The sequence below is a fragment of the Microcoleus sp. LAD1_D5 genome (assembly GCF_036702115.1).
GTDB lineage: Bacteria > Cyanobacteriota > Cyanobacteriia > Cyanobacteriales > Microcoleaceae > Microcoleus.
Map to the genome: position 1 here is coordinate 1 of NZ_JAUBSA010000033.1, position 57,671 is coordinate 57,671.

The following is a 57,671-nucleotide window of genomic DNA, read 5'->3' on the forward strand; positions in this document are numbered from 1 at the left end:
TTAAAGGGAAAAACTTTTTGACTCCAACTTTTCACAACTGATAAAAAATTCCACACACATCTGCGGAATGTGGGTTAAAAAACTCATCCAGCTTCCAGGTTTGAACAATCAAAAAATTGGGGAAAAGTTTGTTAAGCTGATTGACGAAGCATTTAAGAATTACAGCTTATTCCAACAGAACCAAAATATAAGTGAGTTGTTTGCTTGGGCTTGGGAGTTTAAACTAAAAGTTAAGTCCTCTCTTGATAAGTGGATTGCATTCGCAGGGGGAGAAGCCAGTAAGCTTTTGCGCTCGCTACGAAACAAAACAGATCAATGGTGGTATTTTTTAGACCATCCAGAGGTACCTCCAGACAATAACTTAGCAGAGCGAACACTCCGGCTAGCAGTAACAAAAAGAAAGGTGAGTGGCGGTTCCCGTTCAATGGAGCGGTTTAAACATACTGCCAATTTATTAACGGTTGTACAAACTTGTCGTCGTCAAGGACGTTCCGTAATTGATTTTTTTGAGCAAGCTATAAAAGCGATAGTTAATCCAGATATGCAAGAACCATCTTTGATTCCTCAAATTTAGACCTGAATCCTTACCCTCCCCCATCACATTTTGCCAAGATATAATTAGCGTTAGGGTAGGTAGCTTTACCATAATTATTCCACCATTTTTTTAAAGACTCACAGGCGAATTCACTGGTATCTTTACTATTTCCTAATGTTATATATCCTCGGTTTTGTTGACAATCATAAATCCCATGGGGAATCACTTTACCGTGACCTAAACTCCAAAAATCATGATCCAAAGTAGTGACAGGTTTTTTTGTATAGAGAGTTCCCGGACGATACAAATTTTCTAAAGCTTCTTTCTTTTTGGTATCAAAACTAATAATAGGATTGCTTGCTTCTCTATACTCTGCATAAATTCTAGCAATGTTTTTAAATTGAGCATCCCGATTCTTATTAATTCCTATTGTTGGTTTTTTTTGAGCTTTTCGTTTCACATACCCATGCTTTTTTAATAGTTTGGCAACTAAGGGGAGACTAATGGTAAAACCCGCCGCGTGTAGTCCAGAAGCTATTTCTTTATGCGTCAAATTAGTTTATTTGATTAACTCATTCATGGGTTCTCCGGCTGTGTGATTTTTTAAAAATTCTTAAAATGCTGCATCAATGCCGATTTGAGTAGACAAAATACTTTTTCTTCCCCCTTTTTTCTTTCTGATCCTGGAACTATTGAGTGTCTCTGAGTCCATTTTTTCTAAATCTTCTATTCCCTTGATGATGGTATTTCGACTGCATACCAAAATTTGCATTACATAGCTAATTCCATCCCATCCTAATTTTTGAGATTCTCTAGCTGCATACCTTCTTTTATCCTTTTCTAAGAAGGATTTATAAATTTTTTTCATTTCTGACTCAATTGAATTAGAATAAGACATGGATTTAAAAGTAAATTAGAATAGTTAAGTAGAAAAATCTGTTGTGAGTAGAGCTCTGTAGGAGTGAAAATTGTAACCTCACACTTTTTTCCTTATAACAGATAACTCATCAACTTATTTATTTTTCATTCCTTAGCAGAGCGAACACTCCGGCTAGCAGTAACAAAAAGAAAGGTTAGTGGCGGTTCCCGTTCAATGGAGCGGTTTAAACATACTGCCAATTTATTAACTGTTGTACAAGCTTGTCGTCGTCAAGAACGTTCCGTAATTAATTTTTTTGAGCAAGCTATAAAAGCGATGGTTAATCCAGATATGCAAGAACCATCTTTAATTCCTCAAATTTAGACCTGAATCCTTACGTTTTCTGCTAATTATTTAGAGGTAAGCGGATCGTAAAAGTAGAGCCAACACCCTCCTGACTTTTTACTGAAATATTGCCGCCCATCATGAGGCAAAAACGCTGGCTGATTGCCAGTCCCAAACCGGTGCCGCCGTACTTGCGCGTGGTAGAAGCGTCTGCTTGGGTAAAGGGTTGGAAAATGTGCTGCAACTGGTCTAGATTCATCCCAATTCCTGTATCTATACAATTAACAACTAAAAATTCTTTACTAGCAATTGAAGATTCTGAATTCGCCGCAGGTTCAGAAGCGTTTTCTTGTCTATATTCGCTACTTTCATCGGCAATTTTTTCTCGGCGGGCTGTGAGAGTAATTGTACCGTTTTGAGTGAATTTGGCGGCATTGCTCAGCAAATTTAATAAAATCTGCTGCACTTTGGTAATGTCACCGTGCATAGTGCCGATGTTGCTAATTTGACGCAAGTTTAGAGTGTTGCCGTTTTTCTCAATTAGTGGCACGGCGGTAGATGCTACTTCTTCAATCAAAGCGGCGATGTCGAAGGTTTCTAAGTAAAGATCCATGCGGCCGGCTTCGATTTTAGAAATGTCGAGAATGTCGTTAATTAGCGACAGCAAGTGTCTGCCGGAAGTGCGGATTTTGTCTAAATCTGGGATGAGTTCATCGTAGCCCAATTCTTCGGTTTCTTCTTGGAGCATTTCGCTGTAGCCGATGATGGCATTCAGAGGTGTTCGCAGTTCGTGGCTCATGTTTGCCAAAAATGCGCTTTTTGCGGTGGAAGCGGCTTCGGCTGCTTCTACGGCGAGTTGCAAGGCGGATTCAAAGACTTTTCGATCGCTAATATCCTCGACGCTGCCTTCATAGTAGAGTACCTCGCCGTCGGCGTCGCACACTGCACGGGCGCTTTCAGAAATCCAAATTACGCTGCCGTCAACGCGGTAAACTTCTGACTCAAACCCCGAAATTTCTCCGAATTCTTCCATCGCCTGGATAAACTTGTCGCGCTGCTGAGGATTGACGTAAGCTTGCTGTCTGATGTTTGTGAGATTGGATGTCAATTCTTCGGGAGTGGCGTAGCCGTAGATGCGGGCTAAAGCTGGATTTACGCTCAAGAAACGACCTTCGGGGGTTCTTTGAAAAATACCTTCGACTGCATTTTCAAAGATGCTGCGATATTTTTGTTCTGCTTGACGCAGAGCGATTTGTGTACGATCGCGCTCGCTGGCTTCGATCGCCAATGATACCAAATCTGCCAGGGAAGCAGCAAAATTTTGTTCTTCTAATGTCCAGTTGCGAGGAGTTCCCACTTGTTCTATACAGATGACTCCCACTGTTTGTCCGCCGAGTCGCACGGGCGCGTCTAAGGTAGAAATAGTGCCAGCTTGTGAAAAGTAAGATTCCGCAAATTCTCTAGTTCTAATATCTGAAAGAGCGTCCTCGGCTGCGATCGTCCGGTGTTCTTCCAAAGCTTGAAAATAAGCTGGATAGTCTGCTGCTGCGAGTTCATTACCTTGGGAATGCTGGTGGTTGCTGCGGCTAAATTGGTCGAGACATTGCAGTTTCGATCGACTCTCATCATACAGCCACGCTCCGGCTCCTTCTGTATCTAGGGTATGAGCAGCCGCTTCGGTGATTTGCCTCAAAGCTACTTTTAAATCGCCTCGATAAAGTGCTTTATTTCTTGCGAGTTCTACCAAAACCGTATTTTGTTTGAGCAATTGTTTTTGCCTTTGGCGTCGCACCGATTCGGCTCGCTTCTGTTCAGTAATATCGCGGATTACGCAAATTACGGATTCTTCTGAAAGCGGCGAAATGCTGGTGGCAAAACAAACTTCGCGGCCGTCAATGATTAAATCGTACTCGATGCTGACAGTTTGCTGAGTATCTAAAGCTGCTCCAATATGGTTAAGAAAATTGTCGGCTGCAGCTTGCGGAAACAGCTCTCCGACTGTTTTGCCAACTAATTCTTCGGCTGGTTTGTAGAGCAGGGAAATATTTGTAGGCGCGATTTTTAAGTAGCGGCCGGTGGAGTCCACAACTATAATTAATTCGTTCATGGCGGCAAACAAAGCCCGCAATTCTGCTTCGGCGGCTTCGAGTTCTGCCGTGCGTTCTGCTACTCGTTGTTCTAAACTGGAGTTGGTTTGTTCTAGGGCGACAAAAGACGATCGCAATTGTCTGGCCATGTGATTGAAAGACTGAGCTAGGAGACCGAGTTCGTTGACGCCTTGAACTTCGACTTCGCCGTCTAAATCCGAGGAGGTGAAGTCGGAGGATTCGGACATTTTTGTTAAAGCTTTGGAAGCTTCCAGCAATCGGGTAATCGGTTGAATAACCCAGCGAGAGGTGAAAATTCCGAGTGCGATCGCCAGTACGAAGGCAAAAAAGCACAATAAGATAGTTATGCGAGTGTTGGCGTTAATTTGCTCCATAAAGTCTGCTTCCGGGATAGCCACTACAATCAGCCAATCGAGACCGCGGCCGTCTTGCAGGGGAGCAACCGTAATGAATTGACGTTTGCCGTCTAGATCGAAGGTAAACTGTCCTTGCCTGTCAATTTGTTCAAAGCTGCCAAATCGTTTTTGCAAGTATGTGGAGGCCGATCGAATTAGCAAATTTTTGCTCTGTGTCGCCAACAGCCGTTTTTGTCCGTCTTTGTCGGTGACAAAGGGCAGTTCGTCTGTGGAACTACCGACTATTTCTCCGCTGCGTTCGATCGCGAAAACTTGTCCCGACGGGCTAATTTTGATGCTTTTGAGAAAATCGCTGATTTGAGAAAGAGTCAGGTCAATGGCCAGTACCCCCCGCAGGTTTCCTGTTTCATTGTAAATTGGCATCACCGGCGTAATCCCCAGAACTGGCAAGGCCGTGAAGACGTAGATGGGCGACCAAGTGGCTTTTCCTGACTGTTTGGCAGTTTTGTACCAAGGTCTTGTACGGGGGTCATAGGTGGCGGTTTGGATTAGCTCAGTGCGATTTCCCTGGCTATCCAAGCGATAAATTTGGCGGTTGGGCGCGGTTGATTCGTCTCTGATGTATACTAAGTCTTCTGCTTCTCTCTTGAGCAAGAGGAACTTGCCCTGTTCGTCGCCGTAGTAGATGGTGGTAGTTCGATCGCTCAGCTTGGTCTGGTTCCACAAATAGCGCTCTAAGTTGGGGAAGTCTTCCGGGTCTAGGTTTCCAGAGGCGATCGCAGCAGTATTCATTTGCAGGAATAGATGAGACACCTCCCCAAAACTGCGGAAATTTTCTTTAGTCCTGGCTGCGACTTCCAAGCTTAACCTAGTAGCAAGGTCATTAACAGCTTTCTGGCCGTTGCGAAACGACAGCCATCCTGTCACGCCGACTGCTACGGAGATTTGCACCACCAGCGGTATCAACAAGACTAGGCTTAGTGACATCTTGGGCGAGCTTTTCATCACACAACTGCTCAGACTTTTCAATAACATCAATATTGTGACACCTACGGGTTTGGGTATCGTTTGTCGTTTAAAAGATGCCCTAGATATAAGTTACAAAATTGTACAGCAATAGTGAAGTGCGGTAGCCGATCGCTCAAAACGGGGCTGAGGTTTCCACCGCTAGTGTAAAAAATTGTAATATTAATCCTGCCACTACTTGCCTGAATGTGGCGATCGCTCTGCAGACTCCCGGTCACAAAGTCACACCCTGTAAAAAAAGCAACTTTAGGCCCGTGTTCCCCACTTTGGTTGTCATCAGTCATTGCCAATTATTCAATTTTTTAATCTCAACTTTTAAATCTAAAATAAGCTCACTTTCTCCGGGTGGGCATTGTCTTCCTTACGCCTGGTTAATAAAAATTTGATTTTAATTTTTTCTACAGTGCCAGGACAAATGTAAATTCTGTGACAATCTGGTGTTAAAAAATTTGCTATTAAATAAGATAAGCGGCTACAATCCCGTAGCGTAGCGGGGCGTAAGCCATCGACTACACAGAGGATAATTGAAGCACCTGCATTTCATCAACGCCAGCAAAGTAAAGCGTTTTTGGCTTTTTTGGACTATCGACATTTGGGCAAAATAATACTTCTGGAGGATGACATGAACTATACATTTGAAATCCTGGGCGTATCTCCAACTTTAACGTTTTTCAACCAGCAGCAGGAATTGCTGCAACAACAGCAGCCGTCCGGTGTAGAATACTTGGCAAACCGAAAGTGCACTCTCGATGCGTTTGTGGCATCCGTAGAGACAGTTTCTCCTAACCGCGGCTGGGATGTCGATCGAGTTGTAGACACCGTGATTAGTTTCTGGATGAACAACTCGGATAGCATCCAGTATTGGAGACACAGGCTGCAGGATGCCGGCAGCGAAAACTTGTTAGTAGCCAGAGTAGGCGATATCAAGTCTTTGCAAGCTGCATTTGAATCGCTGCTGGGCGAATAGGAAAATCAGGAATTCGTAATTGGCGATCGACAATTGCTAAAACTGAGATATTGCACCATTCTCAATCATGCTTTCAGCGCGGCGTCGGACCAACGGCCCACAAGAAAATTTATCTGTTGTGGAACAGGCATCTTGCCTGTTCTTGAGAATGGTGCAAGATGTAAGTAACATCCACTCAACTGTCTATTTCCAATTTCCAATTGGCAATTCCCAAATATTATGTCTCGTTCCAAAGCCCTGCAATCTTATATTTTTCTCCGCTTACTCCTCGCACCGCTAATGTTGTGGACAATCACCACAGCAGTATTTTTGCTCTTGCGGGCCACTCCGGGCGACCCCATAGATGCTATTCTCGGCTCACGAGCTCCCGCAGCCGCCAAAGAAGCAATGCGAACTCAACTCGGCCTCGACGCACCCCTGTGGCAGCAATATCTCAAATACATGAAAGACTTATTCAGTCTGGACTTGGGAACCTCAATCACCACTCGCGGACAAACCGTGTGGCAAATTATCGGAGATTATTTCCCCGCTACAGTGGAATTAGCAGTTTGTAGCATGGCCATAGCTTTAATTGTCGGCATCAGTATCGGTTCCTTAGCAGCATCCCGCCCCAACACTATTTTCGATGCTGCAGGCCGTTTGTTTGGCATTATCACTTACTCGCTGCCCGCTTTTTGGGCTGGCATGGTTTTGCAATTGATTTTCGCGGTGCAGTTGGGCTGGTTTCCCTTGGGAACTCGCTTTCCCGTGACATTCCCCGCTCCCGAAGGCTACACAGGACTATACACGATTGACAGTCTCCTGAGCGCTAACCCTGGTCAGTTTCTCACATCTTTGCATTATTTGGCACTTCCGAGTTTGACGCTGGGGATTCTTTTGAGCGGCATTTTCGAGCGCATTGTCAGGGTGAATCTCAAGCAAACTTTGCAAGCAGATTATGTCGAAGCAGCTAGAGCTCGCGGCATTCCCGAATTGCAAATTTTATGGGCTCACGCTCTGAAAAATGCACTAATTCCGGTGATTACTGTTTTAGGATTGACTTTTGCTGCACTGTTGGGCGGTGCTATTTTAACAGAGGTTACTTTTTCTTGGCCGGGGTTGGCAAATCGCCTTTACGAAGCGATTAGCTTGCGGGATTATCCAACAGTTCAAGGTATTGTGGTATTTTTTGCTGCAATTGTCGTAATTGCCAGCATTGTAATTGATATTTTGAATGCTTACATTGACCCGCGAATTCGCTACTAAAAATATCAAGGAAGAAGGGAAAAGGATGTGCGAATATGTCACTATCGGCTTTTTATACCTGTCCTTTCTGCCTGCGCCAGATGTTTTAGCCAGCGGTGGCCCTGTAGAAGCAGTTGTCAAAAAGATCGATCGGCTTTTAGAGTGACGACACTTGGCGATTTATGGGCAATACTGGAGAAAATAAAATTATACATTTGAGGAAACGCTGATGAGATTATTGCGAACAATCGCCGCTCTATCGGCGGCCTTGACCCCACTGATGGCTAAAGCTGCCTTTAGCCGTCCCATGCCGGGAACAGCCGATTTTCCTAGAGCCTCAAACCCCCAAGTAAATGTGCCTGTTTGCTTCATCGAAACCCCAGGCGGCACAACTTTTGATTTAGTCAGCTTGTGCGGCAGCAATGCTGCTCCCCAAAACACTGCTCCGGTTGCGGGCAACCCCGCCAATGCTCCTGCAAATAACCCCAATGGAGGTGCTCCGCCTGCTCCCCCGAACCCCAACGCCATCACCATCGATGGTGCCGGCACGCCGATAACTACTCCTGCAGGCACGGCAAATCCCAACAATCAGAATAATCAGAATCCGGGGACAGCGCCCAATACCAATCAGAATAATCAGAATCCGGGAACTTCGCCCAATACCAATCAGAATAATCAGAATCCGGGAACTTCGCCCAATACTAATCCCAATAATCAGAATCCGGGAACTTCGCCCAATACTAATCCCAATAATCTCAATCCGGGAAGTGCGCCCTATATTACTCCCAATAATGCCAATCCGGGAACTGCGCCGAATACCAATCAGAATAATCTCAATCCGGGAAGTTCACCGAGTACCAATCCCAATAATAATAGTGCGTCTCCCACGGGTGGAACTGCTGGCGACAGCAACAGCGATTTAGTTCCCAATCCCAATCTCAATCTTCCGAGAGTGCCGCCGAGTTCCTTTGGCCCTGGAGGTGTTGCACCGACTAGAGATGCGATTGATGGCCCCCGCCAGTAATAGGCGAAGTGTCAGAACTTTTACAGAAACCCGGTTTCTCTGAAACCATCTCTTTTTCAGGGATAGTTCACCCGCGAGAAAGCCGGAATATTTATTTGCCTGCGTAATATTGATGTCAGGTGCGATCGGCATATTTTGTAGCAGAGTAGCCAAATAAAAGTTAAGCTAAGAACTTGTAGACGCTATCGCCCAAGTATTCTTTCAAAACGGGAAAACCAGGTGATAGATAGCCCGCTTTAATCCCTAACAGGATTAGTTATCAGTAAAGGTTAAAATTATTACCAGGCGGGTGCTTGCCAGCTCCAAGTTCTCAAGCTAACCCATTCAACAGGCATATTTTTGTTAAGCCAGTGTGGTTGGGAAAGTACCGGCTGATAACATTAGCGAGACAAAATTAACCCGATTATTCGGAGGCTCTTCATGAGCAAAATATTTGTTTTAATAAATTGGAACAAAATTGCTCTAGACCCGATCGCACTTGAGGAGGACATCTAGTGTCAAACTTAGTTCAACGCTTAGAAATAACCGCTCATCCGCAACTAGAAAAATCCCTCGGCTATCGAGGAGATAGTCGCTGGGTAGCTTGGCGCTGGGAACCCGACATCGACCAACTTATTTCCAGCGACGGCAAAACAGTCGGCACTGGCAATAATATGGCTTGGCTGGTGTTTTTGCAGCACGATTTAGTCGATCCTGCCCTACAACAGTACAACCTCGGCGAGGGCGATCGCTACTGGTTGCTTTTAGACACCGAAACTAGAAATCTCTACGTCGGCGAAGGGAAAACTGTTCAAAGTCTGCTCGAACAGCCGGAAAGTTTAGGTTTATTGGCCTGTCTCGATGGCGGCAATGCCGATCGACAAACTGGTGAAACTTGGCAGCAAACGCTATCTCAACTAACAGCCAAACCAGTTGTTCGCAACCTCACAAATGCCCTTCCTTTCGGTATAGCTGCCGCTTTGATAGGTGCTTTAGGCATCGGAACTGGATTGTGGGTAGTGCCAACGGTGCAGCAGAAACTAGCCGAAAAAGCTGCTTTTATTTCCCCAATTAGTTCTGCAGCTAACTGCGGGCTTGGCGGTTCCGACGATTTTTCAGCTTATATCGGTTCCTCAAGCGGAAATAAAGAACTTCATTTAATAGGCGTTTACGAAGCTAATGCGGATCACAAGAACCGAGATTTATCTAAAAGTGCGATCGAAGTCAAAGTAGAACGCCAAAACAAGCCGATAATTCTCGCACTTTCAGCCTACGAACCGGTTAACTGGAATGTCACTGTAGAACCGGGCGCAGTTATCGAAAAAATCATCGTTAACGGATACCAAAACCAAACTGTTTCAGGAGTTTCGGGAATTCCAATTGAAGAGCACAGCTACGAAGAAACCGGAGACTATCTCGGCGACTTTATCTACAAATGGGGTGCTACCCCTGAAAGTAGCAATACTTCTTCCCTCGTGACTAAATTGGAACAGAGAAACCGCACCAGTTTAACTTCTTTTCAAGGATGCTACAGAGGTAAGAACTTTACGATTAAGTAAGAATTATTGATGATTTTGGGGTGGGGAAACGGTATTGCCGTCTCCTCAATAGCCGTGTTTTCGATGGTTATATCAAGAGAGGACTCGCAAGGGTAATTTCATTATCCAATCGGGTTGATTTTACCCGTTACCGGAAATCAGGAAACGGCAGTGCCGTTTCCTCCGTTGCCTTATTCTGTTTTTCACCAATTCGTTGATGTTAATTCAATGGTGTACATTTTAAACAGTTATTTGACAAGCTTATTTCATGACTGTATCATAAACTATTAACTTTAATTTTTGATTTCAGACAATAACAATGCTAAAAAACTTAAGATGAAATACTGGTACGAAACCCTCGCTGTAGCCCAGCGAATTTTAATAGAATTGGGAAGGCGAAGACGCAGTTTAATTTTTTGGGCTATCTTTCCGATTTCTATCTTGATTATTAACGCCTTAATTTTAGCAGAACGCGCGCAACTGACAACAGCAAAAGCTTTTGAAACTGCCGCCCCTGCAAGCTTAGTAGGAGCAGCTTTATTTTTTAGCTGTCTCGGTGGTAGCGTAGCAACGGTAGTAGCAGAGCGAGAACAGCATACCCTCAAACGCTTATTTATTTCCCCGCTGAGCGGCACTTCTTACTTTTTAGGGATTTTCCTGGCTCACAGTTGCATCGGCATCGGCCAGGTAATTTTAGTATACACGATCGCCTCTTGTTTAGGAGCACAATTTCAAGGCTCTATTGTGTTAGGATGTGCGATTATTTTACTGAGTATTGTATCTTATGTAGGTGTAGGCTTTATTCTCGGCACCCAGTTTGCGAGGCGCACTGAAGATGTCAACTCCCTAGTAGCAGCTTTCGGCGTCCCTTTGTTGATTTTAGGAGGCGCATTTTTGCCGACTTCGCTGTTTCCCAAAAGTCTGCTGGAACTCGCGCAGTACAATCCAATTTATCACATGAACGAAGCGCTGATGGGCGTGTGGGCTGACGGCAAAGATTTGGCTGATATTGCCGAACACTTCGGGTTTTTGTGCATCTTTGCTGTTTTAATGATAGTAGCCGGATGGCTGTCTTATCGGCGGATGTTGAGAGTAGAAAGAAGACTTTAAAACTATCTCATTATGTCGTAATTATTCATCTCTCTATTCTGGAGACTCAGCGCCCTCTACGCTCTCTGCGGTTTAATCGTTCAGAAACAACCGTAAATATATAAAATAATACGGAGAATTAAAGCAGTGCTGCAAATAGAAAAGCTAAATAAGTCCTATGGCGAGCGTTCAGTGCTTCAAGATTTAACACTGCACATCCAAGCTGGAGAAATTTACGGTTTGCTCGGACCAAACGGGGCGGGAAAAACTACAACTATCAATATTTTATGCAATTTGCTCAATGCAGACAGCGGCAAAGTTTCTATCAATGGCGAACCTGTTTCCGAAGCTACTAAATTATTAATAGGTGTAGCGCCCCAAGAAAATTTGCTTTACAAAAGCCTTAGTTGCGAGGAAAACCTCAACTTTTTTGCTCAAATTTACGGCTTAGAGCGCAAACAGCGCCGCTATCAAGTAAGACACTGTTTGAAAGCAGTAAATTTGACAGATAGAGCTACCAGCCCAGTAGAAACTTTGAGCGGAGGAATGCAGCGCCGTTTGAATATTGCGGTAGCTTTGGTACACCAGCCTAAATTAGTAATTTTAGACGAACCGACAACGGGTTTAGATATTGAGGCTCGCTATGAAATTTGGGAGTTAATTCAGCGATTGCAAGCTGAAGGAATTACAGTTTTGCTGACAACTCATTTGTTGGATGAAGCTGAGCGTCTTTGTCAGAAAATCGGAATTCTGAAAAATGGCAGTATTGTCGCTGAGGGCAGTTTGGAGGAGTTGCAAAAACTAATTCCGGCTCAAGAAATTATCGTGGTAAAAACCGAGGAAGAAGCTGAAGTCATCGCCCGCGCTCAAAAATACAGTTTCATCCCCCGCCGCTACGGTAGCGATTTAGCTTTTTGGCTGCCGGAACGTTTAGAATTAAAAGAGATTATTTTGCTGTTCGAGGGGATTTCTATTGACTCAATCGCTCGGTATCCGGTGCGATTAGAACATATTTATGTCGAAGTCACCAAACAAAGCGAACAATGACACAGTGCGACGGTCTCGCTTCTTGCGAACAGGCAAGATGCCTGTTCCACAAAACATTAAGTTTATTGTGGAACAGGCATCTTGTCTATTCTTGAAAAACTTATTGCTAATGGTGCAAGATGTGATATCTAACCAGATTTGATATTACACGGCTTTTGCCCACTCGATCCAAGTTTCCATCGGGCGGAAACCGACTGATTTGTAAAGCTTTGTCGCTCCCGTCAAACTGTCAGCATCGACGCTGAGTTTCGCAGTATTTGCACCCGCCGCTTTTAAGGAGTGCAAACCCGCCAGCAGCATCGCTTTTCCTAAACCCATTTTCCGAAAGTCGCGCCGCGTACCCAACAATTCAATCCAACCGTCTTTTGTGCCGCTGCGGGCGTTTTTTTGGGGTTTGATTTGACAGTCGCAGAAAGCAGCAAATTTGTGATCGCCCGAAACAGCAATCAAATCTAATTCCGGCTGATAATTGGCGTCTTGCATCCAATAACGCACGGTTTCCGCATTTAAATCGTGGTGATTCCAGTGATCGATAAATGACTGGTTGAACATTTCTACCCAGGGTTGGATGTCTTGTTCTCCCGATACGTGTGTTAGTGCAAAATCCGCAGGGAATTCCGGCGCGGGAATCGGTTCGGCGAGGGATCGGGCCATTGTCCAAAAATAGCGATCGACTTCAAAGCCCTGTTTCTCTAACAGCCGCATCTCATCGGTTTTGTCCTCACGGCTGTAGGTACGCAATTTTGCCGGCAAATTGCGTTCTTTTCCTACTTCGCGCAGCCGCTTTTCGCCCCATTTAATTATGTCTTTTTCCAAACCTGCGCCGCGCACGTTTGGATGCACGTAAAACCAGAGACAAGCGTCTATTTCCTCTGGCGAATCGGGCATATCTAGGAGTGCTAAACCGATTAGTTTGTAATTACCATCTTCCCACAACTGCACGTCGCGGGCTTGGTCGAGTTTTGGTGCATCAAGTATTAGCTTGAGTTCAGTTGCTGAGACTTCTTCGCCGAGTCGATCGACTGCTTCGCAAGCATCAATCAAATTGGCGATCGCGCACCAGTCAGTTTCGCCCCTGTAGGAGCGTGTTGTCAAGATATTCATAGAAAACTTACAATCCGTAATTTCGGACTGTTCCTGTTAATGGGTATTGGCAAACAAGTACAGTAATTCAGACATTTTGCACAAATGTCAGTAACAGGCTTTCCGGCCTGTTCCACAAGAAATAAATACTCTTGTGGGGCGGGCACACGAGCCCGCATCTAAACTGTTTTTAGTATTTGAAAATGGTGTCGATAAAACTCAGAAACCTGTTTATATCACCCAGGCTTTCAGGTTTTATCTCATAGCGCAATCATAAAAATCGGTTTGCCTTTTTGGGCTAGTTTTGTATGTGAGTCTCAGACTGGAGGAGCGCCCAATGTTCGCAAGCAGCTTCCTCAAAGTTATCAAGGCTGGTGCTTGACTAACTGTTGTTTAAATAAATTTGATGAAGCTAAGTAAAGAAGTTGTCACCCCCACTGGGTAGTTAGTTTTTACTTTTGCTCTGTTTTACAATAAATCCTGTTTCAGGGATTTGTTGCTCCTCCTGTTAACTCGCCCGCTTGGGGGAGAGGAGAAGTTGAACCTATTAAAAAGTGGCCTAGTTCAACTATAACCGCTGCGTTTCTTTTTTGCAAGTTTAATGTAATAGAAGTTCTGTTACTATTAACGGGAGCCTGGATTCGGCAGAAGCACCGCGCTTTTAACCAGCCGTAACTGTAATTTTTATAACATTTTTCCCGGAGTTGAGGATTTAATTTTATCCAAACGTTAAACTAACGTTAAACTGTTTTTTACAGATTAATATGAGGTAAATATGCTCGACAACCTCGATTTAGATATTTCCCTGGATAAAGAAACCTATGATGCCAAGATAGAAATTTTAATGCAACAGTTGCGATCGCTCCAACTGGCCTGCAGGGAAAAAAAATTGCCCGCAATTATCGTGCTCGAAGGCTGGGCAGCCGCCGGCAAAGGCGCGCTGGTAAAAAAAATGGTGGGGTACATGGACCCGCGCGGGTTTGCCGTCCATCCGATTTGGCCGCCGTCAGATGCAGAAATGGGCTATCCTTTCCTGTGGCGGTTTTGGCAGAAACTCCCCGCCCGCGGCAAAATTGGTTTTTTTTACCACAGTTGGTACACTCATCTTTTAGAAGATCGGTTGTTCGATCGAGTCTCCGACGCAGAAGTACCGACAGCCATCCGGCAAATCAACGCCTTCGAGCGGCAGATGGTAGATGACGGCGCCGCAATTGCCAAATTTTGGATTCACCTCAGCAAAAAAGAACTCAAGCATCGGCTCAAAAAACTAGAAGACGACACCTTACAAGCTTGGCGAGTGCGGCCCGAAGATTGGAAACAAGCCAAAAAATACGAAGAATACACAACTTTTGCCGAAGAAATGGTAGCCCAAACCGGCACGGGCCCCGCACCTTGGACGCTAGTAGAAGGCGATTGTCAACGGTGGGCGAGAGTCAAAGTTTTAACGCAAATGGCAGCGACAATTACAGAAGCCTTAGACAGACTGCCGATGCAATCTGCACCTGTGAAATTGCCACCTCAAGAAAGGTTGCAACCCACCGAACCCGACTTGCTGGCCCAAGTAGATTTAACTCAATCGCTGTCGCCCGACGAATACAAACAGCAACTTCGCGAAGAACAAACCCGTTTTGGGAAACTCCAACAAAGCATCTACGAAGAGGAAATCCCCGTGTTAGTGATGTTTGAAGGTTGGGACGCTGCCGGTAAAGGAGGAGCAATCAAACGCTTGACGGACATATTAGACCCCCGCAGTTATATCGTTAATGCCTTTGGGGCCCCGACAGACGAAGAAAAAGCGCATCACTACCTCTGGCGGTTCTGGCGACGGCTGCCAACGGCTGGTAAAATCAGCATTTGCGATCGTAGTTGGTATGGTAGAGTTCTGGTCGAGCGAGTCGAAGGATTTGCCGGCGAACCCGAATGGCGCCGAGCTTATCAGGAAATCAACGAATTTGAGGAGCAACTCACCAGTTTCGGTTGTGTCTTAGTTAAATTCTGGCTGCACATCAGTCCTGACGAGCAACTAAAGCGGTTTACAGAGCGACAAAACAATTCATTTAAACAATACAAACTCACCGACGAAGATTGGCGGAATCGGGAAAAGTGGAATTATTATGAAGTGGCGGTGAATCAAATGATTCAGCGCACCAGCACACCGGCTGCTCCCTGGACGCTAATTGCGGCCGATAACAAGTATTATGCTCGTGTTAAAGTAATTCAAACGGTAACGCAGGCAATTCGGAATCAACTGAAGCGCCGATAAATTGGGATTGGTGAATGGGTAACAGGTAATGGCGAAAAAAAGCAGGCAGGAGAAAGCAGAGTTGAATTGCCAATTTCACCTGCGGCGTGCTCGATTCATTACCAATTATCAATCAACCATTACCAGTTATCAATTACCAATTAACTGTCAGCAATCTGTGACTGGAAGTAGCGGGCTTGCAGCCTGCAACCAATAGTTGATAGCTGATCGGAAGCGAGCATCAGGATAAATGCGATCGGACTGCGTTATTCGCGAAAGTTAAAAACCCACCGATGCCCGTATTTCCTACCGCAGTTAAATTAGCGCTCGTTTCCAAAACTTCTGTACTAATTTATGAAGACACAGAATATTGCAAGATGCCAGAACTGTTAGCTCGCATTCTATTTCTATTCCTCCTGTTCTCACTGCTCAGATCGTGGTGGGAGCAATCAGGGGGCAAAGACAATCCATTATTAGATCGGCTGCGCGTTTTGCTGCTGATCAGCCTTTTGATTCTAGCTTTTTTTGCGCCAGACACCCCGGTCGGAGCAGCGATTTTCGGCCTAATAGCCTTCTTCTTTAAGCCGCTGGGTTTTTCAATCACGCTGCTGGTGATTGCATCGGCGCTGATCACGAACGGGGGCATCCGCAACCCGGCGCCGAGAATGATCCTGGCAGCGCTGCTAGTTTTGATCCTTTCGAGTATGCCAGTTGTCGCTTACTGGTTCGCCGAACAAGCAGAACGGGACGCCGCCGCGGCTGTCCGCACAGTTTGCTGCGACGAAACCGCAGCGGCGATCGTCCTGCTGGGCAAGGGAACCACTCAGCCTCACATCCCCAACCGAGTGGCAATTCAACTAACAGATACAGGCAATCGCTTGCCCTATGCTGCCGTTTTGTACAGAAAACAACTGGCACCTATGGTCATCGTTACCGCTGGTCCGAGGCCCGAGTTGGAGGGTTATGTTGGCGAAGCTAAGGATATCGAGACTTTGCTGGCAAACAACATGGGCGTGCCGCGCAGCAGTATCGTTCTCGACGATAACGGCAGCAACATACGCACCAGCGCTGAAGAGGTGAGAAAAATACTCGACAGCCGTGGCGCCCCGCGCAAAGTAATCCTGGTAACATCTGCGATTCAGATGCGCCGTGCCAGCCTCGCTTTTGCGAATATGGGAATCCAGGTGATTCCTAGGGCTACCGACTTCTACACTTTTCAACCCACCTCACGAGGGAAATCCAATAGACTCCGCTTAGACGCGGGAGATTTTTTGCCTAGTGCAGAAGCTTTGGTAACTACGACGCGAGTATTCGATGAATATTTCGGGTCTTTCTATTACTATTTGCGTGGCTGGCAGGCTCCCAGAGCTTAAAGTGGCAAGTTGCTGGTGTTTTTCTTAGGCAACAGCGACTGCTCCCCAGATTGGTTTAAAATCTGATGAGAATGAGACCTTTGTGGGGAGCTGTATTTTCTCATTCCGGCGGGGTCGCCGACAATCAAGTTTGCCATGACTGCAAACAATACCCAAAAGATAACTGGCTCCCACTTGGATTTTTGGGGCGGTGCTTCTGGGGTTGTGACAGATTCAACGTTGACTTTGATATCTAGTTTGCCTTCAATTTCTTTGCCTTTGAGAACTCCCTCCTTGCACACACCCTTAAAAATCATTGGAGCGGGCTTTGGTGCTTCTGCTTTCGCTTCATCTGCCATTTTTTTATCCTGGTTTGGGTAGATCCGGTTGGATAGTACATTCTTAAAGGTTCGGGGGTTTTCCGGACAGGATTTTGCGAACTCTGAAAGAATTAAGTTAAATATGCACCCCGCCCCTTACTGGGGCTTAAACATAAGAATCTGAAGGCATTTCAAGCTAGGGCTTGTTTGTTTTGGCTAGCAGCGTTGCCTTGAAGCTGCTACTTATATATCGGGGTGAAGGGGAGATTTTTATGCAAAGTACAGGTTTTTTATGAAAAATTTATTTGCTCCCGGCTGGCTGAAACGTCAATAGCCTGAAGTTCGAGCTTGGTTTATCTCCCCGAACAAACCCAATTTCTTCCCGCAGCGGGTCCAAGTGATGCAATTCGGTTAATAAACCGGGTTTCCGGCTCAACATCGCGCCAGGAATGTCAATCTAAAATTTCAAATGAGCGAAATAATCGAGAGTGCAAATATCCACAAGCAAATTATCTGGCCTGCAACCCGAACAACTGCAAGTTTGGGCAAAAGAGGCAATAAATCGCAGTAAATCCGGTCAAATCCCTACCTACATACCTCTCCTTGCGCGAGCAGACAGACAAAGGTTTGCCGTGCAAATGCGGGCAATTGACGGTCAAATTTTGAGTTGGGGTAGTATTGCTCAAACATTCCCGCTGATGAGTGTAATCAAGCCCTTCGTGCTGCTTTATTTGCTGTGCGAATTGGGCGAAAAAGCGGTATTTGACTGCGTTGGCTGCGAGCCTTCGGAACTGCCTTTCAATTCTTTAACTCAACTCGAAATAGACCAAGGGAAGCCGAGAAATCCGATGATTAATAGCGGGGCGATCGCCCTAGCGTCTTTGATTCCCGGTCAAAATGCTGTGGCGCGCTGTCAAAACTTGCGAACTTGGCTGAATCAACAGGCAAACAGTCAGTTATTTGTTGACGAGTTAATGCTCGATTCAGTGAAAAAAAAACCGAATCAAAATAATTGGAATCTCGCCTTAAAAATGGTAGAATCGGGTTATATTCAAAATGCGGAAATTGCTTTAGAAACCTACAATCGCGTCTGCTGTTTGTCGGGAACTGTGGAGGATTTAGCTAAGCTGGGGATGGTTTTGGTAAATAGTGGCGATCGAGCAATGGGGGAAAACTGCCGTACTGTCAAAGCACTGATGGCAACTTGCGGTTTGTATGAAGCATCGGGTCGCTTTGCGCTGCGGGTGGGACTGCCGGCTAAGTCGGGAGTTAGCGGGGCAATGCTCTCGGTAATTCCGGGTCAAGGTGCGATCGGCTTTTACAGTCCGCCCTTGGATAAAGACGGAAATTCGGTCGGCGGCTTATTTCTGTTAGAACAAATAGCTAAAACTCTGCGACTAAGCGTGTTTGATTAGATTGGTCAATCGATTTTAGATTTTAGATTTTAGATTTTAGATTAAAGAATTGAAGCATTGACCCCACGGATAAATTCGGCGGCTTGTTTATCGGATACAGGTTTTTTATTTCTCCACGGATGAATCCGGGGGCTTGTATCCTGGATGCTTTCGGTCAGTTGTCAGTAGTCATTAGGAATGTCTAATGGGCAATTGGGAATGTCTAATGGGCAATTGGGAAAAAGGTAATTTTCCCTACTGACAACTGACAACTGACAACTGACAACTGACTAATGCTTTTCACCCAAAATAGCATAAACCACAGTCTCTTGTCTTTTGCCGCGCAATTGAATTGATCCTACTTTTTGGCCTTCGTAGCGATCGCGCACGTAAGCAAAAGTCCTCCCCGTCACCAACAAATTAAAAGGACTGTCAGAAACAATTTCCTTATTCATAGCCTCCAATCTAGCAGCAACGTTGACAGCATCGCCGATCACAGAATAATTCAAACGCCGGGAACCGCCGACGCTGCCAGCAACTAACTGTCCGGTATGCAAACCAATGCCAAACTTAATTAAAGGTTTGCGGTCAATTCTAAGCTGCTGGTTAATTTCGTGCAGCTTTTCGTGCATCGCAATGCAAGCCGCAACTGCATTCAAAGCATCTTGTTGAATTTGTCGATATTCGGTATGGCAAAAAGGCACCCCAAAAACTGCCATAATTGCATCACCGATGTATTTATCTACAACGCCGCCGTGATCCATAATACAGTTGGTCATCGCTTCCAAATAATTGTTCAACCAGGTGAGCAGATCCCGCGGCCGCATTTTTTCGGAAATAGAAGTAAAACTACGAATATCCATAAACAGCACCGTTGCTGTAAGTTCTTGAGGTTCGAGTTCTCCCTGTTCAAATATCTCAGCTTTGCGTTCCCAAATAAGCTGAGCTGTCTCCGGAGCGACGTGCTTTTCAAATAACCTCATCAACTGCTGCTTTTCGTGCTGTTCCCGCAGTTGCAAAGCAGTGCCAGATAAAATGAGGGTGCCGATGGGTGCGGCAATCGGAACCCACCAAAAAAAGAAGCCAAATAGCAAAGCAGCAGCCACAATCCAAACAAGAGGCAAACCGAGAGCGATCGCAATTCTCTCTTTAACACCTCGCTTGCACAGAACCAAAGCGGTAAGCGGGCCAATCCCCAACAATAACAAAATTTCTACCAGTACCGGCAGGCGCTGCAGCAAGCGTTGATTGAGCAAATTGTCAACCAACGCTGCATATAAATAAACCCCAGCCGTAGTCTTGTTGAGAGGTGAAGATATGGGGTCGAAACCCGTAGCAACTATGCCCACTAAAACTAACTTATTGGTCAGAGCGTCTGCGGGAATTCTACCTTCTACGACATCAACAAAAGCATAGGTAGATAGATTTTCTGTTTTCCCCGGCCAGTTAATCCAAACTTTTTTTTCCTGCTTATTTTTTGACTGTGGAAGCAATACTGGATCTTGGGGATTAGCAGCATTGTACCTGTGAGTCATTGCTAAACCGAAATTAGGAATCCCCTTGAGAAAGATTTTTGACTCGCGGGTAATACCGTCGCTATCGGCTTCTTGCCCGATGTGGCCGACACCTGCGGCGGCTGCTTTTAAAGATGCTATGGGTTCTTCTTTGATGGTTCTAGGGAGTACAACTTTGCCGTTGGCGGCAATTGCTGCGGCTAAAATATCATCTTTCGGACTTGGATCGAGGAAAAGAATGTCAAAACCAACTGCTGTAGGGGGAGATTTTTTCAGTGCTTCTAGCAGTTGGGCGTAGCGGTTGCGGGGCCAAGGAAATTGACCGTATTCTTGCAAGGAATGCGGTTCGATCGCAATTACTACAATTCTCTGATCCCATCCCGGATTTGGAAAAATTCCCGATTCTCGAATTTGAAATAGCGTTTTGTATCCCAAATATTCAAGGGGTTTCCACATTCCCACTTGCATCATGGCGACAGACATTATACCTACTACTGCCCCTGTCATCCAGGGAGGGTTTGTAGCTATATATTGCCGCAGGCCGAGCAGTTGATTTTGTTTGAGATTACCAATCCATTCTTTGAACTTCATGCAATTATTTTGACGGAATCATTGACATTCGAGTCCGACCTTGGAGAGGAGTTATATCAATCCTTGGAGGAGTCGTAAATTTTTTACCCCACCCCCACCCTCCCCTTATCAAGGGGAGGGAGTAATAAATTCACACATGATGGGAGGATTGCTATATATCAATTCCGGTTGCACTCCTGTTGATTGTTAACTGTTAACTGTTGACTCTTGACTCGGTATCGAAAAACTGAATGGTTGAGTGTTAACTGTTGACTCGATTTTATTATTCCGATGCAACCGGAACGCATATTAGAGTTATGAAGTCTTACAATACCGTAATGGCGAAAGGTTAACGCCAAGTTTCTTTATTTTGACTAATTTGTTGGGCATCTAAATTATTTTTGTAGGCTGGCGGGACACCTCACAATAATTGCATTAAACTTGACTTTAAGATTTAGACGCGGCTGGGCTTACGAAGTTTCACCGCGAAATGCTTCGCCCCTACACGAAATAATCAACTCAAATAAAACTTACGATCTAACTCAGATCCTCAGAGATTGGCCGCGCCATTTGCTCTGAGAGAGGTTGTTTAGGGAACGGCGAGGCTGTAGTGCCGTTCTGTGACTGACGGCCCTCGCACTACGATTTGGAGGCGGCGGCTTGGAGGTAAAATTCCTTGGATTTTGAAGTTGCCATTTCGATCGCTCTTAATCTCTTCGTTGTTGACATAAACTGTGTCGATCGGGTTAATTTGACCGCTGAGGCGATAGATATTGCCGCTAAATCTCAACAACCTGCGGACTTTAAGTTGAGCTAGGCGAGGGCTGGCGGAGGGCGCCACGGGCGAGGTTAGAGGGAAAATAGTCGTGGCGTTACCGCTGTTGACAACTACTTCCGAGTCGGTGTTGCCGGATACTACGACTGCACCTTCAATCGTTTCGACTGCGGTTTTGCCTCCGGCGACGCTGACGCCAAAGGAGGTGCCGCGGACTCCGGCAACGCCTTCTGGGGTTTCAACCCTGACTGGGGCGGTTTTGGCAGAACTTTTTTGTTGGGCAATTTGACTGGATTTGCCGAGTCCGCTGAAGGTATTGAGGGCGACTATTTGGTTCGGCGGGATAATTGTTGAGGTGTTGGCTGCGGGAGTTGTCGCAGCATTTCTGCCGATCGACAACCTGACTCGCCCCCTGCTGACAAAAATCGCTGTGTCTTTTTCGCCACCTGCACTGCTTGACAAACTGGATATCCTGACTGCGGTTTTTTCGGAAACTTCCACCACGCCGATGTTGTTGTCGATGCCTAAACGGGCTGTGGAATTGGGGCCGGTGATGATTTCGTCTCCGGGGGCGAGTAGCCGATCGCCCACGACCGCTGGCCGCCCTTTAAAGCTGACTGTACCGCGAATTTCTTCTATTTCGAGCGATCGTCCCGTCGCTGTTCCCTGAGCCTTTATCGTCTCTGCTGGGGATGAATTCGCTGCCACTGTTGCCGGATTTTTTGGAGATTTTGAGTCGGTTGGCAATGCTGGCACTCCATCTACCGAGATAATTTTAGTAGCGATCGACGGCTGTTTGGGGGATGGAGAGAGCGGACTGGCGATCGTCGCACGACCAAGCTGCAGACTGGCGAACACAGCCAAGGACAAACTTAGGAGCGGAATTTGGGTCGATCGCCCACAGGTAAAAATTTTATTCATAATTTCAATTTTGTCATATTGAAGTTTCTAGACTTCCTTTCCTGTATCACACACCCTAAATCCGGCAATCGTTCCATTTTTTATGCCGTAACACAGCAGCAAAAATAAACTTTATCAGCCTGAAAGTTTAGCATTAAAACTTATTTTTTTGGTCAGATTTTAGTAAACTGTTACAACATGGCACTTTACTAAAATCTGACCTTCGCGAAATTTGGCAAACCAGACTCAAAGGCTTTTACAGCATGAAATTTCGCCGTTGTCAACGTCAGAGAGGGCAGATTTATATATAGCAAACATAAAATTAATTACTGCTTTTGAATGTCTTTTGGCTTCTGCCTGAAGGATGACTAATTGGGGAGAAATCCTGTAGTTGTGGCAATTAATAAAAAACTTATTTTTGCGACTCAATAAAAAATAATTATCTAAGTGGTGAACAGCCTCTGCCAGTGGAGCTTGCCGCTGTGGAACATTATGAAGCAAACCCAAGCGAATCAGGGTAGACGATCGACAAACTCCGACTAGAATACCGTTTTTTAGGGAAAGTTAGGGGAAATTTCGATGGAAAATCCTAGGGAGCGATCAACGGAGGGTGTTGCTGTTCCGAAGTAGACGCCAAACTGTAAAATAAACGGTTGTATATAGGTTATATAGAGCAGGAGAATAATTTCCGTGGCAATAGAAGTAGGTCAGAGAGTGAAGGTGCGCCGTCTCAGAGATCGGATACCTCCAAATATAGTGGGCAAGATAAAGCAGAATCCCGTAGGCACTGTTGACGGATTTAGAATGGTTGACGGTAGCGGAGTAGGCGTGGTTGTCAAGTTTGACGGTTTTTCGACTTGGTTCTTTGAAGATGAGCTAGAACCCGTTTAGCAGATGTTGAAGGAAGAAGGAAGAAGGAAGAAGGAAGAAGGAAGAGGAAAAATTTTCCCAATTCTTCCCCTCTCCGACTCTCCCACTCTCCCACTATCCTCTTCCTCCACTCTCCCCCCTCCCCCACTCTGGCTGAAGGTTGCGCTTAAATGTTAAAGAGTAAGCTTTGGCAGTGAGAACAGAAAATGGCTTTGATTTTGACATTTTTGGGCAAAGGCGGCACTGGCCGCAGTACGATCGCGATCGCAACAGCTAAAAAATACGCGGCTCAAGGCAAGCGAGTTCTGCTGCTCGGCCAAGATCCGGGCCCTGCATTGGGCATTCTGCTAGGGACTCCCCTGACTCTCAGCCCCCAGGAAATCGCCCCCAACCTCAAAGCAGTTCAGGTGCAAAGCGCGCCGCTGCTAGAACGCAGGTGGGACGAAATTAAACAACTAGAAGCTCAATATGTCCGTACTCCGTTTTTCAAGGAGATTTACGGTCAAGAATTAGGAGTGTTACCGGGAATGGACAGCGCGCTGGCGTTGAACGAACTTCGGGAATACGACGACAGCAAACAATACGATGTAATTGTTTATGACGGCAATGGCGGCATGGATACGCTGCGGATGCTGGGAATGCCGGAAATTCTGAGTTGGTACATCCGCAGGTTCCGTCAAGTTTTGGTAGATTCGGATTTGGTGAAAGCGCTTTCACCTTTTATTCAACCGGTTGTCAGTACCGTGTTGACTGTGGATTTGTCGGGAGACAATGCTTTTCAATCTACTAAGCAAGTCGATAATCTTTTGGATAAGGGTAAGGAAACGCTGGCAGATCCCAACCGCACGGCGGCTTTTTTGGTGACGACTGGGGATGCAAGTGCGATCGCAACTGCCCGCTATCTTTGGGGAAGTTCTCAACAAGTTGGCTTGACTGTGGGCGGTGTCATTGTTAATCAAGCATCGGTTACAGAAGCTATTACTGCGGAGTTTGATCCTTTGACGGCTGTTTCGGTTCCGGCGCACAGTGACAATAATTGGCAGCCGCTAATTGATGCTTTGCCCGATTTTTCTCAGGCCGCAAAAGCTCCTCAACCCATTAACATAAACATTGCACAGCGTCTAGTTAGTTTGTTTTTGCCTGGGTTTGACAAGAAAGAAATTAAATTGATTCAATCGGGGCCGGAAGTGACGATCGAAGCGGGCGATCAGCGGCGCAATATTTTGCTGCCTCCGGCGCTAACTGGGAAGTCTGTTACTGGTGCTAAGTTCCAAAACGGTTACTTGATTATTTCTTTTTAGGGTAAGGAAGAAGATATTTTGTAGTAAGGACTTTAGCAGAGGTAGGGACACGGCAATGCCGTGTCCCTACGGCACGAGTATCATGTCTCGTTGATTCGCGATCGTATAATTTGTGCGATCGTAGGGGCGGGTTTTAGCAACCATAATCGCCTGAAAAAAACAATCTCAAAAACCCGCCCAACCCAACAAACAATCGAAATGTACATTCCGATTGACCGTGGGTGGGGGCGGGTTTTTATAGATCGTGGGTCATCGTTATATATTATTCGTAAAACCCGCCCCTACCGCAACGTACATTCAACCTCAAAATCTGCTACAATCTCCAGCAACATCTCACCCACCCAGCCAATGTTCCGACAAATTTGGCAACGCATCCTCAACCTGTGGCGGCAAATTCAGCGACATTTCCGCAAACCAGCACCCCCACCGCCAAAGCCAACTCCGATTCGCACTTTTGGGGAATACGAACAGAAATTTTTGCAACTGTTAGAGGGTGTTGAACAAGGCTGGAGTCGGGGCGATATTAAAGGCTTTTTAATCAGCAGCAAAATCAATGATGCTGAGTGGGAAAACTGGCTGCAAGAATTTGGAGAAAGGTTGCTGGTATCCCCGGAAACGAATTTAGAATTGGGTGGGCGAATGGTGCGGCTGGGTGAAATGAATTGCGGGAAAATTAGTGAGGTGGCTGGCAATATCGGCAGGGAAGTGTTGGCTGGGGAGAGTTTGAATCGGAAGGATGAGGAAGGGCGATCGGTTATAAGTGAAAATACAGATGATTCATCCGCTGCTAACCAAGGCGACTCAACGTCGCAGTCAGAATGTAGAGGGAAAAAAGTCAGTCAAGAAGTAGAAGAATTATATAAGCAAGGAGTCGCTCGCTATGAATTGGGATATTTAGAAAGCGCACTTGATTGCTATGACAAAGTTATAGAAATTAAGCCTGACTTCCACGAAGCTTGGATTAATCGCAGCTTCGTGCTAGATCGATTAGGTCGTTATCAAGAAGCAACAATCAATTATTACACAGCAATAGCACTTCAATCTGGCAACAAGAAGGTTTTGCTTTATTATTGGCATGAGCGAGGATATGAATTAGCAAATTTAGGCCGCTACAGTGAGGCGATCGCAGCCTTCGAGAAAGCCTTAGAAATTGACCCCAAATTCCACATTGCCTGGAACAACCTGGGCAATGCCCTAAAAGAGTTGGGCCGCGACCGTGAGGCGATCGCAGCCTACAATAAAGCCTTAGAAATTGACCCCAAATTCCACTTTGCCTGGAACGGACTGGGCATTGCCCTAACAGAGTTGGGCCGCAGCAGTGAGGCGATCGCAGCCTACAAGCAAGCCTTAGAAATTGAACCCAAATTCCACTTGGCCTGGTACAATCTGGGCAATGCCCTAAATCATTTAACCCGTTACACAGAGGCTATCGAAGCCTACGAGATAGCCTTAAAAATTGACCCAGAATACCCTAGAACTTGGCTCGAATTGGGCAATGCCCTAAGAGAGTTGGAGCGTTACACAGAGGCGGAAGCGGCCTTAAAGCAAGCTTTAGAAATTGACCCCAAATACCATATTGCCTGGAGCAACCTGGGCAATATTCTAAAATATTTGGGTCGGTACAAAGAGGCGATCGCAGCCTTGGAGAAAGCCTTAGAAATTGACCCCAAATACGTCTTTGCCTGGAACGGGCTGGGCGCTACTTTTAATGATTTGGGCGGGGGAAAAGAGGCGATCACAGCCTTCGAGAAAGCCTTAGAAATTGATCCCAAATCTCACATTGTCTGGAGCAACCTGGGCACTACCCTAACTAATTTTAGTCACTACAGTGAGGCGATCGCAGCCTTCGATCGAGCCTTAGTAATTACAGGCGATCAATACTGGGAAGCTTGGACAAATCGAGGTGGGGCATTTTTCAAATCTGGGCGCTACATTGAAGCCATTCAAAACTGGGATGAAGGCTTACAGAAATATCTCCCCAGCAACCGCGACTATCGCCTCGCTTGCGGCAATTTGCACCATCAAAAAGGCCAGGCACACTACATAAACGGCAAACAAACAGCCACTTATTTTGAATCTTTCCACAAAGCCAAAGCCAGCTACGAACAAGCCCGCGAATTTTTGAAATCACCCCTCATCCCAGAAACTTATTTAGAAGTATTGCAAGGCTTAATTACCGTCTGCCGCAGCTTGGGAGATGCCAAAACCACAAAGTACCTTACCGAAGCTACTACTGTCTTAGAAAATTTAATTTTAGACAATGAAACTCACCCGGAAATAAAAATGCGACTCCAGCGCAAGTTTGCCGGACTTTACCAGTTAGAAGTCGATACTCTCGTTCAGTCTGGCAACAAGGTAAATGCACTGGAAAAAGCCGAAGCCCGGAAAAACTTTTGCCTGCAATGGATGCGCTCAGGTTGGCAAAACCACACCGAAAGCCCGACTTATCCCCAAATCCGAGACTTACTGGCAAACAACACCGAAACGGCGATTATTTACTGGCATCTCAGCCCACTTTCCCTGACTGCTTTTATCATTACCCTAGAAAAGTTTGAAGTTATTTCCACACCTCTGTGCGACTTATTCCCAAAGAACAACAGTCAGAGTTTAGAAAAATGGCTGAAAAACTGGAAAACCAGCTATCAAACTTATGGCAAAACTACCAGCAAACAGCAAAAAAAAGAATCCCATCCCTGGCGCGAGTCAATGACAGCGCAATTGCAAAAACTGGCTGACATTCTCAAAATTCCCGAAATTTGTACGCACCTCACCAATCTCCAACACTTAATCTTAATTCCCCACCGTGACTTGCACCTGCTGCCACTGCACTTTTTATTCTCCGATAATCTTTTCACTATTACTTATCTGCCCAGCATCCAAGTTGGGATAGACAGACTAGACAGAAAACCCTCACCTTCAATGTCTCTGCTGTTGGTAGAAAGCCCCGATCCATTACTTTTTGCTGAAATAGAAGCGCCCGCGATCGCGAATTTTCACCTTAATTGCAATACCATCTCCAGTTCACAAGCTACCACAGACAATCTTAAAGAAGCTCTGCAACAAGCTGCTGACATATTTCATTTTACAGGTCACGCCTACCACAACACAAAACAGCCCTCCCAGTCAGCGCTAATCCTGAAAAACAAACAGCCCCTAACTTCACAAGAAATCGCCCAATTCGATTTAAAAAGCTATTATCTAATCTGCCTTTCCGCTTGCGAAACCGGCATAACAGGAAAAGAAGAACTCATAGATGAATTTGTCGGTTTAGCCAGCAGCTTTTTAGCTGCGGGTGCTGTTTACGCCCTCAGCACTCTTTGGATAGTTGATGAGATATCTAGCGCTTTAATGATGATTCGATTCTATCAAATTCTCAACCAACAGCGTTGCCAAAATAAGTTGCATCCGGCACTAGCCCTCAAAGAAGCGCAAAAATGGCTCCGAACTATTACTTACAGCGAACTATCCAACTGGTATCTGGAATTGTCTGAAATAACGAAAGACAATTCCGGTTGCAGTAAAGATTTGAGAGACGAAGCTAACCTCATCCGCAGAGATCGTGCTAAAATTGAATCTGACAAACCTCCTTATGCCGATCTCTACCACTGGGCAGGTTTCACAATTACTGGTAAAGTTAATCCCTAACTTCCAAACCATCGACTATTATGAAAGAAAGAGATATTATTAGGCTGCAAGCCCTTGGCGCTGCTTTAGCTAAACTAGATTCATCTGTCCAGCTTGGCGAGTTGGAAGAGAATATAAGTCGTCTGATATTGGCTTTAGAAAAATTAGCCGAAGCAAACCAAACTCTGAACGAAATTTACACAAAAGAACGCCTCGACTTAAAAGAGCAGTACCAAGCAAAATCAAAAGACAAACGATACCAGCCGACAAGTGACAGCATTTACAGCAGGGATGCTGCAAATTTAAGCCCTTCCTTTCCTCAGCCGCCAGAAGAAAGGGAAAATCCCTCTGAAATAGCTAAAGCCTTTGATAATTTAATTGCATCTTTTAATAAAATCAAAAGCCTGTACGCGGTTGAAAACCCCCTAGAAAGTTTTCAAATCATCATCGAACAAGAAGCGATCGCACCTTTGATTCTAGAAGGTTACGATCGCATTCTAGCGATATTTCCTACGGCAAGATTAGGCTTGGAAGTGAAAACAGATCCAGAAATTGCCAACTGGCGATCGCTGTGGATTACCATTTACACCAAACTCGAAGTCGATGAAGCTTTTGCAAAGTTAAAAAATCTCGATCGCACTTGGTGGCTAGACGCGAGTCTTGTCATTCCTAACAATATACTAAACATTGACTTGGGGTGGGAATGAAATTCGATTGGTCAGAATACTTTAATTTAGCAAAAGAGCTAGCTGAAGCCAGTGAAGAAGCAAAATTGCGTTCTGCTGTGAGTAGAGCCTATTATTCTGCGTTTTGCCTAGCACGGAATTACTTGCGCGACATTGAACAAGATCCCAGACTCTCGCGCAATAAAACTTATGATATCAATGTCCATCAATATGTAGCTGATGTATTTATTCACAATCAATCAAAATCTCAGACAATGATAGAGATAGGCAAAGATTTAAGTCGATTGAGAAAAATGAGGAATAAAGCTGATTATGAAGATACTATATTTAACTTACAAAAAGAAGCGAGAACTGCGTTAATGCTAGCTCAGAATATTATTTCAGCGTTAAGTAAGTTAACTCAATAATCCCAGAAATGGGAATAGACCCCAATCAATTGTAATTGCAACTCGTACAAAAACCCGGTTTATTCAATAAACCGGGTTTTTTAAGACAGCTAACTAACTTTTACCGTTACCGTTTCCATTGCCGCCAGTCGTTAGCAAAACCCGCTTAGCTAAAGGTTCCGGCACTTCTTGCAATCGATCGAACTCCCAATTAAAAAATCCAACTCCCATTGTCTGCGATCGCAATTCTACGATCAAATTCTGCATTTCTGCGATCGGCAAATAAGCAGAAACTGCATCCCATCCCTTCCAGCCTTTTTTACCTTCGTAGCCGAGAATTTGGCCGCGGTGTCCGCTGACCAACTGCAACACCTTTGATGTACACTCGTTCGGAGCGCAAATTTCAACTTTGGCGATCGGCTCCAGCAATGCCGGTTCGCACTTGGCCATTCCCTCCTGCATCGCCAAACGCGCCGCTTGCTTGAAAGCTTGTTCGGAACTGTCCACAGAATGGTAGGAACCGTTCGTCAGCGTCACCGCTACGTCTACCACCGGGAAACCCAGCGGGCCGCGATCCAAATACTCGCGGACTCCCACTTCCACGCCGGGAATGTACTGTTTTGGGACGACGCCGCCGACTATTTTGTCGGTGAAATTGAAGCCTTCTCCTCGTGGCTGCGGTTGAATGTCGAGGTACACGTCGCCGAATTGTCCGTGTCCCCCGCTTTGGTGTTTGTAGCGCCCGTGGATGGAAGATGCAGGTTTGCGGATGGTTTCTTTGTACGGCACTTGCGGTAAGTGAGTTACCATCGGCAAATTATACTTGCGGCGCAACCTGTCTAAGGCTACTTTCAGGTGGATTTCGCCTTGACCCCAAAGTATAACTTCGTGAGTGTCGCCGTGCTGTTCCCAGACTAAAGATGGGTCTTCTTCTAGCAATTTAGCTAAAGCGGAGCTCAGCTTAACTTCATCGTTGCGCTTTTCTGGGACGATCGCCAGTGCGTAGACAGGCGGGATGATTTCGGCTTTTGGCAATTCCTCCTCCGAACCCAGCGTATCGCCTGTTTTCAAGCCTTCTAGCCTTCCCACAGCCACAATTTCCCCGGCGCTGACGGATTGCAAACTTTGCGTTTGCTGGCCGGTCAAGCGGTACAAACCGTTAACTCGAAGGCCGTTCAAAATTGCTCCGTCTGCCAGCGTCCCCCGCCACATTCTCACTAACGATACTTTGCCTCCCTGCGGCGTGTAATAGGTTTTGAGGATTTGAGCCAGAACTTTGTTTTCACTTTGTATAATGCCACGGCGATCGGCTGTAGTTTCCGGTGTCGGCGCTTCCCTCAGCAACGCTTCCAGCAGAGGCCGCACGCCGAAATCTTGTTCGGCGATGCCGATGAATACTGGCACAATTAAATCTGCGCCTAATTCCATCTTTAAATCGCGGGTAATTTCTTCAACGTCGGGATTGATTTCTTCGAGCAATTCTTCGAGTAAATGGTCGTCAAAATTCGCCAATTCTTCGAGCATTTGCTGCCGCGCTGCGCTTTCTTGTGCTTTGAGGTGTTCTGGAAGCGGGACGGGATCTGCGGCGGCGCCCGGATGGTAGTGGTAAGCTTGTTCGGTTACTAAGTCGATAAAACCGATGATTTGTTCGTTTTTGCCGATCGGATATTGGTGAGGTACGATCGGTCTACTGGAAACTGATTTGAGCGCGTCGATCACCTCGGTGAAGTTGGTGCCGCAAGTAGTTTCGTCTGTGTAAGCTCGATCGATCTTGTTGATGAAAACTAGGTGGGGAATTTCCCAATCGTCGAGGAATTTAAACAGGGGTGCGAGGGTTAAAGTGCGATCGGCAACGGGTTCGCAAACAATTATCGCCGCATCCACACCAATCAGCGCATTGTAAGTTTCTTGGACAAATTCTACCGAACCCGGACAGTCGAGAAATGTGAAGCGGACGCCTTCATATTCAGCGGTGGCGGCGTTTACTTCTACGCTCATTTGGCGATCGCGTGCTTCCGGCGAACTATCACCTATTGTGTTGCTATCCTTGGCATTACCTTTGCGGGTAATTGCCCCTGTCACCGATAACAAACTTTCCAGCAGTGCGGTTTTACCGCTTAAATAAGGGCCAACAATTGCAACGTTCCGCGTGGCCCCAATGACTTTTTCGTTCATATTGCCTCCAACAGAAAACTTGTTTTCTATTGCTCTTGGTGCAATCAGTTCTCTACCATTTTCTAGACTTTTTCTAGGTTAATTTTTATTGCAGTTTCGAGCAATTTCAGATTTGGGTATGATTCTATACTTTTGACGCTAGCTTATTTTGAGTGACGCAAACACAAATTGTAGTTTTTCTTAATATTTTTTTTAATTTTTAACCGCAGATGAAGGGAGATTAACGCAGATGAACGCAGATAAGAGTCTCGTTCCCAGGCTCTGCCTGAGAACACATTTCTAGAGGCTCTGCCTCGATTTAATCGCGGTTTTTTCGTGTTATCTAATTTCTCAGCAGTCGCAAACCGCTTAAGGTTACTATTACTGTAGAGCCTTCGTGACCGATGACGCCGAAAGGCATGGTGATATTTCCGAAAAAATTAGCCGCCAATAATAGGACTATGCAACTGAGTGCAAAAACAATGTTTTGTTTGACAACTTTTTGAGCGCGGCGGCCTAAACTAATTGCTTTAGCTAGTTGCTCTAATTTATCTGCCATTAATACTATATCAGCAGTTTCTAAAGCAACATCGCTGCCGGAAATCCCCATCGCAATGCCCACGGAAGCTTGAGCGAGGGCGGGGGCGTCGTTGATGCCGTCTCCCACCATTGCTACAGTTTGATACTGGGTTTGCAGTTGTTTAATTGCCTGCACTTTGTCTTCTGGCAAAAGTTCGGCGTACACTTCTTTGATGCCTAATTGACGGGCGATGTGTTGAGCTGTTTGCTCGTTGTCGCCGGTTAGCATAATTATATGTTCTACGCCTAATTTTTGCAAGCGTTTTACCGTTGCTGCTGCTTCGGGGCGGATGGTATCTGCTACTGCAATGATTCCCAAAAGTTCATCGCTTTTTGCCACCCAAACAACTGTTTTACCTTCTGCTTGCAACTGCTGGCTGATTTGAGTCAATTCGGAAGTTGCTTCGACAAAAGTGGCTTTACCAACGGCAATAATTTGATTGTTGACTTTGCCGACAATTCCTTGACCGATTTTTGCTTGTACATCGGTAGCGGTTGACAATTGTAACTGTTGCTGGTGGGCGGCGCTGACAATTGCAGAGGCGATCGCGTGTTCGGAATGAGCTTCTAGGGCTGCTGCCAATTGCAGAACTTCTGTTTCAGTATATCCGGCTGCTGGTACAATTTGGATAACTTCAGGTTTTCCCGTGGTGAGAGTTCCAGTTTTGTCAAAGGCGATCGCCCTGACTTTACCAATCATCTCTAATTGCGCGCCACTTTTAAACAAAATCCCCTGTCTCGCCCCGTTAGCAATTCCCGAAAGCAGCGCCGGCATAATCGAAGCCATCAGCGCGCAGGGAGATGCGACTACTAGGAAAATCAGCGCCCGATAGATTGTCTCTTCCCAATTCCAGCCCAAAACAAAGGGCGGCAAAGTTGCCAGCAGCAAGCCTAAACCGACAATTAATTTAGCATAACCGCGCTCGAATTTTTCCACAAACATTTGAGAAGGCGGCGCTGCTGTTTGCGCTTCTTGAACCAGCCGAATCACTCGCTGAATCAAGCTGCTTTCTGGAGTTTTATGCACTTCGAGTTTCAGCGCGCCGACACCGTTAATTGTACCTGCATAGACTTCATCGCCCCTGGTTTTTTCCACGGGCATGGATTCGCCGGTAATCGAGGCTTGATCGATCGCACTGTAGCCTTCAATAATTATCGCATCTGTGGGGATGATTTCTCCGGGCTTGACTAAAATGCGATCGCCAATTTCCAATTTGTCGATCGCAACTTCCCGTTCCCCGCCGTACATTACCACCCTAGCAGTATCCGCAGTCAAACTCATCAAACTGCGGATGCTGCGTTCAGTCCGCTGCATAGCATAACCTTCAAGCGCGCCGCTAATTGCAAAGATTAAAATCAACACCGCACCGTCAACAATTAAATGATATTCTTGCCGCCACAGCCCCAAACCGGCCGCGCCCAAAGCAGCGACAATCATTAACAAATCTACATCTAATTCGCGTTCTTGAAAAAGTGTAGTTAAGCCTTCGCGGGTGCTGGAATAGCCACCGATAACATAAGCCGCGGGCAAGATTAACACGGCTACACCCAGCCAGCCGAATTGCAGGGCTAGCGAACCCAAGATTACTAGAATTCCGCACAGGGCGGCAGTCACAGCATCTGGATGTTCTTGGGCGATACGCCAGAGGCGAGAAATGGGGAGGGAATTGGGAGTCATTGGGGAAATTGATGGGGTAGATGACTCCTTTACCCTAAACCTTGACATTAGTGTCAATGTCAAGCTTTTGGCCCGGACTCCTTTCGGGTAGGAAAACGGCACTGCTGTGTCCTGTATTTCCTAGAATTGAAAACCCCTATCAACTGTCGGTAAAGTCGATCGCACTCAAAACAAGTTCTACCCTGGTATCTGTCCCAATCGAGCCCTCAATTCATCAGCCGATAACTGAGGCAGTTGTTGTAACAACAATGTCAATTCTTCGACAGGTAAAGCCAGTAAATTAGTAACGAGTGCAGGCAAACTATCGGCTAATTCATTTAACCGCACTGCCAAGACATTTTCGGCTAATAATCTCACCGCTTCTTGCCTTCCTGCTGCATCCACTGTGAGCATAGATATTCCCAGTAAAATCACCGTAAACTCCGCAGCAGGTATCGTCGAGACTGGAGAGAGAAACGCTATCATCAGCGAGTCTAATTCTCCAAATCTCACTCGCAGAAAATTATCTAAGATTAAGCGCTGTTGTTCTTCTTTACCTTGTTGCTGTGCCGCTTGTAACTGTTCTTGAAAAAGAGGTGCGATAGTCATAATTAACTCCCGGTCTTCTGTTTCTATTTCCTGTTCTAAATCTGCTACTAAGTTTGATTGCAGTCTGTACAGCAATTCTAACGCATTAATTCGCAGGGGATTATCTGTACTCAAAGCGCTCAACTGGGTAACTGCTCTTTGCTGGACTTTTCCTTTACCCAAAATCCTTAGCCACAAGGTTTCGGGAATTTCTGGTAACTGATGGATGACCACAATTGCCGATCGCAAATATTCCCCCAAAAAATAGATTCCCGGCATCCAATTGGGTTCGTCTGGTTGTGCGCGAAACCCGTTCACCAGCGATTCTGAGGCTGTCGGAGTCAGAATCCACAATTTAGGCAATTCACTTTCGTTAAATGCAGTATTTTCTCTTCGGGATTGTCGCTCTAGTTTACCGCGAACGTCCCACAATTTGCTGAGGCAACTGATAACTTCGCTGACACTTACCGGGTTGCGGAACGCTTCAAAGAGTGCCGCCGAATTTGCCAGTCTTCCCAACAATCCCAAGCTTTCGATGTATTCTGGGACTGCGGCGTTCGGAGTAAAGTAAACATCGATTTCGCGCACTTCGGAAGTGACATCGCGGCCGATATCAACTATCCCTGCTGGAGAGAGCAGTTCTTCTAGGTATTCTTTGGCAAAGCGATCGTGAATGAATCGCGTCATTCGATTTTAAATGGGAGATTTTAGATTGATTTCCTCAAATCAATATTATCACAGGTTAAAGATTGATGGCTGTTTTTAATTAGATGAAATACCGTAGAAACACTGCATTTCCGTGTCCGGTCGGCAATATGTCAAATAAAAACCGTTAGCTTGAAAAGTTAGACAAATTAACAAAAAAATGCTACAATTATAAGTATTTTAATAATTATTAAAAATTGCATATCCTCGCGCCGGACACGGCAAGACCGTTTGCCTACAGATATCGCGTACACTCTATATTTATCTCTACTTTTTATAATTGGTATTATGCAACAAGAATACCTGACAATCAAACAGCTTACAGAAGCGGTAAAAGGCACAATTACCCCTCGGATGGTGCGACATTATCACGCTTTGGGGCTGCTATCTCCGGCGGTACGATCGACCTCTAACTACAGACTGTACACCCGCAGCGACGTGCAAAGGCTGCAAAGAATAGTCGCACTCAAGCAGCAAGGCTTTCAACTGTCTCACATCCGCAAACTGTTAGAAACTGACGCGGATGCTTCCCCTGACGCGCTGATGGCGACTCTGCAACGGCAATATCTGTCGGTAATTCAGCAAATTGTTCGCCTCAGAGAAACGGCTTCGGCGCTGGAAGGATTGCTGGGGCGGGATATTTCCTGTCAAGCGGTGCAAGCGGACGCCCTAGCGCAATTAAGGCTGTTGCAGGCGGAAACTGAGGGGGGGTTGGATGAGTTGGAACAACTTTGGGAGGGTTGGGATGCGGGGGCGCACACTCACCCGGAGGATTTTGGGGAGTCGTTGCAGCTTTTGTTGCCGGATTTGCCCGATCGCTCGGAAATTGAGGTAGACTTGCTTTCAAAACTGGTGTTAGCTTGCGGAGATTCTTCGCTGCTGCCGTTTGTGAAGTTGAGCGCAACGGCGATTAAATCGGCGCGGCAAGCTTTGAAAAATCAGTGTCAAATTGTGGCTGATGTGCCGCCTGTTTTTGCGGCTTTGGATCGGACAAGATTGGCGCATTTGGGAACAAGTATTGAAACTTTAATTGATGACCCGCACATCAATGCTGCGGCGGAAGCAGAACAGGAATTCTGGCAGCAGCGTGAGTGGTTTGAAAAATTGTTGAAACTGGAAAAGGGATGTATATTGGTGATAGGATATGCGCCGTCTGTGCTGATGGCGGTTTGCGATGCGATCGAGAGTGGGCAACTGCAACCGGCTTTGGTAGTTGGAATGCCGATCGGTTTTAGTCATTCTCCGGTGGCGAAACGGCGGTTAGTGCGATCGGGCGTTGCTTATATTACGACTGTGGGAACTTTTGGCGGCGGGTTGTTGGCGGCGGTTGCTTTGAATGCTTTGGTTGAGTCTTTGATTGAAAAGCCGAATTGTCACTGTCATCTTAAGTGAAGATGGGATTTAGGTTGGTTGTGGCGAAGAAGGAGTCAGGAGAAGAATACCTTCTTTCCTCCTGTATCCTCCTCTGGTGAATACTTCCGAAAGTTTCAATCCCTGATAGGGAGTTTGGTTAATTGCGGCTTCGGGAAAAAGCAAATCCTGAGCGAGATTCCCTAAGTTTCAATCCCTGATAGGGAGTTTGGTTAATTGCGGCGCTATCGAGAATTTATTAGCCTGTCGCTTGTCTCGTTTCAATCCCTGATAGGGAGTTTGGTTAATTGCGGCCAGCATGATCATCGCTCCAATAGATAGAAGTGTCTAAGTTTCAATCCCTGATAGGGAGTTTGGTTAATTGCGGCGCGGTTGCCATCGCAGCGGCAACGTGTATGCTGGTTTCAATCCCTGATAGGGAGTTTGGTTAATTGCGGCCCAAGCCGTTTGGCGAAAGAAGATGGGGGATTTACGTTTCAATCCCTGATAGGGAGTTTGGTTAATTGCGGCATTGCTAAAGCTGGCTTTTTTCCAAAATCTTGGGCGTTTCGTTTCAATCCCTGATAGGGAGTTAGGTTAATTGCGGCCTTATTATCCTTCTTGGAAAAAAGGCGAGGCGAAGCGGCGTTTCAATCCCTGATAGGGAGTTAGGTTAATTGCGGCACAGTGCGATCGCCCCCTTCCCTTCATAAGCGCGTTTCAATCCCTGATAGGGAGTTAGGTTAATTGCGGCGCTTAGTAGGCTTTCTTCCAGGCATACAGTAATGTTTCAATCCCTGATAGGGAGTTAGGTTAATTGCGGCACTGCCGATGGGTCACTTGGTCGCGTGTTTCTCTGTTTCAATCCCTGATAGGGAGTTAGGTTAATTGCGGCTTCTTGAAGCAAAACGTCCAGAAAGTATTGAGCAGGTTTCAATCCCTGATAGGGAGTTAGGTTAATTGCGGCTTCTGGCGATACACCACCACGGCCATCTAGCAGGTTATAGGTTTCAATCCCTGATAGGGAGTTAGGTTAATTGCGGCCTGAGGGGGTTTTTGGGGGCAATAGATACATTGGTTTCAATCCCTGATAGGGAGTTAGGTTAATTGCGGCAGCTGTGGTTTCATCTCCACCATCGTCAAAACGGTTTCAATCCCTGATAGGGAGTTAGGTTAATTGCGGCAAACTTTACCAGCTTGCAGCGGTGGAGTTTTGGCTCAAGCTAGGTTTCAATCCCTGATAGGGAGTTAGGTTAATTGCGGCCCGTGCTATAGTAATCTATGCGCCGTAAGCGCACGTGTTTCAATCCCTGATAGGGAGTTAGGTTAATTGCGGCATCAGCCAAAGTCGATCTACGCCGTGCCGAATATGCGTTTCAATCCCTGATAGGGAGTTAGGTTAATTGCGGCTCTTCTACTTTTGTTACTGAATTCACGTCGAGAACGTTTCAATCCCTGATAGGGAGTTAGGTTAATTGCGGCCCATGAGGCCGTAAATCTCCCGGAGTTGTTGAGGTTTCAATCCCTGATAGGGAGTTAGGTTAATTGCGGCTTTGCTCTCCGACTAAAATATCTCCTTCCCTTTCCTGGCAGGTTTCAATCCCTGATAGGGAGTTAGGTTAATTGCGGCATTTCAGCGAGCACAACACCAGTTATACGCTCGGTTTCAATCCCTGATAGGGAGTTAGGTTAATTGCGGCTACAGAGCGTTGGTCTATCGCGCCCCTCAACCGGGAGTTTCAATCCCTGATAGGGAGTTAGGTTAATTGCGGCCGTTAGGAAAACTCAAACCACCCGCCCCTTTTTGTTTCAATCCCTGATAGGGAGTTAGGTTAATTGCGGCTTGTGGGCGATATTTCTCAGGTAAAAAAGTATGCTCTGTTTCAATCCCTGATAGGGAGTTAGGTTAATTGCGGCAAGGCAGCTAGACCGTGGTTTGCCGGGATAGATTCGTTTCAATCCCTGATAGGGAGTTAGGTTAATTGCGGCTTGCCAAAGCTACGCTCTGTCGATCCAATTCGTTTCAATCCCTGATAGGGAGTTAGGTTAATTGCGGCTCGCGATTTGGGTAGCCAACAACTCAGGGATTAGTTTCAATCCCTGATAGGGAGTTAGGTTAATTGCGGCGGGTAGGGCGGGTTTGCGCTCGCCCTTTTTTTTGAGTTTCAATCCCTGATAGGGAGTTAGGTTAATTGCGGCTCTAAATCTGATTTTAAGTAACTTCTGAGTTTAGTTTCAATCCCTGATAGGGAGTTAGGTTAATTGCGGCTCAAAAACCATTGTTTGGTCATAAATTGCTTCGTAAGTTGTTTCAATCCCTGATAGGGAGTTAGGTTAATTGCGGCTCCCCCCCGATCCGGCTCTGCCTTCAATACCAAGTTTCAATCCCTGATAGGGAGTTAGGTTAATTGCGGCCTCAAGCGGGTAAACCCGCCGACTAGAATCGCCGGTTTCAATCCCTGATAGGGAGTTAGGTTAATTGCGGCCAATAGTTGCGAGCGATCGTCCGCACAAAGTCAAGTTTCAATCCCTGATAGGGAGTTAGGTTAATTGCGGCAAACGGCCCGCTATTTTGTATGTTATCCCAAGATTTTGTTTCAATCCCTGATAGGGAGTTAGGTTAATTGCGGCACTGATTAGTTAGTAGGTCGTTGGCAAGTAAAATAGTTTCAATCCCTGATAGGGAGTTAGGTTAATTGCGGCATCTTCTGCGCGTTTGCGCTCGTACCATTCCTTGCTGTTTCAATCCCTGATAGGGAGTTAGGTTAATTGCGGCATTTATTGCTGCTGTAATTTGTGCAGGTGTAGCGTTTCAATCCCTGATAGGGAGTTAGGTTAATTGCGGCGGACGCTGAGGAAGCCGCAGACGGCGATCGCCTATCAGTTTCAATCCCTGATAGGGAGTTAGGTTAATTGCGGCTTGTGGCAACTTTAATCTTCTTGTCTGGCAATTTCTGTTTCAATCCCTGATAGGGAGTTAGGTTAATTGCGGCGTGTACGTGTTTGGTTCTAAATAAGCTTGGACTAATGTTTCAATCCCTGATAGGGAGTTAGGTTAATTGCGGCACAACCAATTTAATATAATCAATCACCCCACTTAATGTTTCAATCCCTGATAGGGAGTTAGGTTAATTGCGGCTCAATGCTTTCTCAGAAAAGGATTCTTCAAAAAAATGTTTCAATCCCTGATAGGGAGTTAGGTTAATTGCGGCCGCCCGTTCCAGAAGCCTTGCTGTATTTGGTTTTCAACGTTCATTTGCGTCTGCATAAAACAAAAGTACCATTTCAGCCTTCGACTTGTCAATACCCAACTTTTCAGACAGCCCTCAAACCCTTGTCCTGCATAGATTTCAGCGATTGCGTCTACCATTTTATTGGTTGAAGTGCCTCTAACCCTTACAGGATCTACATTATAGCCCCCCAATTTAACACCTCGATTTTTACACCTACTCATAGACGCATTTTCAACCCAAAAACACACATCAACCCGATCACCACTTCCCCAAAGCCCCCCAAACAGTACCCGAAACCACCCCCCAAATCGCCCCCAAACCAGCCCCCACGATCGCCCCCGCCACAGGTTCCAACTGCACCGCCACCCCAGCGCTAACAGCCGGAAACATCGCAGACACCACCCCACCCAACACAGCACCCGCCAAAGTCCCCAAAAAACTGCCCCAAATCGCCCCCAAACTCCCACCCTTCACCCCCGAAGGCTGAAACGAAATCGGCAACTTCGGCGCAAACCCGCAAAAACCCAACAAACCCCCAGAAAGCACACCCCCAACAGAACCCACACCAGCCGCGAAGATCGCCACACCCAGCAGCACACGCGCAAACTCATCCACCGGCCGCATCAGGCCACTGTACTGCTGCCAAACCACCAGCCCAGCCCCCAAAAAAACACCGGCCAGAGTCCCCACAAACGAGCCCCAGACGGCCCCCAAATACCCTCCGCGCCGGCCCCACACCCTCCCCGCCGGCAGCGCCAGAGGAGGCCGAAAACTCGCCCAAACACAGCCCCAGACAGCACCAACCACCGCCCCAGCCAAAATCCTCTCCCCGATTCCCGGAGTGCTATTAATTGCGCCAAACACCGCACCGCCGATCGCCGCCAACAAAAAAGCCCCCCAAGACGCCCCCACCAAAACTCCGCCCCACTTCCGCCAAATCTGATTCGGTGGCAAAGTAAAAACGCCCCACATCACCCCAAAAAAACAGCCCCAAATCGAACCAACAAAAATCGCCCCCAAAATAGCACTGCCGCCCTCAGCGATTGCCGAATAAATCCCCCCGATCGCCGCCAAACACAAACTGCCCCAAACACCTCCCCAAGCAGCATCCTGAAAAATGCGCTCAAACTTGCCCACGGGAAGCTGAGGCGCAGGAGTCCGACTCCGAGAAGACATCGGCATCGGTAGCAACGGCACTGCGTACTGGCCGAGGGGGCGTGGCAGCCCCGTGGAGGGCTGTTGCCGACGCATTGCGGGCTGGGCCACGACAGGCGGTGGTTGGGGCTTTTTACGCTTGATTTTCGCGGGCTGCAAGTGCAATCCGTGGCTGACTGCTTGCCGCGAAGGAAACGGATCGCGGCCTTTGAGGAGTTTTGCCCGATCGCACCAAGGGCAGCGACTGAGATGATTTCCGTATTTATGCTGACTATTTTTACTGCAAGTTACCAAAGCATCTTCCGCTTCCCGAATCGCATTCACCCAAGTTTTCGCATCCGGGCGCGCCGCAGGATTGCCGTGCCCTTCCTCAAAACAGCGGATAAACATCTGCCGCAGTCGCGGATGCAGCATCTCAAAAGGAGGCGCAGCGGGCATCGGGCGGTAGGGAATCCGTTTCGTACCTGTAGGGAAATGGCCCGATCGAATTCTCGCTTCCAAAGACGGTGGTTCATCGCTACCGAGATAAACTCCCGCAAACGGGTGCGTACCTTCCATCAGCAATTGAAAAATTAATACCGCTAAACCGAACAAATCGTGCTCTGGAGATCGATCGATATCGCGAAAAGTCTGGCCCTGCAACTCCGGCGGCGTAAACTCGGGTTTCCCCACGGGACACCGATAAACGTAACCCGTATAAGGATCGCGCACTTGAAACGAATCCGTGTCTACCAGCGTTACCAACGCCGTATCCGTCACGAGAATGTTCGACTCGTTTACGTCGCCGATGACGTAACCCCTGACGTGGAGGGCGTTTACAGCCGAGGCGAGATTTCTGGCGGTACGGTGGAGGTAAAGATAGCTAAATAGCGGTTTTTGTTCGCGCCTGGTTTTGGGGGTGTAAAAAGTGTGTACCGGCATCACTTTGTTGACGCGCGGCATCACAAAACCGACGATTTTTTCTCGCCCGCCGACAGTATGCAGCAAATCGATCGGCCAAGCAATGGAAGCGTGCCCGGGTTCCGCGATCGGCGCATCCGGCGGCATACTGAACATGACTGTGAGTTTGTCGCCGTCTTCGTCTGTCGGTTTGTGGTAGATTTTTGCTACAAGGGACGAGTCTTGGGCGATCGGGTAGATGCGACCTTCACCCCCACTGGCGATCGCGGTTTTGGTGTCGATCGCAATCAGTTGTCCGCTAAATTGGCGCTGCAACTGCATAGAATTCGGTTATGGGATACAGGATTTGGAAGCCATGACTCAATAAACTTGACTTGCCCATTAAATCTTACCTTTGTTATGACTTAGGCATCGGTGACGAGAGACCGGGTTTTTCACCAAAAGACGCGTTGCAGCCCGCAGATTCGGTAAAAAACCCGGTTTCTTGGGTGGTAGTGGGTAAGCCCTGTTGCTGTTAGTGGGATGGGCGTCCCGCCCGTCCATCCATTAGTGGGATGGGCATCCCGCCCGTCCATCCATTAGTGGGATGGGCATCCCGCCCGTCCATCCATTAGTGGGATGGGCATCCTGCCCGTCCGCGCTATCAAAATTAAATATGAACCAGCTCCAAATCCACCGACAATAACAACATTTTATCCTCAATTTTTTGTCTGACGGCCGGTGTCACCTGACAATTATCGCTGTTGAGGCATTCCACCAGCAAGTTGTGGGCATAGTAATACTGTTTCAGCAAAGTTTTCTGTTGAGGGCGAAAGTCTCGATTGTAGCCGATCGCAGTTTTGAATTTTGCCAGCCAAGTGCAACCGCACTCTTTGCGCCACTTTTTCCAGTTTTGCAAATCAGGCATCTCAGTCTGAAATTGTGCCAGCAGTTGTGTAAGTTCTGGTTCAATATCCAGCGCCCAAATGCCAACCAAGATATCCGCCACATCATTCTCCAAAGCCAATTTCCGAGACTCGTTAACCTCCGCAAATTCTAGATTTTTTCCAGTCTTTGCCAAACAATTCCGCCACTTGCGAACTTTCGATCTATCAAACTTCAGACTCGGATCGAGGACGCGAGTCAAAGCCAAATCGAGGACGCAAACTAAGGCAACATAAAAAGCGCGAATTTCGACTGGTTTAAAATTCCTTTGCACTAACTGAGACTTGTGATTTGCCCAGATTAGCAACTGCTGCAAAGTTTCATCTTTAGCCACCATGCTGTCAACTTTTTGTTGCATCAGCAGCAAAAGTTCGTCAGCAGGTTGCAAAATGCTGACAACTCTCACAAATTCATTTTTCCACTTTTTGTCTGTAATCCGGCTGACCAATTCTGGCAGCGATTCCGGGTTCGCACTGTCAATCAGATATTCTGGTTGAGTGTCGCTTTCCTCTAGCAGTTCGTCAACTGCGGTTTTGATAAAGTTATCCACCAACCAGTCGCGGGTACGCGAGAAATTGCTTTCCAACTCTAGGTAATGGCTGCCTAATTTTGCCTTAAAGTCTTTGGGAAAAATCTCTTTTGCCACCAACATATTTTTCCAGCGAGTTAGCTGGCTGCTGTTGCGTTCGGGAAAGCGGTGATACAAATAGTCGATCGCGATCGCATCTAGAATATCCGCACCCAGGATTTCCCGCCGTTTTACCTCGTTTTCCAGCGCAACTTGTCGGCGCTGAGTTAGATCCAGATGCTGGCTAACAGTTGGTTCAATCAAGCGCTGAATCAGCCAGTTTCCCCCACGAAAAAAATCCCGGTCAAACTCCAAGTAAATCGCGCCAAACAAAGCTTCACAAGTCTCTGAAAAAATTCTATTGTACTCGCTTTCTTCTGTTTCTTTCCCTTTCCAAACACGCCAATTAAGTTCGTTTAATTTCAAATTCTGTGCAAAAGCCGCAAGTTTTTTCGGGTCGGCTAAACGAGCTTTTAAGGTTGAGATAGCATCTGGATCGAGTTGTGGATATTCGCGGTACAGGTAATCGGTAACAACAGCACCGAAAATAGCTCCGCCTAAGAGTGACAGCCGTTTGTACTTAACCTCTTGCCAAGCGGGAGACTCTTCCGGGCGATCGGAGTAATAGCTGATAGAGTAACGGCTATTTAAGGCGATTTCCAGTAGTTTTGTCTGCTGAAAGCTGGGAATGTCGATCGCTGCTTTGACTGCTTCAATATCTACATTCTTATGTTTAATTCGCTCTAATTCTTCTTCACATTTACCCCACTTTTCCAACCAATCACCCCCCGCATCTTCAACATACAAATCTACAAAATCTACCCCGTAATTCATCCATTCATCCTGCATTTTTCTGGCTGCTTCCAGTTCTTCCCAGACTTTCTGCAATTTATTTTCAACGGTGTGTGTACCTTGTACTGTCATAGTATTTGATTTTGATGTAATTAGATTTTATTTCCCACAATTTCACCGCAATTAAATCAAATCTCAATTCAATTTATAGCTAATTGCTAGTTATTTCACCCGATTGATTGCTGCGGTAAATCTTCCCATTGCTTAGCCTTCTTATCAAGCATTTGTTGCCACCGTCTCGCAGACTCCTCCCGGAAACAGAAAAGGGGAGGAAAAATCTTGGTCTGTTTTACCTTTTCCAGAAGCAGGCTGGGGGTTAGGTTTTTGGCATTGTCGAAAATTGTGCAATATGTGAGTGAGTCAAAATTTCTTTTTCACGGAGTTTGGAGCAGTCGAATTATTCTCAGCAGCAGATATGCTGGATTTACGGGAACTTGAGGTAACGACCTGTGGGCAAATTATCGCTATTATATAATGCAATGTTAACTAGCTGGTTCAGGAAATTTGCATCATTTTTATCATAACTTAAAAATAATCCTCTGTCAATCCCCCAATCTTGAAGAGTTTGTTGCCAATTCTGATATTTTTGTTGAGAAAACTCATCCGAAAGAGTAGTAACTTGAATACAGAGGGGCTGCTGTTGGCGGTTGCTAACGATCGAATCGGTTGCCATAGAAAGATCAGCAACATATCGATACAAAACAGTGCCTTGGCGATCGACAATTCGGGCTGCGATCGCACGAATCACGAGATCGTCAGCCGGATCGAATTTACCGGCTTTGAGTTTTTGTTTCCAGATGTAAAATTTGCGATCGTTTTCGCTCAGCCATTTAGGAAATAGATAGCTGTACCAATACCTTTCCCCCGGCGTCATTAACTCAAAAGCGGCTTGCTGTTCTCTTTCCGAAGGTAGAGATTGAACTGCCAGCCAAACCTGAGAATCTCGGATAAGCTGTAGCAAAAAAGCCATCACAAATTTCTTAGCAGTTAGCGAACCGGGTTTAACATCTTTCACCCAGCGATTGATTTCATCCAATCTTCTCGCCAAACTCGGCTCTATTGGATCTGCTGCGCTAATTAGAGAGTTGAGCTTATCCTTAATCTCTTGTGCTTGCAAACGACGACCTACTGTACAAACTAAAGCAGAATTGTTGACACCTCGATTTTATTATAGAACCGCGCCAAATTTTCACCGCTCATTAGGTTGAACGCATTACACTTGTTGCAAAATTCAGAATCGGAAATTTTTAACCGCCGATCAACGCCAATTCACGCAGATGGGTGTTGGCGTTGGCAAAATGTCTATTTTTAATTGTCCTGTGCCTCCGAACTCGAAAAAGTTGCTAACAATAAAGTTAAGTCATCATCGGTGCGTTCGGAAACGCGGGGCGATCGCAAAAATGATTCTAACTGCTGTTTCGCATCTTCCTCTTCTTTCCACTCGCCAGAAAACCGAAACAAAGGCGCAAAAAACGGCCCGTGCGGCGTGCCTTCCGGGATTTTGAGAGCTAGCATTTGCAAGCCGTCGGAAAAAACGGCTAAGTGCCGCAGTTTTTCCCGCAGTACCTGAAATTGCGCTGTTTCGATCGCATTCGGCGAAATCAAAAAGATAGTTTCGTTGATGTATTCGCCGCAGGGAGGTACAGTCAGGGCGATCGCATTTCCTGCACTATCACCCGCTACCGCCGCACCGTCACCGATTTGAGCAACTGCGATTAATTCCGGCGTAGCAACAACAGCAATTAAAGTACAAGCTAAATCTCTCGCAGCCACTTCCCGCACTGCCGCTTCTGCTTCCACCTGCGCCCGCGCAACTTGCAGTGATGCTGTCAAGAATACCTGCCATTCGTCGTCATTTTCAGGCAGCCTTTCCTGTTGGCAAATCGTTTCGACAACCGCTTCCACAGCAATTTTCGCCCCAATTTCTGCGAGTGCTGCGGAGCCCGCACCATCGGCAACCGCTGCCGCTAAAACACCGTTTGGCAAGAGACGCCAGCAGTGGGCATCTTGACAAGGCTGCGCTCTTTTTTCGTGGCTCGTACCTATCACCGATGCCGCTACAACTTGCCAATTAAAGGATGAATTCTGCATTAATAACTCTTTAACTCAAAACTTCGTAAATTCACAACTATGCAACGTCTGGACGGGTTTATTTATCCCTAATTACAGCACTTTTCTGGGTTCGTAGGTACTAGCCCTTGTAGGGACACGGCGCCGTACCCTCATAGTGTCAACTTAAGGCTAAAACCCTTGATAAATCTCGTTTTTACCTGAGTCTAGATCCCCCTAAATCCCCCTTAAGAAGGGGGACTTTAAGAAGACCCCTGTGGCTCCCTTCTTAAGGGGAGCGCCGGGGGGTTCTAGGCTTAATAGTCAAACAGTATTCTGTGACTGGGTTGGAAGTTAAGTTGACACCAATGGGCTTTTGGAGTGTCCCTACGGCACTCTTACTAATGACTAATGACCAATGACTAATGACTAATGACTAATAACTAAACCGTTCCCCATCCGGGTGGCGGCAGTGCTACTTGTTCATCAATTTTTGAGTGAGAAACTCTCTGCATACTAGCCGACAGCCAGATGAACATCTCTCTAAAGTCTAATCCTCTCAATTTTACAGGCGTGCGCTCGACAATTTGCGCCAGACGGGTGATATTAGCACCTTCCACTCCGACTGCAAAAAATGCCACGCGCTTGTTAGTTTCTTCCTCCTTAATCCGCTGTGCTGCTATTTCCACAACATCGTCTGATTCGCCTTGAGGTTCGCCGTCGGTAATCATAAATACCCACGGGCGGTAGTAGGTAATGCCGTTGTTGCGGTATTCAGATTTGCGGGCGGCAATGGTGTCTAGTGCTTGCTGAATGCCCGCGCCCATGTGGGTTTGTCCTTGAGCTGTCAGCAGTGGCGTCTCGAACTGGTCGGCGGTCACGAAGTCTTGCACGACTTTGATATGATTGTCAAATGAAATAATCGCGACTTCGACTCGCTTTTTAGCTAGTTCGTCTTTAATTAGGTCATTCCTAAAAATTTCCAGCCCCTCATTCAAGGCATCTATGGGTGCGCCTTGCATGGAGCCGGAGGTGTCCAGCAGGAGGACGCAGGGACAGCGCGGCTCTGGGTTTTCGGCAAATTCTACGGCTTCGTCTAGTCTCATGGTTCGGGGTTGACCTGGGAGTGGCTCGATTTCTAGGTTTGTTACTTTCTACCCTAGCAAGTAGGTGACGTATTTAACTCAATCTGCCGGATGGCGATCGTATTTTACCATTTACCTGAATCGATTTGAGATTTTTAATTGTAGATTTTAGATTTTAGAATTGGATGTCTTTTGATTTCTGCCGTCAAAAAAACAAATTCATTCCTGCCTGTGGTAATATAGACTAATAGTATTACTGCAAAATAAGGATAAATCTTATGATTGCAACAGTTACGCAAAAATTAACCTTTAACCAATTCCTTGTAGAATGTCCAGAAGATGGACTCTATGAACTGGTAAATGGAGAAGTTGTAGAGATGAATGCCACAAGAAATCATGATGATGTTGCTGATTTTACATCTGACTCATTTAAAGATGAAATTAAACGGCTAAGTTTAAATTATGTTGTCAAAAATACCGCCGTTATCAGAACTGTAACTAAAGCCGGAATCGAACAAGGGCGGAGACCGGATGTCAGCGTAATCGATCGCGATTTGTGGCGATCGAACCGTTCTGCTTATTCTGCCTTACGAGAACCAATTCAACTCGCAGTGGAAGTAACATCAACAAATTGGGAGGACGATTATATAGACAAATTGGACGAATATCTGCGCCTCGGAATTCCTGAGTATTGGATTGTCGATTATTTAGCAATTGGCAGCAGGGAATTTCTGGGAAATCCCAAAATTCCAACTGTATTTGTTCACCTTTTGGATGCAGATGGCAACTATCAAAGAAGCGCGTTTAAAGGCAGTGAACGAATTGTGTCGCGGACTTTTCCCGAATTAACGCTGACAGCAGAAGAGGTGATGAATGTTTAACTTCGGTTAATCCAGCTAGCCAGACTATTCTCCATAAAAAATTACTGAAAATATGAAATCTATTTCTGAAAAAAAACTTTCTGAAAAAAAAGCTATTAGTCCTTGGAGTTACAAACCTTGGTGGTGTCAGCCTTGGTCGATTCTTCTAACTGGTATTAGCCTGATTAGCGGTAGTTGGTTTTTATTAAAAACTGTTTGGATAACTGTTTTAGTCGCGATTCCTTTATTAGCTTGGATGAGTTTTTTCTTGTTAGTTTGGCCGAGGTTGATGCTATCTAGCGGAGTTTTGGATTCCGATGCAGATTAGGTTTTGGTGGCGCGCACCTTATGTTTAGGATAAGGTGCGCGGTCATTGGTGTCAACTTAACGTTCCACCCTCAGTCCGGCAGGGGTTGAAACAAGAGCCTCAAAGCGAAAGTCCTCGCTATGAGGACTAATGAGTTATTCAGTCCTCTTTGAGAGGACTTTCGCTATAAGACAGGGAATTCATTCCCTGGCGGACTGCCGGGTGAGCGAGAGGACTGGCGGACTAAAACCTTAAGTTGACACTAATAGTGCGCGCTGCACACCCTAAACATAGGGTGTTTCGCAGTCTAGGTTTGCGGGTAATAGTCTTGAATTGCTTTTACTTCCATCGGGTGAGATTTGAGCGATCGAATTCCCGCTGCTGTCGCTTTGGCACCGGCTATTGTCGTAATAATCGGGATTTTGTAAGTCAAAGCTGTGCGGCGGATAAAGATTCCGTCGGCCCGGGATTCTTCCCCGGAAGGTGTGGTGATAATTAGTTGAATTTTCTCATTCTTGATCGAATCCAACAAATTCGGCCGCCCTTCATGCAGTTTCAATTCCAAATCTACCTCTAAACCTTGCTCTCGCAAAACTTTGCGTGTCCCGTGGGTTGCGACTACTTTGAAACCCAATTCTAAGAATTCCTTGACAACGGGTACAACAGCTAGTTTATCTCGATCGCGCATCGAAACCAGCACGGTTCCAAACAGTGGCATCATTTGTCCCGCGCCGAGTTGAGCTTTGGCAAAGGCTTTGCCAAAATCAGTGTCCATCCCCATGACTTCGCCGGTCGATCGCATTTCTGGCCCTAACAAGGTATCAGTTCCCGGAAACTTAGCAAAGGGCAATACAGCTTCTTTTACCGAAACATGAGTGGGGATAATCTCTTCAGTAAAACCCAAAGCTTTTAGAGTTTGGCCAGACATGACTCGCGAGGCCATTTTTGCTAAGGGAACTCCGATCGCCTTGGAGACAAAAGGCACTGTTCGAGAAGCTCGCGGATTAGCTTCCAAAATGAATACTTGTTCCCCTTGAACAGCAAATTGAATATTCATCAACCCGATAACTTTCAGGGATTTTGCTAATTCTACAGTCCAGCGGCGGATTGTTGCCAAAGCTGCATCAGGAAGTGTTTGGTAAGGGATAGAACAAGCAGAGTCACCGGAGTGGATTCCCGCTTCCTCGATGTGCTCCATAATACCGCCGATCGTCACATTGCCAGTAACATCGGCGATCGCATCTACATCCACCTCGATCGCATTCTCCAAAAACTTATCAATTAAAATCGGATGATCGGGTTCTACTAGCACCGCATAGGTCATGTAACGTTCCAATTCCGTATCGGAATAAACAATTTCCATGGCTCGCCCGCCTAATACGTAACTCGGTCGCACCACTACCGGATAACCGATCCGTTGAGCTACGATTAAAGCATCCTCAAAACTACGGGCCAAACCATTAGCAGCTTGCTGAATATCCAATTCCCGCAGAATCTTTTCAAATCGCTCCCTGTCTTCAGCCATATCAATGGAATCTGGCGAAGTTCCCCAGATTTTTGTTTGTACATCGGGGTGATTTTCCAGGGCTTTTTGTAAAGGAAGCGCTAATTTCAGCGGGGTTTGTCCGCCAAACTGAATAATTATTCCTTCGGGATTTTCGGCTTCGATGATGTTGAGAACATCTTCTTTTGTTAGCGGTTCAAAATACAGGCGATCGCTCGTATCATAATCCGTCGAAACCGTCTCCGGGTTCGAGTTGACCATAATTGTCTCAAAGCCATCTTCTCCTAGGGAATAGGAAGCGTGACAGCAGCAGTAATCAAACTCAATTCCCTGTCCGATTCGGTTCGGCCCGCCACCTAAAATCATCACTTTTCGTTTGGTAGAAGGCAAAACTTCCGACTCCGGCGCGAGACTGTGGCCCACAGGCGAAATTTTCTTTTCTTCATCGCCCAATTCCCAAATTGCCGCTCCCGCTTCGTAGGTGGAATAATAATACGGTGTAAACGCTTCAAATTCAGCGGCACAGGTATCGACTGTTTTGTAAATCGGAATTACCCCTAACTGTTTGCGGTAAGCGCGGACTTGATCTTCCGATGTTTTGGTGGCGTAAGCAATTTGGCGATCGCTAAATCCCAACTGCTTTACTTCAAACATTGTCTCTTTTGTCAACTGTTCCAACCGCGTTCGTTTCAAGAACTTTTCAGTTTCCAGCAATTCCTGCATTTTATCCAAAAACCAAGGGTCGATTGCTGTGAACTCGAAGATATCTTCCACCGACATTCCCATCATCATCGCGTGGCGAACTGTAAAAATGCGATCGGGATTTGGCGTCCGCAATCCGGCGCGAATTTGTTCCAAACTCGGCAACTTTTCCGGTTTGTCGCACCCGAAACCTGCGCGGCCTGTTTCCAATCCCCGCAGCGCTTTTTGGAAGGATTCGTTGAAGCTTCGCCCGATCGCCATTACCTCCCCAACCGACTTCATTTGCGTTGTCAGAGTCGGTTCGGAACCGGGGAACTTTTCAAAGGCAAATCGGGGAATCTTCGTCACCACGTAGTCAATTGTCGGCTCAAAAGACGCCGGAGTTTTCTTGGTGATATCGTTGGAAATTTCGTCTAGGCTGTAACCTACCGCTAATTTTGCCGCCATTTTTGCAATGGGGAAACCAGTTGCTTTCGAGGCCAAGGCGGAGGAACGGGAAACCCGAGGATTCATTTCAATAACGATGAAATCTCCGTTGACAGGATTGACGGCAAATTGAATATTGGAACCGCCGGTTTCAACTCCGATTTCGCGAATAATTTTCACCGAAGCATCCCGCAGGCGCTGATATTCTTTGTCTGTAAGAGTTTGCGCTGGGGCGACGGTGATAGAATCGCCGGTGTGGACGCCCATCGGGTCGAGATTCTCGATCGAACAAATAATCACTACATTATCTGCCAAATCTCGCATTACTTCGAGTTCGTACTCTTTCCAACCAATCAAAGATTGTTCGATCAAAATTTGCGATACCGGACTGGCGTCAATCCCACCTTGGGCCATTTCTTCAAACTCTTCTTGATTGTAAGAAATGCCGCCTCCCGTACCTCCCATTGTAAAAGCAGGACGAATAATTAATGGATAACTGCCGATTTGGTGACCAATTGCTTTGGCTTCGTCGAGAGTGTTGGCAATTCCCGAAGGGCAAACTGCTACCCCAATTCGCGCCATTGCTTCCTTAAATAATAGCCGATCTTCTGCCATTTCAATTGCTGGCAACTTAGCACCAATTAACTCGACTTTGTATTTTTCTAAAACGCCATTTTTAGCGAGTGCAACTGCTAAATTTAGCGCCGTTTGACCGCCCATAGTCGGTAAAATTGCTTGAGGTCTTTCTTTAGCGATGATTTGTTCGAGGATGACTGGCGTTAGAGGTTCGATGTAAATGCGATCGGCAGTTTCCGGATCTGTCATAATCGTTGCAGGGTTGGAATTCACCAACACTACTTCAAAACCTTCTTCTCGCAAAGCTTTGCAAGCTTGTGTTCCTGAATAGTCAAATTCGCACGCTTGACCGATAACAATTGGGCCGGAACCAATGAGAAGAATCTTTTTTAAGTCTTGACGACGGGGCATAGGTTCGTAATTAGTAATTGGACAAGGTGGAGGATTAATTTGATATTTTGCATCAGTCTTAGAAACAGGCTTTCTAAGCTGTTCCACCAAAAGCTTACTCAAAATAGTGCAAGTTTTGTTGTTAATTTGAAATTGTGCACCATTCTCAGCATTTTGGAAGCAGAACCTCGCAACTCCGGCTGACAGACACCCCCAGCTAACCAGAAATATTGATGAGAAAAGGGTGCAGTCGATCGGTAAATCAAGACTATTTTAAGTGTTGCGGTCAAATCGTGTTCTAAAATACACAATCCGTGTCTTCCGCCGGATTAATCATTTTAGGGACACTCCAAGAACTCATTGGTGTCAACTTAACGTCAAACCCAATCACAGACTGTTGTTTGAGTATTAAATCTAGATCACCCTGGCGCCCCCCTTCTTAAGGGGGGGACAAGAGTCTTCTCAAAGTCCCCCTTCTTAAGGGGGATTTAGGGGGATCTAGACTTAGCTAAAAGCGAGATTTATCAATGGTTTCAGGCTTAAGTTGACACGAAGAAGGGATCTTGGAGTGTCCCTACGGTATTTCGTCCAATTTTTAAGCTTTGCGCGATCGGCGAATGAGTACGCTTATAACTTGTCCCGGCTTTGCACCTCGCTGCGGCGGGCTCCAATCCCCGACGGCGGCAAATCCTAGTCGGTACAAGGTGTGGATGGTTTCTAACACGGCTGCGCGGGAACCGACAACCGTTATCCGCACGACTTCCTGTTCGGATACTGCTGAGTTGTCATTTGGACGCGCGGATAAGTTATCGTCAGGCACGAATTCCTGTGACATAATATGATCTCCTGGTTTTTGGTTTTCTAGGAAAACCCAAAAACCCAGCCGCCCCGCACGGTAACACAGAGCAGGGCGGCTACAGAGAATGTTAGAATTCTCCATTAGCCTCCAGACTGCTGTCATCAGTTTGGCGGTTAGCTGTCTATTGCTGTTGGCGCAGCAATGGGCAGTGCAACTAGATTTTTGAGCGACGTGGGCTGCTTCCTCCTTGAGGAAAGCAGCCTTATTTTCACAGCGTAGCCGCAGATGGGGGCCGCCGTCAATCGATTTTAGATTTTAGATTTTAGATTTTAGATTGAGATTTTAGATTGAGATGTTCTTCCTGCAACCACTCTCCGGTCTCTCCCACCCTCCGCTTCTCCCGTCTCTCCCTCTCCCTCAATCCAACCTACTAGATGAGGGAATGCGCCGAGGAAGAGGTAAAATATGGAATCGTTCCAAAAGCTTAAAATCAAAAATCTCAAATACAGATATGCCTAAAACTCAAGTGCGAATATTCCGTGCACCTGCTGTTTGAGGGCAACCACATCAATTTTAGATTTTAGATTTTAGACTTTAGATTGTCCTGCAACAACTCTCCCCATCTCCTATGCCTAGAACACCCAGCGAATATTCCGTGCACCTGCTGCTTGAGGGCGGCCACCGCGAAGAAATCCGTTTTTCAACGCTGCAAGATTTTCAACAGTGGTATAAAACTCTGGTTCCCAAACAAGATTCGTCAGAATTTGTTAATGTCCCGATCAAAAATATTCAAGGCGAATACATGGTAGTTCGGCCTACCAGCATTCTCGCAATTCGCGTAGAACCGGTATTTACTTCTAGCGTCGAACGATACGATGAATAAGGAAAATAATCAATTTAGTAGGAAAGATTGGAAATTGAGCAAGATTTTTCGCTATCAGCTATTAGCGATCGCCTGTTGCGTTGTGGCGATCGCTTTTTCGGTGCCCGCCGTTGCAGTTCCGTCGCTGCAACCAATTAGTATAAATCAATTGCAAGCTGGCGAGTCGGATGATCTCGCCTTTGACGCTCAAATCTGGGGCGAAAAGGGCAAACCGGGCGATCGGGAATTGCTGTTAAAGTCGATCGACCACAGCCTCCGCTATCTCAATACATCGGCCGCCGCCACTGCTTACAGCCGCTATCCAGTAGCAGGAGTTACGCGCGATCGAGTTCGGCGTTCTCTCGATCGATTCCGCCAATTAGTTGTCAGTTCCACAACCCCCGCACAACTTCAGGAATCTGTCAAGCGCGAATTTGTATTTTACAAATCCACGGGCAAAGATGGCAAAGGAACAGTCGCATTTACAGGTTATTTCGAGCCGACTTACGCAGCATCTCGCACGCCTAATTCGGAATACCGTTATCCCCTGTACCGGATGTCGCCCAACATGGCATCTTGGCCGAAACCTCACCCGACAAGATTGGATTTGGAAGGCGCAGATGCTTTGCAGGCAAGCAAAGGATTGCTGCGAGGATTAGAATTAGTTTGGTTGCGCGATCGATTCCAAGCATTTCTCGTGCACGTCCAAGGTTCTGCGAGATTGCAGCTAACAGATGGTAGCGTGATGACCGTCGGTTTTGCAGGCAAAACCAGTCACAGTTATACAGGAGTCGGGCGAGAATTAGTTAAAGACGGAAAGTTTACTTTAGAAGAGTTAAATTTGCCGAAACTAAGGGAATACTTCACCAACTTTCCCGCAGAAATGAACAAATATTTGCCGAGAAATCAAAGCTTTGTATTTTTCCGGGATACTAATGGAGTTCCAGCCACAGGAAGCATTGGAGTGCCAGTAACGGCCGAAAGGTCGATCGCCACCGACAAAGCCTTAATGCCGCCCGGTGCACTAGCATTAATTAGTACAAAACTCCCTTATCCGAATGCGGCGGGACAACTCGAACAAAATGCCGTGAATCGGTACGTTTTGGATCAGGATACTGGCGGTGCAATCAAAGGCGCGGGGAGAGTTGACGTATTTATGGGAACGGGGGATTTAGCGGGCGATCGGGCCGGTTATATCAACTCAACAGGAGAACTGTATTATCCGCTTTTAAAGTAGATTAATTCTACTTGATGTGATTGTTTGCTGTGCGTCGCAATCCCGGACACGGCAGTGCCGTGTCCCTACAGATATCGCCGGCAATCAATATGTAATCTATTTTTGATAATTGTTATAAAATAGAAAATACCCCACCCTCCCAATCTCACAAATGCTAGACAAAATTATGCAATTCTTCAAACGACTAATTCAGCGAATATTCGGAACCCCAGCCCCGCCCTCCCCGCCGGAAAATACCGCCATCCGCCCCGCCCTAACTGACGCGGAACACGAGTCGAAATTCATGGAAATTCTCGAAGGGGTGAATGCCGGTTGGAGTCGCGGGGATGTAGCGGGATTCTTAATCGCAAAACGCCTTAAAGATGGTGAATTGGCGGCTTGGTTGCGACGGTTTGGCCAAAGATTGTTAGAGGGCGAACATGATGAGACCGCTGCTACGGATGCGGTGGCATCGCTTCAGGAATTAGCGCAGCGGCTGGTATTGTTAGGTAGAATTGGCAGCGGGGAATTGTCAGAGGTGGCGAGGCAAATTGGGCGGGAGATATTGACACGGTTTCCGCTGCCGGAGGTTGAGGAGGAGGATACAAAGGGGAGGGTGATTGAGGCGGTGTTTGTTGGGGATGGTTTGGGTTTTTCGGGGGAAGTGAACCGCAGAGGCGCTGAGGCTGCGGAAGCAGAATCGGAAGTTAATGTAGATGCTGAGGCGTGGTGCGATCGAGGGAATGAGCAGTATAATTTAGGAAGATTTGAAGAGGCGATCGCATCTTATAACCAGGCAATTGCTCTCCAACCAGACTATCGCGATGCTTTGCACAACCGAGAGGTAGCGCAACGTAAGTTAGGCGAAATTCCATAGGCGAACTCGCTTGTATCCATAATTTTTGCTAGGTATTGCGAGCGGTATGATACTATTAAGAATTAAGCGCAGTTTCCGTCCATAATTATTATACACTAAAATAGGTGTTGGAGGATTTAAATCCTCACTAGCAACTTAATTTGTAAGGTGCACAATCCGCACCCTAAAATAGATTTATCCTATTAGGATTAATCCCAAATCCTTGCATCCACAACCAAAATAGAATGACACAAGTAATCGGCATTGACTTAGGCGGAACCGCAATTAAACTCGGCAGATTTAGCGAAGACGGCATTTGTCATCAATCCTTAACTGTCCCAACCCCTCAACCCGCAACGCCAGAAGCCGTTTTAGCCGCGATGACCGATGCTATTTTACAACTGAATCCGGTCGAAAATGCTGTAAGTGCGATCGGCATCGGCACTCCAGGCCCCGCAGATGCCGCTGGCAGAATAGCGAGAGTAGCAATTAACCTCAAAAACTGGCATAACGTCCCGCTAGCTGACTGGTTGGAAGCTAAAACCGGACTGCCGACCATATTAGCAAATGATGCCAACTGTGCCGGATTGGGAGAAGCTTGGTTGGGTGCCGGAAGGCCATTTAAAAATCTAATTTTACTAACTTTAGGTACAGGCGTCGGCGGTGCACTTATCCTAGACGGTAAACTATTTGCAGGCCATCTAGGCGCGGCCGGAGAACTAGGATTGATTACTATAAATCCCGACGGCCCGGAGTGCAACAGCGGCAATCGCGGTTCTTTAGAACAATATGTTTCGGTGCAAGCAATTCGCCGGGAAATGGGTTTGGAACCTGTAGAATTAGCAAATTTAGCTAAGTCGGGAGATGCCAAAGCTTTAGAATTTTGGCAAAATTACGGGCGCTATCTGGGTATCGGTTTGGCAAGTATAATTTATATTTTAACGCCGGAAGCTATTATTATCGGCGGCGGAATTAGTGCAGGTGCAGAATTTTTCTTGCCGCAGGTTCGAGCCGAAATTGAGCGGCGGGTGCTGCCGAGTTCTCGCGAAGATTTGCAGTTATTGGTTGCTGAATTAGGCAATCAAGCAGGCATGGTAGGCGCGGCCAAATTAGCTTGGCAGCTTGCTCAATAGTGAAAATTTAAAAATACAGCGCATTTTACTGCGCTTTTTTCATATCTAAACTTAGGAAGCAACCTAAGCAGCTTACCCCAAAAAAAATTAAAATGAATGTTAGGATTTACTAAAAATAGCCTCTCTTCCTCCTTCATTGTTCCTCCTTCTAACTAATGACTAATGACTTCTTCATGGCAGAGATTGTCCAGTCGTCTTTTTAATGAATTCCTGAATTTCTTGATAAGCGTCCGGGTTGCTTTGGCGCAGGATAATAATATTAGTTGCGCTGTCAGGCAGGCAAAAGCTTAGCCGACCGTTCTGTTCGCAAGCAAAAGAGCTAATTCGACTCATATCGATCGCAAATTCTTTACGGTCATAATTAATTTTAATCCACGAGCCTCTCGAATTGCGGTCAATGGTTTTTTTGAGGTAATCGAGAACTTGCTTGTAAGCCTCATAATTGCCTTGGGGATTGAGGATAATCGGCTGACTGCTATTAGGCAGCCAAAAGGTGAGACGCTTGTTATCCAGTTCGCTCGAAAAAGCACTAATAGTGTCAAGGTCAATTATGTATGTACTTTTCTCATAAGTAATTTTGCTCCAATAAGCCACAAAGCCTCCTCAAACCTGTGTTTCCTGGTATTTTAGGATAGTTTGACAACTCATACCATTTTAGATTTTAGATTTTAGATTTTAGATTGGGCATGACTGATGACTATCGGGGTTGGGAAGTTGCCTAAAGTTGCATTTTTTTTGAAACTGGTATCACCATTGAAATCCAAGCTAAAAAGTTAAGTAAAAATAATCAGCATTTTTACCTTCTGCCTTCTGCCTTTTGCCTTCTCCCTTCGGGTACTACCCCCCCAACCCCTATGCTAGGGCTGGGGGGTGAGGTTTTTCACTCGTTGAGGATGCTGCCCGATATCTAGTCCGGTAAGTGCGACCCGAATCAAATCCGATTGTTGGGTTGGGCGGGTGAGAGTACGAGCGATTGTCTGCCTGATTTGAATATTGTGTACTCTCACCCGGCCCTACAGACATCTAATATATCAGAACTAATCGATCGCACATGATATCAGATCAGTTTCCTGCAAGTTTCCCAGCCACCAAGTGAAGAGCCTCAGCTTCTAAAACATCCTGCTTTC

The 57,671-nt window shown here is 46.3% G+C and carries 40 protein-coding genes, 2 pseudogenes and 1 CRISPR repeat array (1 of these 43 running past the window's edge); of the genes and pseudogenes, 23 read left to right on the plus strand and 19 right to left on the minus strand.

Annotation, left to right across the window (positions count from 1 at the left end; translation table 11 throughout):
- Nucleotides 1-76: 76 nt before the first annotated feature.
- Nucleotides 77-574, plus strand: a pseudogene (locus QUA70_RS15570) (IS66 family transposase); the annotation flags it as partial.
- A gap of 10 nt (nucleotides 575-584) precedes the next feature.
- Here the strand turns inward: QUA70_RS15570 and QUA70_RS15575 are convergent.
- The gene (locus tag QUA70_RS15575) at nucleotides 585-1,088 is read right to left on the minus strand and encodes an ISAzo13-like element transposase-related protein (protein WP_333332681.1); all 504 of its coding nucleotides are present in this window, start codon (nucleotides 1,086-1,088) and stop codon (nucleotides 585-587) included.
- Between the two features lie 60 nt (nucleotides 1,089-1,148).
- Complete coding sequence (locus QUA70_RS15580) at nucleotides 1,149-1,433, minus strand: hypothetical protein (RefSeq protein WP_333332678.1); 285 nt, start codon at nucleotides 1,431-1,433, stop codon at nucleotides 1,149-1,151.
- Nucleotides 1,434-1,559: 126 nt separating this feature from the next.
- On the opposite strand from QUA70_RS15580, the pseudogene QUA70_RS15585 reads away from it, so the two are divergent.
- Nucleotides 1,560-1,778: pseudogene (locus tag QUA70_RS15585) on the plus strand (IS66 family transposase); the annotation flags it as partial.
- Between the two features lie 22 nt (nucleotides 1,779-1,800).
- On the opposite strand, the gene QUA70_RS15590 reads toward QUA70_RS15585, so the two are convergent.
- The gene (locus QUA70_RS15590) at nucleotides 1,801-5,208 is read right to left on the minus strand and encodes a PAS domain S-box protein (RefSeq protein WP_333348473.1); all 3,408 of its coding nucleotides are present in this window, start codon (nucleotides 5,206-5,208) and stop codon (nucleotides 1,801-1,803) included.
- A 643-nt stretch (nucleotides 5,209-5,851) separates the two neighbouring features.
- Here QUA70_RS15590 and QUA70_RS15595 point away from each other — a divergent pair.
- The 6 genes from QUA70_RS15595 (at nucleotide 5,852) to QUA70_RS15620 (ending at nucleotide 12,097) form a co-directional block, all read left to right on the plus strand.
- Nucleotides 5,852-6,196 (plus strand): hypothetical protein, encoded by a 345-nt coding sequence (locus QUA70_RS15595; protein WP_242721486.1) that lies wholly within the window; start codon nucleotides 5,852-5,854, stop codon nucleotides 6,194-6,196.
- Nucleotides 6,197-6,415: 219 nt separating this feature from the next.
- Nucleotides 6,416-7,441, plus strand: coding sequence for an ABC transporter permease (locus QUA70_RS15600; RefSeq protein ID WP_333332671.1), 1,026 nt, complete (start codon nucleotides 6,416-6,418; stop codon nucleotides 7,439-7,441).
- 208 nt (nucleotides 7,442-7,649) lie between these two features.
- Nucleotides 7,650-8,444: a hypothetical protein gene (locus QUA70_RS15605; protein WP_333348469.1), complete on the plus strand. Its 795-nt coding sequence runs from the start codon at nucleotides 7,650-7,652 to the stop codon at nucleotides 8,442-8,444.
- A gap of 494 nt (nucleotides 8,445-8,938) precedes the next feature.
- A complete protein-coding gene (locus tag QUA70_RS15610; protein WP_333332665.1) occupies nucleotides 8,939-9,982 on the plus strand; it encodes a hypothetical protein in 1,044 nt (347 codons plus the stop codon).
- Nucleotides 9,983-10,261: 279 nt separating this feature from the next.
- Nucleotides 10,262-11,071 (plus strand): ABC transporter permease, encoded by an 810-nt coding sequence (locus QUA70_RS15615; protein ID WP_445301491.1) that lies wholly within the window; start codon nucleotides 10,262-10,264, stop codon nucleotides 11,069-11,071.
- A gap of 126 nt (nucleotides 11,072-11,197) precedes the next feature.
- Nucleotides 11,198-12,097 (plus strand): ABC transporter ATP-binding protein, encoded by a 900-nt coding sequence (locus QUA70_RS15620; RefSeq protein ID WP_333332662.1) that lies wholly within the window; start codon nucleotides 11,198-11,200, stop codon nucleotides 12,095-12,097.
- A 144-nt stretch (nucleotides 12,098-12,241) separates the two neighbouring features.
- Here the strand turns inward: QUA70_RS15620 and QUA70_RS15625 are convergent, their stop codons facing one another.
- A complete protein-coding gene (locus QUA70_RS15625) occupies nucleotides 12,242-13,201 on the minus strand; it encodes a GNAT family N-acetyltransferase (RefSeq protein WP_333332658.1) in 960 nt (319 codons plus the stop codon).
- 754 nt (nucleotides 13,202-13,955) lie between these two features.
- Here QUA70_RS15625 and pap point away from each other — a divergent pair.
- Nucleotides 13,956-15,443, plus strand: a complete 1,488-nt coding sequence (pap, locus tag QUA70_RS15630) for a polyphosphate:AMP phosphotransferase (protein ID WP_333348467.1) — start codon at nucleotides 13,956-13,958, stop codon at nucleotides 15,441-15,443.
- 272 nt (nucleotides 15,444-15,715) lie between these two features.
- Nucleotides 15,716-16,795: a YdcF family protein gene (locus tag QUA70_RS15635; protein ID WP_333332652.1), complete on the plus strand. Its 1,080-nt coding sequence runs from the start codon at nucleotides 15,716-15,718 to the stop codon at nucleotides 16,793-16,795.
- On the opposite strand, the gene QUA70_RS15640 is transcribed toward QUA70_RS15635, so the two are convergent.
- Complete coding sequence (locus QUA70_RS15640; RefSeq protein WP_333332649.1) at nucleotides 16,792-17,133, minus strand: hypothetical protein; 342 nt, start codon at nucleotides 17,131-17,133, stop codon at nucleotides 16,792-16,794. The genes QUA70_RS15635 and QUA70_RS15640 overlap by 4 nt on opposite strands.
- A 449-nt stretch (nucleotides 17,134-17,582) precedes the next feature.
- Here QUA70_RS15640 and glsA point away from each other — a divergent pair, with 449 nt between their 5' ends.
- A complete protein-coding gene (gene glsA / locus QUA70_RS15645) occupies nucleotides 17,583-18,509 on the plus strand; it encodes a glutaminase A (protein ID WP_333348465.1) in 927 nt (308 codons plus the stop codon).
- Between the two features lie 269 nt (nucleotides 18,510-18,778).
- Here the strand turns inward: glsA and QUA70_RS15650 are convergent, their stop codons facing one another.
- Both QUA70_RS15650 and QUA70_RS15655 read right to left on the minus strand, forming a co-directional pair.
- A complete protein-coding gene (locus tag QUA70_RS15650; protein WP_333332643.1) occupies nucleotides 18,779-20,593 on the minus strand; it encodes an adenylate/guanylate cyclase domain-containing protein in 1,815 nt (604 codons plus the stop codon).
- A 568-nt stretch (nucleotides 20,594-21,161) separates the two neighbouring features.
- The gene (locus QUA70_RS15655; protein WP_333332640.1) at nucleotides 21,162-22,268 is read right to left on the minus strand and encodes a FecR family protein; all 1,107 of its coding nucleotides are present in this window, start codon (nucleotides 22,266-22,268) and stop codon (nucleotides 21,162-21,164) included.
- A gap of 669 nt (nucleotides 22,269-22,937) precedes the next feature.
- Between QUA70_RS15655 and petP the strand changes: the two genes are divergently transcribed.
- From petP to QUA70_RS15680, 5 genes are all read left to right on the plus strand, one after another.
- Entirely contained in the window at nucleotides 22,938-23,138 is a 201-nt protein-coding gene (gene petP, locus QUA70_RS15660) for a cytochrome b6f subunit PetP (RefSeq protein ID WP_333332637.1), read from the plus strand.
- Between the two features lie 185 nt (nucleotides 23,139-23,323).
- Entirely contained in the window at nucleotides 23,324-24,418 is a 1,095-nt protein-coding gene (locus QUA70_RS15665) for a Get3/ArsA fold putative tail anchor-mediating ATPase NosAFP (protein ID WP_333332634.1), read from the plus strand.
- A 348-nt stretch (nucleotides 24,419-24,766) separates the two neighbouring features.
- Nucleotides 24,767-28,063 carry a tetratricopeptide repeat protein gene (locus QUA70_RS15670; protein ID WP_333348463.1) on the plus strand — a complete coding sequence of 1,099 codons (3,297 nt, stop codon included), beginning with the start codon at nucleotides 24,767-24,769 and terminating at the stop codon, nucleotides 28,061-28,063.
- 20 nt (nucleotides 28,064-28,083) lie between these two features.
- Nucleotides 28,084-28,749, plus strand: coding sequence for a hypothetical protein (locus QUA70_RS15675; protein ID WP_333348461.1), 666 nt, complete (start codon nucleotides 28,084-28,086; stop codon nucleotides 28,747-28,749).
- Nucleotides 28,746-29,135, plus strand: a complete 390-nt coding sequence (locus tag QUA70_RS15680) for a HEPN domain-containing protein (protein WP_333348459.1) — start codon at nucleotides 28,746-28,748, stop codon at nucleotides 29,133-29,135. Before QUA70_RS15675 ends, QUA70_RS15680 begins: the two co-directional genes overlap by 4 nt.
- Before the next feature lie 93 nt (nucleotides 29,136-29,228).
- Here the strand turns inward: QUA70_RS15680 and QUA70_RS15685 are convergent, their stop codons facing one another.
- The 3 genes from QUA70_RS15685 to QUA70_RS15695 form a co-directional block, all read right to left on the minus strand.
- On the minus strand, nucleotides 29,229-31,289 hold the full coding sequence (locus QUA70_RS15685) for an elongation factor G (RefSeq protein ID WP_333348457.1): 2,061 nt from the start codon (nucleotides 31,287-31,289) through the stop codon (nucleotides 29,229-29,231).
- 322 nt (nucleotides 31,290-31,611) lie between these two features.
- Nucleotides 31,612-33,525, minus strand: a complete 1,914-nt coding sequence (locus QUA70_RS15690; protein ID WP_333348455.1) for a heavy metal translocating P-type ATPase — start codon at nucleotides 33,523-33,525, stop codon at nucleotides 31,612-31,614.
- A 177-nt stretch (nucleotides 33,526-33,702) separates the two neighbouring features.
- A complete protein-coding gene (locus QUA70_RS15695) occupies nucleotides 33,703-34,779 on the minus strand; it encodes a flagellar assembly protein H (protein WP_333348453.1) in 1,077 nt (358 codons plus the stop codon).
- 306 nt (nucleotides 34,780-35,085) lie between these two features.
- On the opposite strand from QUA70_RS15695, the gene QUA70_RS15700 reads away from it, so the two are divergent.
- A complete protein-coding gene (locus QUA70_RS15700; protein WP_333348451.1) occupies nucleotides 35,086-36,189 on the plus strand; it encodes a precorrin-8X methylmutase in 1,104 nt (367 codons plus the stop codon).
- Nucleotides 36,190-36,281: 92 nt separating this feature from the next.
- Nucleotides 36,282-39,359: direct repeats of the CRISPR family, unit length 37 nt; unit sequence GTTTCAATCCCTGATAGGGAGTTAGGTTAATTGCGGC.
- A gap of 279 nt (nucleotides 39,360-39,638) precedes the next feature.
- On the opposite strand, the gene QUA70_RS15705 is transcribed toward QUA70_RS15700, so the two are convergent.
- The 5 genes from QUA70_RS15705 to QUA70_RS15725 all read right to left on the minus strand — a co-directional run bounded on the left by QUA70_RS15705 (nucleotide 39,639) and on the right by QUA70_RS15725 (nucleotide 46,934).
- Entirely contained in the window at nucleotides 39,639-41,756 is a 2,118-nt protein-coding gene (locus QUA70_RS15705; RefSeq protein WP_333348448.1) for a DNA-binding protein, read from the minus strand.
- 328 nt (nucleotides 41,757-42,084) lie between these two features.
- Complete coding sequence (locus QUA70_RS15710) at nucleotides 42,085-43,851, minus strand: NACHT C-terminal helical domain 2-containing protein (protein WP_333348447.1); 1,767 nt, start codon at nucleotides 43,849-43,851, stop codon at nucleotides 42,085-42,087.
- Nucleotides 43,852-44,203: 352 nt separating this feature from the next.
- Nucleotides 44,204-44,896, minus strand: a complete 693-nt coding sequence (locus QUA70_RS15715) for a hypothetical protein (protein WP_333348445.1) — start codon at nucleotides 44,894-44,896, stop codon at nucleotides 44,204-44,206.
- Nucleotides 44,897-45,087: 191 nt separating this feature from the next.
- Nucleotides 45,088-45,870: a PP2C family serine/threonine-protein phosphatase gene (locus QUA70_RS15720; RefSeq protein ID WP_333348444.1), complete on the minus strand. Its 783-nt coding sequence runs from the start codon at nucleotides 45,868-45,870 to the stop codon at nucleotides 45,088-45,090.
- 401 nt (nucleotides 45,871-46,271) lie between these two features.
- A complete protein-coding gene (locus QUA70_RS15725; RefSeq protein ID WP_333165358.1) occupies nucleotides 46,272-46,934 on the minus strand; it encodes a VWA domain-containing protein in 663 nt (220 codons plus the stop codon).
- 257 nt (nucleotides 46,935-47,191) lie between these two features.
- On the opposite strand from QUA70_RS15725, the gene QUA70_RS15730 reads away from it, so the two are divergent.
- Together QUA70_RS15730 and QUA70_RS15735 are read left to right on the plus strand one after the other, a co-directional pair.
- Nucleotides 47,192-47,794, plus strand: coding sequence for a Uma2 family endonuclease (locus QUA70_RS15730; protein ID WP_333348442.1), 603 nt, complete (start codon nucleotides 47,192-47,194; stop codon nucleotides 47,792-47,794).
- Nucleotides 47,795-47,846: 52 nt separating this feature from the next.
- Nucleotides 47,847-48,101, plus strand: a complete 255-nt coding sequence (locus QUA70_RS15735) for a DUF6737 family protein (protein ID WP_333348440.1) — start codon at nucleotides 47,847-47,849, stop codon at nucleotides 48,099-48,101.
- A 286-nt stretch (nucleotides 48,102-48,387) separates the two neighbouring features.
- Here the strand turns inward: QUA70_RS15735 and carB are convergent, their stop codons facing one another.
- Nucleotides 48,388-51,699 (minus strand): carbamoyl-phosphate synthase large subunit, encoded by a 3,312-nt coding sequence (gene carB / locus QUA70_RS15740; RefSeq protein WP_333348474.1) that lies wholly within the window; start codon nucleotides 51,697-51,699, stop codon nucleotides 48,388-48,390.
- Nucleotides 51,700-52,273: 574 nt separating this feature from the next.
- A complete protein-coding gene (locus QUA70_RS15745) occupies nucleotides 52,274-52,513 on the minus strand; it encodes a hypothetical protein (RefSeq protein WP_333348437.1) in 240 nt (79 codons plus the stop codon).
- A gap of 592 nt (nucleotides 52,514-53,105) precedes the next feature.
- On the opposite strand from QUA70_RS15745, the gene QUA70_RS15750 reads away from it, so the two are divergent.
- From QUA70_RS15750 to QUA70_RS15765, 4 genes are all read left to right on the plus strand, one after another.
- Complete coding sequence (locus tag QUA70_RS15750; RefSeq protein WP_333332594.1) at nucleotides 53,106-53,360, plus strand: hypothetical protein; 255 nt, start codon at nucleotides 53,106-53,108, stop codon at nucleotides 53,358-53,360.
- A gap of 34 nt (nucleotides 53,361-53,394) precedes the next feature.
- Nucleotides 53,395-54,576: a murein transglycosylase A gene (mltA, locus tag QUA70_RS15755; RefSeq protein WP_445301492.1), complete on the plus strand. Its 1,182-nt coding sequence runs from the start codon at nucleotides 53,395-53,397 to the stop codon at nucleotides 54,574-54,576.
- A gap of 151 nt (nucleotides 54,577-54,727) precedes the next feature.
- Nucleotides 54,728-55,432, plus strand: coding sequence for a tetratricopeptide repeat protein (locus tag QUA70_RS15760; RefSeq protein ID WP_333348431.1), 705 nt, complete (start codon nucleotides 54,728-54,730; stop codon nucleotides 55,430-55,432).
- 224 nt (nucleotides 55,433-55,656) lie between these two features.
- On the plus strand, nucleotides 55,657-56,544 hold the full coding sequence (locus QUA70_RS15765) for an ROK family protein (RefSeq protein WP_333348428.1): 888 nt from the start codon (nucleotides 55,657-55,659) through the stop codon (nucleotides 56,542-56,544).
- Between the two features lie 171 nt (nucleotides 56,545-56,715).
- Here QUA70_RS15765 and QUA70_RS15770 read toward each other — a convergent pair whose 3' ends face one another.
- Nucleotides 56,716-57,138 (minus strand): hypothetical protein, encoded by a 423-nt coding sequence (locus QUA70_RS15770; RefSeq protein WP_333332582.1) that lies wholly within the window; start codon nucleotides 57,136-57,138, stop codon nucleotides 56,716-56,718.
- Nucleotides 57,139-57,606: 468 nt separating this feature from the next.
- On the minus strand, nucleotides 57,607-57,671 hold the 3' portion of the coding sequence (locus QUA70_RS15775; RefSeq protein ID WP_333332580.1) for a CTP synthase. Its footprint extends 1,594 nt past the window's final position; the window shows 65 of its 1,659 coding nt (coding positions 1,595-1,659); its start codon lies beyond the right edge, outside the window; the stop codon is at nucleotides 57,607-57,609.

What these genes read in the sequence shown, in the direction of transcription:
- QUA70_RS15580 (WP_333332678.1), bottom strand. Translation starts at nt 1,433, where the DNA reads ATGTCTTATTCTAATTCAATTGAGTCAGAAATGAAAAAAATTTATAAA.
- QUA70_RS15590 (WP_333348473.1), bottom strand. Translation starts at nt 5,208, where the DNA reads ATGAAAAGCTCGCCCAAGATGTCACTAAGCCTAGTCTTGTTGATACCG.
- QUA70_RS15595 (WP_242721486.1), top strand. Translation starts at nt 5,852, where the DNA reads ATGAACTATACATTTGAAATCCTGGGCGTATCTCCAACTTTAACGTTT.
- QUA70_RS15600 (WP_333332671.1), top strand. Translation starts at nt 6,416, where the DNA reads ATGTCTCGTTCCAAAGCCCTGCAATCTTATATTTTTCTCCGCTTACTC.
- QUA70_RS15605 (WP_333348469.1), top strand. Translation starts at nt 7,650, where the DNA reads ATGAGATTATTGCGAACAATCGCCGCTCTATCGGCGGCCTTGACCCCA.
- QUA70_RS15625 (WP_333332658.1), bottom strand. Translation starts at nt 13,201, where the DNA reads ATGAATATCTTGACAACACGCTCCTACAGGGGCGAAACTGACTGGTGC.
- pap (WP_333348467.1), top strand. Translation starts at nt 13,956, where the DNA reads ATGCTCGACAACCTCGATTTAGATATTTCCCTGGATAAAGAAACCTAT.
- QUA70_RS15635 (WP_333332652.1), top strand. Translation starts at nt 15,716, where the DNA reads ATGCCCGTATTTCCTACCGCAGTTAAATTAGCGCTCGTTTCCAAAACT.
- QUA70_RS15640 (WP_333332649.1), bottom strand. Translation starts at nt 17,133, where the DNA reads ATGGCAGATGAAGCGAAAGCAGAAGCACCAAAGCCCGCTCCAATGATT.
- QUA70_RS15650 (WP_333332643.1), bottom strand. Translation starts at nt 20,593, where the DNA reads ATGAAGTTCAAAGAATGGATTGGTAATCTCAAACAAAATCAACTGCTC.
- QUA70_RS15655 (WP_333332640.1), bottom strand. Translation starts at nt 22,268, where the DNA reads ATGAATAAAATTTTTACCTGTGGGCGATCGACCCAAATTCCGCTCCTA.
- QUA70_RS15665 (WP_333332634.1), top strand. Translation starts at nt 23,324, where the DNA reads ATGGCTTTGATTTTGACATTTTTGGGCAAAGGCGGCACTGGCCGCAGT.
- QUA70_RS15670 (WP_333348463.1), top strand. Translation starts at nt 24,767, where the DNA reads ATGTTCCGACAAATTTGGCAACGCATCCTCAACCTGTGGCGGCAAATT.
- QUA70_RS15675 (WP_333348461.1), top strand. Translation starts at nt 28,084, where the DNA reads ATGAAAGAAAGAGATATTATTAGGCTGCAAGCCCTTGGCGCTGCTTTA.
- QUA70_RS15680 (WP_333348459.1), top strand. Translation starts at nt 28,746, where the DNA reads ATGAAATTCGATTGGTCAGAATACTTTAATTTAGCAAAAGAGCTAGCT.
- QUA70_RS15685 (WP_333348457.1), bottom strand. Translation starts at nt 31,289, where the DNA reads ATGAACGAAAAAGTCATTGGGGCCACGCGGAACGTTGCAATTGTTGGC.
- QUA70_RS15690 (WP_333348455.1), bottom strand. Translation starts at nt 33,525, where the DNA reads ATGACTCCCAATTCCCTCCCCATTTCTCGCCTCTGGCGTATCGCCCAA.
- QUA70_RS15695 (WP_333348453.1), bottom strand. Translation starts at nt 34,779, where the DNA reads ATGACGCGATTCATTCACGATCGCTTTGCCAAAGAATACCTAGAAGAA.
- QUA70_RS15700 (WP_333348451.1), top strand. Translation starts at nt 35,086, where the DNA reads ATGCAACAAGAATACCTGACAATCAAACAGCTTACAGAAGCGGTAAAA.
- QUA70_RS15705 (WP_333348448.1), bottom strand. Translation starts at nt 41,756, where the DNA reads ATGCAGTTGCAGCGCCAATTTAGCGGACAACTGATTGCGATCGACACC.
- QUA70_RS15710 (WP_333348447.1), bottom strand. Translation starts at nt 43,851, where the DNA reads ATGACAGTACAAGGTACACACACCGTTGAAAATAAATTGCAGAAAGTC.
- QUA70_RS15720 (WP_333348444.1), bottom strand. Translation starts at nt 45,870, where the DNA reads ATGCAGAATTCATCCTTTAATTGGCAAGTTGTAGCGGCATCGGTGATA.
- QUA70_RS15725 (WP_333165358.1), bottom strand. Translation starts at nt 46,934, where the DNA reads ATGAGACTAGACGAAGCCGTAGAATTTGCCGAAAACCCAGAGCCGCGC.
- QUA70_RS15730 (WP_333348442.1), top strand. Translation starts at nt 47,192, where the DNA reads ATGATTGCAACAGTTACGCAAAAATTAACCTTTAACCAATTCCTTGTA.
- QUA70_RS15735 (WP_333348440.1), top strand. Translation starts at nt 47,847, where the DNA reads ATGAAATCTATTTCTGAAAAAAAACTTTCTGAAAAAAAAGCTATTAGT.
- carB (WP_333348474.1), bottom strand. Translation starts at nt 51,699, where the DNA reads ATGCCCCGTCGTCAAGACTTAAAAAAGATTCTTCTCATTGGTTCCGGC.
- QUA70_RS15745 (WP_333348437.1), bottom strand. Translation starts at nt 52,513, where the DNA reads ATGTCACAGGAATTCGTGCCTGACGATAACTTATCCGCGCGTCCAAAT.
- QUA70_RS15750 (WP_333332594.1), top strand. Translation starts at nt 53,106, where the DNA reads ATGCCTAGAACACCCAGCGAATATTCCGTGCACCTGCTGCTTGAGGGC.
- QUA70_RS15760 (WP_333348431.1), top strand. Translation starts at nt 54,728, where the DNA reads ATGCTAGACAAAATTATGCAATTCTTCAAACGACTAATTCAGCGAATA.
- QUA70_RS15765 (WP_333348428.1), top strand. Translation starts at nt 55,657, where the DNA reads ATGACACAAGTAATCGGCATTGACTTAGGCGGAACCGCAATTAAACTC.